This is a genomic window from Micromonospora halotolerans, assembly GCF_032108445.1.
In the GTDB taxonomy this organism is placed as follows: domain Bacteria; phylum Actinomycetota; class Actinomycetes; order Mycobacteriales; family Micromonosporaceae; genus Micromonospora; species Micromonospora halotolerans.
Map to the genome: position 1 here is coordinate 2611869 of NZ_CP134876.1, position 54599 is coordinate 2666467.

52 protein-coding genes, 3 tRNA genes, 3 rRNA genes and 1 pseudogene (2 of these 59 cut by a window edge) are annotated in these 54599 nt (G+C 71.6%); 37 read left to right on the forward strand and 22 right to left on the reverse strand.

Going from position 1 to position 54599, the window contains the following annotated elements:
* The 8 genes from RMN56_RS12385 to RMN56_RS12420 all read left to right on the forward strand — a co-directional run.
* A protein-coding gene (locus RMN56_RS12385; RefSeq protein WP_313723943.1) for a thiolase family protein crosses the window boundary here: on the forward strand, positions 1-528 show its end. It extends 645 nt beyond the left edge of the window; the window shows 528 of its 1173 coding nt (coding positions 646-1173); the start codon falls outside the window, past its left edge; the stop codon is at positions 526-528.
* Between the two features lie 42 nt (positions 529-570).
* Complete coding sequence (locus tag RMN56_RS12390; RefSeq protein WP_313723944.1) at positions 571-1548, forward strand: phosphotransferase; 978 nt, start codon at positions 571-573, stop codon at positions 1546-1548.
* Positions 1549-1755: 207 nt separating this feature from the next.
* Positions 1756-3486, forward strand: a complete 1731-nt coding sequence (locus tag RMN56_RS12395) for a hypothetical protein (protein ID WP_313723945.1) — start codon at positions 1756-1758, stop codon at positions 3484-3486.
* A gap of 133 nt (positions 3487-3619) precedes the next feature.
* Positions 3620-4132: a hypothetical protein gene (locus tag RMN56_RS12400; RefSeq protein WP_313723946.1), complete on the forward strand. Its 513-nt coding sequence runs from the start codon at positions 3620-3622 to the stop codon at positions 4130-4132.
* A gap of 69 nt (positions 4133-4201) precedes the next feature.
* On the forward strand, positions 4202-4894 hold the full coding sequence (locus RMN56_RS12405) for a response regulator (protein ID WP_313723947.1): 693 nt from the start codon (positions 4202-4204) through the stop codon (positions 4892-4894).
* Positions 4887-6332 carry a sensor histidine kinase gene (locus RMN56_RS12410; RefSeq protein WP_313723948.1) on the forward strand — a complete coding sequence of 482 codons (1446 nt, stop codon included), beginning with the start codon at positions 4887-4889 and terminating at the stop codon, positions 6330-6332. The genes RMN56_RS12405 and RMN56_RS12410 overlap by 8 nt, the downstream gene beginning before the upstream one ends.
* Positions 6333-6388: 56 nt before the next feature.
* Positions 6389-6988 (forward strand): hypothetical protein, encoded by a 600-nt coding sequence (locus RMN56_RS12415; protein ID WP_313723949.1) that lies wholly within the window; start codon positions 6389-6391, stop codon positions 6986-6988.
* A 185-nt stretch (positions 6989-7173) separates the two neighbouring features.
* Complete coding sequence (locus tag RMN56_RS12420) at positions 7174-7881, forward strand: glycosyltransferase family 2 protein (RefSeq protein ID WP_313723950.1); 708 nt, start codon at positions 7174-7176, stop codon at positions 7879-7881.
* A gap of 69 nt (positions 7882-7950) precedes the next feature.
* On the opposite strand, the gene RMN56_RS12425 is transcribed toward RMN56_RS12420, so the two are convergent.
* Together RMN56_RS12425 and RMN56_RS12430 are read right to left on the reverse strand one after the other, a co-directional pair.
* Complete coding sequence (locus tag RMN56_RS12425; protein ID WP_313724726.1) at positions 7951-8844, reverse strand: transketolase family protein; 894 nt, start codon at positions 8842-8844, stop codon at positions 7951-7953.
* Positions 8845-8852: 8 nt separating this feature from the next.
* Complete coding sequence (locus RMN56_RS12430; RefSeq protein WP_313723951.1) at positions 8853-9545, reverse strand: thiamine pyrophosphate-binding protein; 693 nt, start codon at positions 9543-9545, stop codon at positions 8853-8855.
* A 46-nt stretch (positions 9546-9591) separates the two neighbouring features.
* Here RMN56_RS12430 and soxR point away from each other — a divergent pair, with 46 nt between their 5' ends.
* Positions 9592-10050: a redox-sensitive transcriptional activator SoxR gene (soxR, locus tag RMN56_RS12435; RefSeq protein WP_313723952.1), complete on the forward strand. Its 459-nt coding sequence runs from the start codon at positions 9592-9594 to the stop codon at positions 10048-10050.
* A 3-nt stretch (positions 10051-10053) separates the two neighbouring features.
* Here the strand turns inward: soxR and RMN56_RS12440 are convergent, their stop codons facing one another.
* Both RMN56_RS12440 and RMN56_RS12445 read right to left on the reverse strand, forming a co-directional pair.
* A complete protein-coding gene (locus RMN56_RS12440; RefSeq protein WP_313723953.1) occupies positions 10054-11028 on the reverse strand; it encodes an NAD(P)H-quinone oxidoreductase in 975 nt (324 codons plus the stop codon).
* Positions 11029-11037: 9 nt separating this feature from the next.
* Positions 11038-11577, reverse strand: a complete 540-nt coding sequence (locus RMN56_RS12445) for an AAA family ATPase (protein ID WP_313723954.1) — start codon at positions 11575-11577, stop codon at positions 11038-11040.
* Positions 11578-11674: 97 nt separating this feature from the next.
* Between RMN56_RS12445 and RMN56_RS12450 the strand changes: the two genes are divergently transcribed.
* Positions 11675-11761: transfer RNA gene (locus RMN56_RS12450), tRNA-Ser, on the forward strand.
* A gap of 172 nt (positions 11762-11933) precedes the next feature.
* On the opposite strand, the gene RMN56_RS32650 is transcribed toward RMN56_RS12450, so the two are convergent.
* Together RMN56_RS32650 and RMN56_RS12455 are read right to left on the reverse strand one after the other, a co-directional pair.
* Positions 11934-12128, reverse strand: a complete 195-nt coding sequence (locus RMN56_RS32650) for a DUF5615 family PIN-like protein (RefSeq protein ID WP_376787296.1) — start codon at positions 12126-12128, stop codon at positions 11934-11936.
* Complete coding sequence (locus RMN56_RS12455) at positions 12125-12574, reverse strand: hypothetical protein (RefSeq protein ID WP_313723955.1); 450 nt, start codon at positions 12572-12574, stop codon at positions 12125-12127. Before RMN56_RS12455 ends, RMN56_RS32650 begins: the two co-directional genes overlap by 4 nt.
* A gap of 124 nt (positions 12575-12698) precedes the next feature.
* Here RMN56_RS12455 and RMN56_RS12460 point away from each other — a divergent pair, with 124 nt between their 5' ends.
* Complete coding sequence (locus RMN56_RS12460) at positions 12699-13232, forward strand: YbhB/YbcL family Raf kinase inhibitor-like protein (protein WP_313723956.1); 534 nt, start codon at positions 12699-12701, stop codon at positions 13230-13232.
* 39 nt (positions 13233-13271) lie between these two features.
* Here the strand turns inward: RMN56_RS12460 and RMN56_RS12465 are convergent, their stop codons facing one another.
* Positions 13272-13982 carry a class I SAM-dependent methyltransferase gene (locus RMN56_RS12465; RefSeq protein ID WP_313723957.1) on the reverse strand — a complete coding sequence of 237 codons (711 nt, stop codon included), beginning with the start codon at positions 13980-13982 and terminating at the stop codon, positions 13272-13274.
* A gap of 210 nt (positions 13983-14192) precedes the next feature.
* Between RMN56_RS12465 and RMN56_RS12470 the strand changes: the two genes are divergently transcribed.
* On the forward strand, positions 14193-16004 hold the full coding sequence (locus RMN56_RS12470) for a hypothetical protein (protein WP_313723958.1): 1812 nt from the start codon (positions 14193-14195) through the stop codon (positions 16002-16004).
* A gap of 21 nt (positions 16005-16025) precedes the next feature.
* Here RMN56_RS12470 and RMN56_RS12475 read toward each other — a convergent pair whose 3' ends face one another.
* On the reverse strand, positions 16026-16808 hold the full coding sequence (locus RMN56_RS12475) for a hypothetical protein (RefSeq protein WP_313724727.1): 783 nt from the start codon (positions 16806-16808) through the stop codon (positions 16026-16028).
* A 322-nt stretch (positions 16809-17130) separates the two neighbouring features.
* Here RMN56_RS12475 and RMN56_RS12480 point away from each other — a divergent pair, with 322 nt between their 5' ends.
* Positions 17131-18660 carry a peptide deformylase gene (locus RMN56_RS12480; protein WP_313723959.1) on the forward strand — a complete coding sequence of 510 codons (1530 nt, stop codon included), beginning with the start codon at positions 17131-17133 and terminating at the stop codon, positions 18658-18660.
* A gap of 120 nt (positions 18661-18780) precedes the next feature.
* Here RMN56_RS12480 and RMN56_RS12485 read toward each other — a convergent pair whose 3' ends face one another.
* Complete coding sequence (locus tag RMN56_RS12485; RefSeq protein ID WP_313723960.1) at positions 18781-19902, reverse strand: globin domain-containing protein; 1122 nt, start codon at positions 19900-19902, stop codon at positions 18781-18783.
* Positions 19903-20046: 144 nt separating this feature from the next.
* Between RMN56_RS12485 and RMN56_RS12490 the strand changes: the two genes are divergently transcribed.
* A complete protein-coding gene (locus RMN56_RS12490) occupies positions 20047-20820 on the forward strand; it encodes a CPBP family intramembrane glutamic endopeptidase (protein WP_313723961.1) in 774 nt (257 codons plus the stop codon).
* Here RMN56_RS12490 and RMN56_RS12495 read toward each other — a convergent pair.
* Entirely contained in the window at positions 20781-22391 is a 1611-nt protein-coding gene (locus tag RMN56_RS12495) for a hypothetical protein (protein WP_313723962.1), read from the reverse strand. The two genes, RMN56_RS12490 and RMN56_RS12495, sit on opposite strands and share 40 nt — an antisense overlap.
* 133 nt (positions 22392-22524) lie before the next feature.
* On the opposite strand from RMN56_RS12495, the gene RMN56_RS12500 reads away from it, so the two are divergent.
* The 3 genes from RMN56_RS12500 to RMN56_RS12510 all read left to right on the forward strand — a co-directional run bounded on the left by RMN56_RS12500 (position 22525) and on the right by RMN56_RS12510 (position 23623).
* Positions 22525-22615: transfer RNA gene (locus RMN56_RS12500), tRNA-Ser, on the forward strand.
* Between the two features lie 35 nt (positions 22616-22650).
* Positions 22651-22723: transfer RNA gene (locus tag RMN56_RS12505), tRNA-Arg, on the forward strand.
* Between the two features lie 534 nt (positions 22724-23257).
* Positions 23258-23623: a hypothetical protein gene (locus tag RMN56_RS12510; RefSeq protein WP_313723963.1), complete on the forward strand. Its 366-nt coding sequence runs from the start codon at positions 23258-23260 to the stop codon at positions 23621-23623.
* A gap of 151 nt (positions 23624-23774) precedes the next feature.
* Here RMN56_RS12510 and RMN56_RS12515 read toward each other — a convergent pair whose 3' ends face one another.
* Entirely contained in the window at positions 23775-24185 is a 411-nt protein-coding gene (locus RMN56_RS12515) for a squamosa promoter-binding protein 15 (RefSeq protein WP_313723964.1), read from the reverse strand.
* A 226-nt stretch (positions 24186-24411) separates the two neighbouring features.
* Between RMN56_RS12515 and RMN56_RS12520 the strand changes: the two genes are divergently transcribed.
* Positions 24412-24912 carry a GNAT family N-acetyltransferase gene (locus RMN56_RS12520; RefSeq protein WP_313723965.1) on the forward strand — a complete coding sequence of 167 codons (501 nt, stop codon included), beginning with the start codon at positions 24412-24414 and terminating at the stop codon, positions 24910-24912.
* A gap of 403 nt (positions 24913-25315) precedes the next feature.
* On the opposite strand, the gene RMN56_RS12525 is transcribed toward RMN56_RS12520, so the two are convergent.
* From RMN56_RS12525 to RMN56_RS12535, 3 genes are all read right to left on the reverse strand, one after another.
* On the reverse strand, positions 25316-25879 hold the full coding sequence (locus tag RMN56_RS12525; RefSeq protein WP_313723966.1) for a dihydrofolate reductase family protein: 564 nt from the start codon (positions 25877-25879) through the stop codon (positions 25316-25318).
* A gap of 260 nt (positions 25880-26139) precedes the next feature.
* On the reverse strand, positions 26140-26520 hold the full coding sequence (locus tag RMN56_RS12530) for a hypothetical protein (RefSeq protein WP_313723967.1): 381 nt from the start codon (positions 26518-26520) through the stop codon (positions 26140-26142).
* Between the two features lie 21 nt (positions 26521-26541).
* On the reverse strand, positions 26542-27090 hold the full coding sequence (locus RMN56_RS12535; protein ID WP_313723968.1) for an SRPBCC family protein: 549 nt from the start codon (positions 27088-27090) through the stop codon (positions 26542-26544).
* 153 nt (positions 27091-27243) lie between these two features.
* Between RMN56_RS12535 and RMN56_RS12540 the strand changes: the two genes are divergently transcribed.
* The 5 genes from RMN56_RS12540 (at position 27244) to RMN56_RS12560 (ending at position 30351) form a co-directional block, all read left to right on the forward strand.
* Entirely contained in the window at positions 27244-27615 is a 372-nt protein-coding gene (locus RMN56_RS12540) for a VOC family protein (RefSeq protein ID WP_313723969.1), read from the forward strand.
* Between the two features lie 59 nt (positions 27616-27674).
* Positions 27675-28697, forward strand: coding sequence for an ATP-binding cassette domain-containing protein (locus tag RMN56_RS12545; RefSeq protein ID WP_313723970.1), 1023 nt, complete (start codon positions 27675-27677; stop codon positions 28695-28697).
* Positions 28694-29503: an ABC transporter permease gene (locus tag RMN56_RS12550; RefSeq protein WP_313723971.1), complete on the forward strand. Its 810-nt coding sequence runs from the start codon at positions 28694-28696 to the stop codon at positions 29501-29503. Before RMN56_RS12545 ends, RMN56_RS12550 begins: the two co-directional genes overlap by 4 nt.
* Positions 29504-29569: 66 nt before the next feature.
* Positions 29570-29914, forward strand: coding sequence for an ArsR/SmtB family transcription factor (locus RMN56_RS12555; RefSeq protein ID WP_313723972.1), 345 nt, complete (start codon positions 29570-29572; stop codon positions 29912-29914).
* Positions 29911-30351 carry an SRPBCC family protein gene (locus RMN56_RS12560; protein ID WP_313723973.1) on the forward strand — a complete coding sequence of 147 codons (441 nt, stop codon included), beginning with the start codon at positions 29911-29913 and terminating at the stop codon, positions 30349-30351. Before RMN56_RS12555 ends, RMN56_RS12560 begins: the two co-directional genes overlap by 4 nt.
* A 56-nt stretch (positions 30352-30407) precedes the next feature.
* Here the strand turns inward: RMN56_RS12560 and argS are convergent, their stop codons facing one another.
* The 4 genes from argS to RMN56_RS12580 form a co-directional block, all read right to left on the reverse strand.
* On the reverse strand, positions 30408-32126 hold the full coding sequence (gene argS / locus RMN56_RS12565) for an arginine--tRNA ligase (RefSeq protein ID WP_313723974.1): 1719 nt from the start codon (positions 32124-32126) through the stop codon (positions 30408-30410).
* A gap of 282 nt (positions 32127-32408) precedes the next feature.
* Positions 32409-33467, reverse strand: a complete 1059-nt coding sequence (gene trpS / locus RMN56_RS12570; RefSeq protein WP_313723975.1) for a tryptophan--tRNA ligase — start codon at positions 33465-33467, stop codon at positions 32409-32411.
* A gap of 89 nt (positions 33468-33556) precedes the next feature.
* Positions 33557-33724, reverse strand: coding sequence for a hypothetical protein (locus RMN56_RS12575; protein ID WP_167364291.1), 168 nt, complete (start codon positions 33722-33724; stop codon positions 33557-33559).
* Positions 33725-33776: 52 nt separating this feature from the next.
* Positions 33777-34223 carry a PRC-barrel domain containing protein gene (locus RMN56_RS12580; protein WP_313723976.1) on the reverse strand — a complete coding sequence of 149 codons (447 nt, stop codon included), beginning with the start codon at positions 34221-34223 and terminating at the stop codon, positions 33777-33779.
* 288 nt (positions 34224-34511) lie between these two features.
* Here RMN56_RS12580 and RMN56_RS12585 point away from each other — a divergent pair, with 288 nt between their 5' ends.
* The 7 genes from RMN56_RS12585 to RMN56_RS12615 all read left to right on the forward strand — a co-directional run bounded on the left by RMN56_RS12585 (position 34512) and on the right by RMN56_RS12615 (position 42766).
* Positions 34512-34979, forward strand: coding sequence for a hypothetical protein (locus RMN56_RS12585; protein ID WP_313723977.1), 468 nt, complete (start codon positions 34512-34514; stop codon positions 34977-34979).
* A gap of 70 nt (positions 34980-35049) precedes the next feature.
* Positions 35050-35610 (forward strand): alpha-ketoglutarate-dependent dioxygenase AlkB, encoded by a 561-nt coding sequence (locus tag RMN56_RS12590; RefSeq protein WP_313723978.1) that lies wholly within the window; start codon positions 35050-35052, stop codon positions 35608-35610.
* A gap of 40 nt (positions 35611-35650) precedes the next feature.
* Complete coding sequence (locus RMN56_RS12595) at positions 35651-35905, forward strand: SCO4848 family membrane protein (RefSeq protein ID WP_313723979.1); 255 nt, start codon at positions 35651-35653, stop codon at positions 35903-35905.
* A 797-nt stretch (positions 35906-36702) separates the two neighbouring features.
* Positions 36703-38217 (forward strand): 16S ribosomal RNA (locus RMN56_RS12600).
* A 372-nt stretch (positions 38218-38589) separates the two neighbouring features.
* Positions 38590-41698 (forward strand): 23S ribosomal RNA (locus RMN56_RS12605).
* 75 nt (positions 41699-41773) lie between these two features.
* A 5S ribosomal RNA gene (rrf, locus tag RMN56_RS12610) occupies positions 41774-41890 on the forward strand.
* The 16S, 23S and 5S rRNA genes sit together here, the layout of an rRNA operon.
* 249 nt (positions 41891-42139) lie before the next feature.
* Positions 42140-42766 carry an NADPH-dependent F420 reductase gene (locus tag RMN56_RS12615; protein WP_313723980.1) on the forward strand — a complete coding sequence of 209 codons (627 nt, stop codon included), beginning with the start codon at positions 42140-42142 and terminating at the stop codon, positions 42764-42766.
* A gap of 77 nt (positions 42767-42843) precedes the next feature.
* Here the strand turns inward: RMN56_RS12615 and RMN56_RS12620 are convergent, their stop codons facing one another.
* Positions 42844-44658, reverse strand: coding sequence for a VanW family protein (locus RMN56_RS12620; protein ID WP_313723981.1), 1815 nt, complete (start codon positions 44656-44658; stop codon positions 42844-42846).
* Positions 44659-44852: 194 nt separating this feature from the next.
* Between RMN56_RS12620 and nudC the strand changes: the two genes are divergently transcribed.
* The 3 genes from nudC (at position 44853) to RMN56_RS12635 (ending at position 48446) form a co-directional block, all read left to right on the forward strand.
* The gene (gene nudC, locus RMN56_RS12625; protein WP_313723982.1) at positions 44853-45776 is read left to right on the forward strand and encodes an NAD(+) diphosphatase; all 924 of its coding nucleotides are present in this window, start codon (positions 44853-44855) and stop codon (positions 45774-45776) included.
* Positions 45777-46188: 412 nt separating this feature from the next.
* Entirely contained in the window at positions 46189-46779 is a 591-nt protein-coding gene (locus RMN56_RS12630) for a DUF6230 family protein (protein WP_151465172.1), read from the forward strand.
* An 80-nt stretch (positions 46780-46859) separates the two neighbouring features.
* Entirely contained in the window at positions 46860-48446 is a 1587-nt protein-coding gene (locus RMN56_RS12635) for a DUF6114 domain-containing protein (protein ID WP_313723983.1), read from the forward strand.
* A 69-nt stretch (positions 48447-48515) separates the two neighbouring features.
* Here the strand turns inward: RMN56_RS12635 and RMN56_RS12640 are convergent, their stop codons facing one another.
* Positions 48516-50186 carry a DUF885 domain-containing protein gene (locus tag RMN56_RS12640; protein ID WP_313723984.1) on the reverse strand — a complete coding sequence of 557 codons (1671 nt, stop codon included), beginning with the start codon at positions 50184-50186 and terminating at the stop codon, positions 48516-48518.
* 151 nt (positions 50187-50337) lie between these two features.
* On the opposite strand from RMN56_RS12640, the pseudogene RMN56_RS12645 reads away from it, so the two are divergent.
* Positions 50338-51496 (forward strand): annotated as a pseudogene (locus RMN56_RS12645) (DMT family transporter); the annotation flags it as partial.
* On the opposite strand, the gene RMN56_RS12650 reads toward RMN56_RS12645, so the two are convergent.
* Together RMN56_RS12650 and RMN56_RS12655 are read right to left on the reverse strand one after the other, a co-directional pair.
* Entirely contained in the window at positions 51379-52449 is a 1071-nt protein-coding gene (locus tag RMN56_RS12650) for a PHP domain-containing protein (protein WP_313723986.1), read from the reverse strand. The pseudogene RMN56_RS12645 and the gene RMN56_RS12650 overlap by 118 nt on opposite strands.
* 68 nt (positions 52450-52517) lie before the next feature.
* Positions 52518-53279 (reverse strand): M23 family metallopeptidase, encoded by a 762-nt coding sequence (locus RMN56_RS12655; protein WP_313723987.1) that lies wholly within the window; start codon positions 53277-53279, stop codon positions 52518-52520.
* Positions 53280-53488: 209 nt separating this feature from the next.
* Here RMN56_RS12655 and RMN56_RS12660 point away from each other — a divergent pair, with 209 nt between their 5' ends.
* From RMN56_RS12660 to RMN56_RS12670, 3 genes are all read left to right on the forward strand, one after another.
* Positions 53489-53785 carry a hypothetical protein gene (locus RMN56_RS12660; protein ID WP_313724728.1) on the forward strand — a complete coding sequence of 99 codons (297 nt, stop codon included), beginning with the start codon at positions 53489-53491 and terminating at the stop codon, positions 53783-53785.
* 72 nt (positions 53786-53857) lie between these two features.
* A complete protein-coding gene (locus tag RMN56_RS12665; RefSeq protein ID WP_167364313.1) occupies positions 53858-54031 on the forward strand; it encodes a hypothetical protein in 174 nt (57 codons plus the stop codon).
* 119 nt (positions 54032-54150) lie between these two features.
* Positions 54151-54599, forward strand: partial view of a tRNA adenosine deaminase-associated protein gene (locus RMN56_RS12670; RefSeq protein ID WP_313723988.1) — the 5' portion only. Its footprint extends 79 nt past the window's final position; only the first 449 of its 528 coding nucleotides appear in the window; its start codon is at positions 54151-54153; its stop codon lies off the right edge, out of view.

Below are 54599 nucleotides of genomic sequence, written 5' to 3' on the forward strand. Positions count from 1 at the left end.
GGCATCCGGCGGGACACGTCGCTCGCCAAGCTGGGCGAGCTGCCCACCCCGTTCAAGGCCGACGGCGTGGTCACCGCCGGGTCTGCGTCGCAGATCTCCGACGGGGCGGCGGCGCTCGCGGTCACCACGAGCGAGTGGGCCAGCCGGCACGGCCTGCGCCCGCTGGCCCGGGTGCACACCGCCGTGGTCGCCGCCGACGACCCGGTCGCCATGCTCACCGCCCCCATCCCGGCCACCGCGAAGGCGCTGCGCCGCGCGGGGCTGGGCATCGAGGAGATCGGGGTGTACGAGGTGAACGAGGCGTTCGCCCCGGTGCCGCTGGCCTGGCTGGCGGAGACCGAGGCGGACCCGGAGCGGCTGAACCCGCGCGGCGGGGCGATCGCGCTCGGCCACCCGCTCGGCGGGTCCGGCGCCCGGATCATGACCACCATGCTCCAGCACATGCGGGACAACGGGATCCGCTACGGCCTGCAGACCATGTGCGAGGGCGGCGGCATGGCCAACGCCACCATCGTCGAGCTGCTCTGAAATCGCTGGCCGCCGCCGCGGGCAGCGCCTAGCGTGCCGACCGTGACGACAACGGACTGGTCCGATCCGTCCTGGCGGGACGCCGCGCTGGCCTGGGTCGGTGACGCGCTGGCCCGGCACGGCCGGCGGGTGACCGGGCCCGTCGAGCCCCGGGTCCGCCCCTGGTCGCTGGTCTGGCGGGTGCCCACCGGGGCCGGTCCGGTCTGGTTCAAGGCCAACAACCCGGGCACCCGTTACGAGGCGGCGCTCCTGGCCGAGCTGGCCCGGCTCGCCCCGGGCACCGTCCTCGACCCGATCGCCGTGGACGCCGCGCGCGGCTGGTCGCTGCTGCCCGACGGCGGCCCGAGCCTGCGCGACGTGCTCGCCGGGGACCTGAGCCGCTGGTTACGGGTGCTGCCCGCGTACGCGGCCCTGCAGGTCGCGGTCGCGCCGCAGGCCGGACGGCTGCTCGCCGCGGGGGTGCCCGACCACCGGCCGGAGCTGATGCCGGAACTCCTCGACGGCCTGCTCGACGACTCCGACGCCCTGCTGGTCGGCCAGCCGGACGGGCTGACCCCGGAGCTGCGCGCGCGGCTGCGGGCGTACCGGCCGGAGTTCGCCGCGACCTGCCGGCGCCTCGCGGAGTTCGGCGTCCCGGCCAGCGTGCAGCACGACGACCTGCACGACGGGAACGTCTTCGTCACCGACGACGGCTACCGCTTCTTCGACTGGGGGGACGCCTCGGTGGCCCACCCCTTCGGCACCCTGCTCGTGACGCTCAACTCCGTGGCGCACGGCGTCGGTCTGGCTCCGGGCGACCCGGTGCTGGGTCGGCTGCGGGACGCCTACCTGGAGGCGTGGACCGACCGGTACGACCGGGCCGCCCTGCGGGAGGCCGCCGGCCTGGCCATGACGGTCGCCACGGTGAGCCGGTCGCTGTCGTGGCGGCGTGCCCTGGCCACCCCCGACCCGGCCCGGGCCGAGTACGCCGCCGCCGTGCCCGGCTGGCTCGGCGAACTCTTCGGCCGGAACCCGGTCTGACCGGCCGTTCACCACAGGGCTTCGCCCTGGTTGCGCGACGGTGAACAGTGGACGGTGGGTGGGCCGGTGCGTAACGCCGACCCGCCCGGCAACGCCTGAATCGACGGATGCCGGCGGAGGTCGACCCGGCCCCGACGGGGTGCGGTGGCGGCCTCCGGCACCCCGGTGGCGCCGGTCGCGCCGCCGTCCGATCGACGAAAGGCAGGCATGCCCGTCATCCGTTTCATCCGTCCCGAGGGCCCGGCACTGCGCGCCGGAGCGGCCGCCCTCGCCCTCTCCGCCGCCGTCACCGCTCTCGGTGCGGGCCCCGTCTCCGCCGCCCCGGCCCGGGCCGACCTGGGCCTCACGGTGACCCCCGACCCCGCGCGCGTCCTGGTCGCCGGTCAGGTTGCCGGCATCGGGGTCGACCTGGTCAACCACGGCCGCGCCGGTGCCGAGGGGATCACCCTCACCTTCCGCCTCCCGCAGGTCGTCGCGCCCGCCGGTGAGGGCGGGATCCCGTCCGACAGCCCGTGGCACTGCGCCCTCGCCACCCCGGTCACGACCTGCACCCACCCCGCGCTCGCCGCCGGGGCGGCCGCCGCCCCGCTGAAGCTCCAGGTGCGGCTGCCCGCCGGGCGGGACGGCGCCACCGTCGCCGTGCCGGTCGGCGTGACCACGACCAGCCGGGAGAGTTCCACAGCCGACAACGCCGGTACGGCCGTCTTCACCTACGACGCGAGCATCGTGGTGCCGGAGCCGGAGGTAGCCGACCTCGGGCTCACCGTCACCCCCGACCCCGAGCGCGTCCTGGTCGACGGCCAGGCGGCCGGCGTCGGGCTGGCCCTGGTCAACCGGGGCGACGCCGTCGCCGACGGAATCAGCCTCCATGTCCGGCTGCCCGACGGCGTGACCGTCGCCGGCGAGGGGGGCGGAGTGCCCGCGGACGGCCCGTGGCGGTGTGACGTCTCCTCGCCGGTGGTCGCCTGCACGCACCCGGCGCTCGCCGCGGGGGAGGCCGCCGCCGCGCTGACCCTGGGGGTGCAGCTCCCGGTGGGCGCGGACGGTTCGACCGTCACCGTGCCGGTGGACGTCAGCACCACCAGCGCGGAGACGAACAGCGGCGACAACATCGGCGACGCGGTCTTCACCTACGACGCGAGCATCGTGCCCGAGCCGCACGGCGCCGACCTCCGCTTCACCACCCTCGACGTGCGGCCGTACTGGGTCGTCGAAGGGGACACGGTTCGCACGACCTGGGAGTTCGAGAACGTCGGCGACCTGGTCGCCGAGGACGTCACCATGCGGATCACCCTCGACCCGCGGCTGCGCCCGGTCCCGGCGGACGGGGTGACCGCGCCCTGGCAGTGCACCACGGTCGCCGACGGCTGGGACTGCCGCCACGAGCCGATGGTCACCGGCGAGCAGGCCGTGCTACCGCTGGACTTCACGGTGGTCGGCGGGGTCGCCGGCGACCTGATCCCGTTCCAGGGCGTGCTCACCACCTCGACCCCGGAACTTCCCTCCGGGGCCAACGAGATCGGCACCAGCGTCGAGTTCGCGGACACCAGCACCGTGCACGGTCGGCTCTGGCAGGACCTGGACGGCGACGGCCGGCGTGACGCCGAGGACCCGGCGGTCGACCCGGTCGCCGCGAACGCCTCGGTGTGGGTGGTGCCCACCTTCGGCGGCGAGCCGGACGGCGCCCCGATCGCCGTGCCGGTGGCGGCCGACGGCAGCTGGACCGTGGAGGTCAAGCCGGACCAGTACCGGATCGAGGTGCGGGTCGCGGCCACGTACGACTTCACGGGGCGGGACGCCACCGACGACGCCGTGGACTCCGACGTCTCCCGGTACGCGGTCGAGGGCGACGAGGTGATCGGCCACAGCGTCAGCACGTACGTGCCGAACGGCAGCGAGTGGCAGGTGGACGCCGGACTGGTCCAGGTCACCCCCTGACCTTCGGGCGGGTCCCGGCCGGCGGGCCGGGACCCGTCGTCCGTCGCACATCGGGTGCGAGTTGCACGGGTGGAACTTCCAGAAATCGGGAGTGACCCATATCACCCCTGCTCACATGCTCGTTGCATCTTGCATGGACGTGTTCTCGCGAACGTTCCTTCCGGCCGCCGCCGAGACCGGCCTGGCCACCCAGACCGTCAGCCGACACATGCCGGTCTTCCGCCGGTGTGTCGGCTCCGGTGACGCCACCATCCTGGTCACCCGGTGCAGCCGCCCGGACCACCCGGTCGGCGGCGACTACCTCATGCTGCTCACCCACCGCCGCCTCGTGGTCACCCGGCAGACCCGGGTGCTGCACCGGCTGCGCCTGCACCTCAACACCGAGCTGCGCGAACTGAGCAACGTCACCTGGAGCCCCGACCCCCGGTCGCACAGCCTGGAGCTGGCGGCCACCGCGATCGACGGGGCCCGGGAGCGGTTCCTCATCCGGACCCACCACCCGAAGCAGGTGTGGCAGCTCGACGCCCTGCTCAACCACGCCTTCCGGACCCGGCTCCGGACGCCCGCGGAGCGGCTGGTCGCCACCATCGGCGAGCCGCCGGCCGCCGCCCGCCCGGCCGTGTTCCGCCCCGCGCCGGTCCGCTGACCGGCTCCTTACCGAATCCGAACACTCCCCTGACCTTCCGGGCGGCCCGCGGTCGGTAATCATGGGCCGGTGACCGCCGACGCCGCACCGCGCGGGCTCGTCCTCGTGGTGGAGGACGAGCCGGCCATCGCCGACCTGGTCCGGCTCTACCTGAGCCGGGACGGGTTCGGCGTACACCTGGAACGGGACGGGGCGGCCGGACTGGCCGCCGCGCGGCGGCTGCGCCCGGTGGCCTGCGTGCTCGACATCGCGCTGCCCGGCCTGGCCGGCACCGAGGTGTGCCGGCGGCTGCGCGAGGCCGGCGACTGGACGCCGGTCATCTTCCTCACCGCCCGCGACGACGAGGTGGACCGGATCGTCGGCCTGGAGTTGGGCGCCGACGACTACGTGACCAAGCCGTTCAGCCCGCGCGAGCTGGTCGCCCGGGTCCGGGCCGTGCTGCGCCGCACCGCCGGCGCGCCCGCCACGGCCGAGCAGCCCCGGGTGGTCGGCGCGGTCACCCTCGACCCGGCCCGCCGCACGGTCACCGCCGCCGGCTCCCCGGTGCAGCTCACCTCCACCGAGTTCGACCTCCTCGCGCACCTGATGGCCCGGCCGGGCCGGGTCTTCACCCGGGAGGAGCTGCTGGCCGGCGTCTGGGGGTACGCGGCACACGCCGGCACCCGGACCGTCGACGTGCACGTGGCGCAGGTGCGGGCCAAGCTCGGCCAAGCCAGCGTGATCCGCACCCACCGCGGCGTCGGGTACGCGGCCGATGCCTGAACAGCCCACCGTCGCGCTGCCGGTCATCGGGCCCGGCCCGCCGGCACCGCCCCGGCGGCGGTTCGCGCACACCCTGACCGCCCGCGCCGTGCTGGTCACCTGCGCGGTGGCGCTGGTGTCGGTGCTGGTCACCGCGCTGGTCGCGGTGCCCCTGGCGGTACGCGGGGCGGAGCGGCGCGACCAGGAGGCGCTGGCCGCCCAGGCCCGGCTCGCCGCCGAGGTGCTCCGGGTCCGGGCGGCGCGCCAGCGGGACAACGCCGGGGACCGGCTCATCCGCCAGCTCCGCCAGCAGCAGATCGAGGTCTACCTGATCCGGGCCGGCCAGGCCGACCACGCCGGCCTGCCCCCGCCGGTGGTGAACCGGCTGGCGTCCGGCCGGGACGTCTCCGGCCGGCGCGTCGTCGCCGGCCAGCGGGCCCTGGTCGAGGGGCGGGCGCTGCCCGGCGGGGACGGCGTCGTGCTGGCCCGGCCGACCCGGAACGGGCCGTGGCGGCAGGTGCTGCTCAGCCTCTGGTTGCCGATGCTCGCCGGCCTCGGCGCCGGGGTGGCCGCCGGCCTGCTGCTGGCCCGCCGGCTGGCCCGGCCGATCCGGAGTGCGGCCACCGCCGCGGCGCGGCTGCGCGCCGGGGACCGGGCGGTCCGGGTGCCGGTCGAACCGCCCGACGAGGTGGCCGACCTGGCGTACGCGCTGAACGGGCTGGCCGCCGCGCTGGCCACCAGCGAGGGGCGGCAGCGGGAGTTCCTGCTCTCGGTCTCGCACGAGCTGCGCACCCCGCTCACCGCCATCCGCGGCTACGCCGAGGCGCTGGCCGACGGGGTGATCGACGCCGACGGGGTGCCGGCCACCGGCCGGACCGTGCTCGCCGAGGCCGAGCACCTGGACCGGCTGGTCAGTGACCTGCTGGCGCTGGCCCGGCTGGAGGCCGCCGACTTCCCGCTGGAACCCGGGCCGGTCGACCTGACCCGGCTCGCCGCCGACGCGGCGCGCACCTGGTCCGACCGGTGCGCGGCGGTCGGCGTGCCGTTCCGGGTGGAGGCGCCGGACGGGCCGGTGCCCGCGTACACCGATCCGGGGCGGATCCGGCAGGTCGTGGACGGGCTGCTGGAGAACGCGCTGCGCGTCGTACCCCCGGGGGCGCCCGTGGTGCTCGCGGTCCGGGCGGCCGGGGCGGACCCGGCGGCGGGCGGCGTCGTCGAGGTCCGGGACGGCGGACCCGGCTTCACCGACGACGACCTCGCGGTGGCGTTCGAGCGCGGGGCACTGCACCAGCGGTACCGGGGGGTGCGCAAGGTGGGCAGCGGCCTGGGGTTGGCCCTCGCCGCCGGGCTGGTCCGGCGGCTCGGCGGCGACATCACGGCCGGGCACGCCCCGGAGGGCGGCGCGGCCTTCACCGTCCGGCTGCCCGGCGATCCTTACCTGACCCGAACATCGGCCTGACGATCCGCTCGCGCGCGCGGGGGAGGCTGACGGCACCACGGACGAGAGGAACACTGATGGCACGTCAGGGAATCGTCACCGGCGTCACCGCGCTGCTCGCCGCCGCCGCGCTCGGGCTCGCCGGATGCGGCCCGGCGCAGGTCGCGCAGGACTCGGCCAAGGAGACCGCCGTCGAGGTGGCCGCCGCCCTGGGCGCGGACGGCCAGGCGCTGGCCGCGCTCGGTGTCGACGCCGCCGAGCTGGACGTCGACCCGGTCGCCGCCCCGGCGCCCTCGGCCTCCGGCGCGCCCGGTGTGAAGGCCGGCCCGCAGGACAAGCGGGCGCAGGAGTGGCGCAAGCGGCACCGCGCCCGGGTGCTGCTGCGGAAGAACACCCTGCACGGCGAGGTCGTGGTGCAGACCAAGGACGGCGGTACGAAGAGCGTCGCCGTGCAGCGCGGCCAGGTGACCGCGATCGACGCGAAGTCGATGACCGTGAAGTCCACCGACGGCTTCTCGATGACCTGGACCTTCGACGAGAAGCTCCGCGTGGTCGAGCGGCGCACCACCGTGCAGTCCGGCGACATCAAGGTCGGCTCGACGGTCGGCGTGGCCGGCGCCAAGGACGGCGACAACGGGGTGGCCCGGCTGATCGTGGTTCCGGTCAAGCAGAAGTAACGCGCAACCACCGGGGGTCGGCGCGACCGCGCCGGCCCCCGGCCGGGGTGCGGATGGGCACTTCTCCGGCCTATCGGGCGGGCGGCGCCGGGATGTCCGCCCAGGCCGGGGGCAGGCTGTGGTGACCTCGGCGACCAACCGGGTTAGGCTAGGCCCCGATCTGCCGTCGCCACCGTGGAGAACCCGTGAAGCTCTCGATCCTCATGCCGGTCTACAACGAGGAAGAACGCATCGCGGATGCCCTCAAGCAGGCACTGGCGGTGGACTACCCCTGCGAGATCGAACTCGTCGTCGTGGACGACGGCAGCCGCGACGGCACCGGCGAGGTGCTCGGCCGGGTGGACGACGCCCGGCTGCGGGTGATCACCCACCAGCGCAACGCCGGCAAGGGCGCCGCGATCAAGACCGCCGTCGACAACGCCGAGGGTGAGTACATGGTCATCCTCGACGCCGACCTCGAGTACGACCCGCAGGACATCCCGCGGCTCCTCGAGCCGGTGCTCGACGGCCGGGCCACCGTGGTCTACGGCAACCGGACCTTCGGCAGCCACAGCTCCTACAGCTTCTGGTACGTGATGGGCAACAAGGGCGTGACGCTCGCCGCCAACGTGCTCTACAACTCGTACATCGGCGACCTGGAGACCTGCTTCAAGCTGATGCCGCTGGAGCTCTACCGCTCGCTCCAGGTCCGCTCGCGCGGCTTCGGCATGGAGGCCGAGGTCACCGGCAAGCTGCTCCGCCAGCGCATCCGCCCCTACGAGGTCCCGATCAGCTACCGCGCCCGGGGCCGCGAGGAGGGCAAGAAGATCACCTGGAAGGACGGCGTCGAGGCGATCTGGATCCTGGCCCGCGAGCGCGCCCGCCGCCGCCCGGTCGGCCCCAGCGCCCGCTGACGCCCCCGCACGACACGGACCCCGCACCCCGGCCCAGGCCGGTGTCGCGGGGTCCCGTCGTCTCGGCGGTCAGGCGGCTGCGCGGGCCGGGGTGAGGAACGCGTCGACCGAGCGGCGCAGGCCGGCCGCGTCCAGGCCGTGCCAGCGATCGTGGTCCTCGGGCGTGCCGTAGCGGCGCAGGTCCGACCGTCCCACCCCGAGGGTGAGCAGCCGGTGCGGCCGGTCGGCCAGCGCCGCGCCGACCACCCGGGCCGAGGTGCCCGCCAGGTACGGCTCGACCAGGATCACCTCGGTGCCCGCGAGCGCCCGCAGCCCGGCCGTGTCGAACGGGCGCGGCCGGTGGGTCCAGGCCACCGTGACCGGCCGGTCGGCCACCGCCGCGAGGGCCGCGTCCAGCAGCGGCCCGACGGCCACCAGCAGCGGCGCGCCCGGCCCGGCGTCCCGCATCACCCGCAGGTCACCCGCCTCGGGGTACGCCCGCGCGTTGGTCTGTGTGGACAGCCGCAGGTACGCCGAACCACGCCCGCACACGGCGTCACGCAGCAGACCCGGCACCTCGTCCGGGTGGCCGGGCACGTGCACGGTCCAGTCGTTCAGCGTGTCGATCAGCGCCACGTCGGCCGGGGCGAGGTGGGTCCGCCCCGCCGCCGCCCGGTCGTACGACGCGCCGACGCTGACCAGCACCGCCCCGACCCCCTGGTGGTCGAGGTCCAGCTTGATCTGCTCGTACGCCCGCTCGACCAGGAACGGCGCGTAGCTGTGCACGATCGGCCGCTGACCGGTCAGCGCCAGCCCGCCGGCCACGCCCATCATCAACTGCTCCCGGATGCCGACGTTGACCACCCGGTCCGGGTAGCGCGCGGCGGCCGGGGCGAACGCGGCGGCCGAGATGTCGGCGAGCACGATCGTGGTGCGGGCATCGGCCAGCACCTCCTCGGCGGCGGTCACGAAGATCTCGCGCATGGTCATGGTCACTCCCCGTCGGTGACGACCGCGACGACGACGTGCGGCCGGTGGTGATCGTGCTTGGTCAGGGCGGTGTGCAGGGCCGCGTGGTCCCGGCCGTCGACGGTCGCGGCGGTCCACCCGTTGACGGTGAACCGGCTGGCCGCGCCGCCCGGCCAGCCGTGACTCGCCGACCGGTTGTCCACCACGATCGCGGTGAGGTTGCCGAGCCCGGTGGCGCCCGCGTAGGCGATCGCCTCGTGGTTCGAGCCCTCGTCCAGCTCGGCGTCGCCGAGCAGCACGTACACCCGGGGGTCGGTGCGGCCCTGGGCCCGCAGCCCCAGCGCGGTGCCCACGCCCAGGCCGAGGCCGTGGCCCAGCGACCCGGAGCCGATCTCCACCCCGGGCACCAGCAGCCGGTCCGGGTGGTCGCCGAGCCGGCTCTCCGGGCCGCCCTGGTCGTCCAGCCAGTCCGCCGGGACGAAGCCCTTGGCGGCGAGCAGCGCGTAGTAGCCCGCGACCGCGTGCCCCTTGGAGAGCAGGAAGCGGTCGCGGTCCGGGTCGTCCACCGTCGCCGGGGTGATCCGGAGCACCCGGTCGTAAAGCACCTGGAGCACGTCCAGCGTCGAGTACACGTTGGCGCCGAACTCGCGGCCGGCGCGTACCCGGTCGAGCAGCGCCCCCAGCAGCGCGGGGTCGGTGGCGGTTGTCGTCGTCATGCGGATAGCCTCGGACTTGAAGCGCACTTCAACTCAAGGCCCTGTGATGCACGAAGCAACCCTGACCATCGGCCAGCTCGCCGACCGCAGCGGCGTGGCTCCCTCCGCGCTGCGCTACTACGAGCGGCTCGGGCTGATCCGCGCCGAACGGACCGGCGGCAACCAGCGCCGCTACGCCCGCACCGAGCTGCGCCGGGTGGCCTTCATCCGGATCTCCCAGCAGGTCGGCGTCTCGCTGGAGGAGATCCGGGAGGCGCTGGACTCGCTGCCGTCCGGGCGGACCCCCACCCCCGAGGACTGGGCCGCCCTCTCCCGCGCCTGGCGCGAGCGGCTGAACGAGAAGATCCGGCTACTCGGCAAGCTCCGCGACGACCTCGACGGCTGCATCGGCTGCGGCTGCCTGTCGTTGCAGCGCTGCACCCTCTACAACCCGGGGGACGCGCTCGCCGCCGAGGGGGCCGGCGCCCGGCTCATGCTCCCCCGCCCCGGACCCGACGCCGCCTGACCGTCAGCGGACCAGCAGCACCTTGCCCACGTGGTCGCTGGTCTCCACCAGCCGGTGCGTGGCGGCGGCCTCGGCCATCGTCGCCCGCGCGTGGACGACCGGCCGGATCTTCCCCGACTCGACCAGCGGCCACACCTGCTCGCGGACGCCCCGGACGATCTCCGCCTTCTCGGCGAGTGGGCGGGAGCGCAACGCGGTCGCGTGCACCGACGCGCGCTTCGCCAGCAGCATCCCCAGGTCCAGCTCGCCCTTACGGCCGCCCTGCATGCCGATCACCACGAGCCGGCCGCCGGTGGCCAGCGACGCCACGTTCCCCGGCAGGTAGGCGGCACCCATGATGTCCAGGATCACGTCCGCCCCCCGGCCGTCGGTGAACCGGCGAAGCTCCTCGACGAAGTCCTGCTCCGCGTAGTCGATCGTGTGGGCGGCGCCCAGCTCGCGCAGCTGCTCGTGCTTCGCCGCCCGCGCGGTCACCACCACGGTCGCGCCCAGCGCCACCCCGAGCTGGATGGCGAACGTGCCGATCCCGCTGCCGCCGCCGTGCACCAGCAGCGTCTCGCCCTCGGCCAGCCGGGCCAGCTGCACCACGTTCGACCAGACCGTGCAGGCCACCTCCGGTAGCGCCGCCGCGTCGACCAGGTCCACCCCCGCCGGCACCGGCAACAACTGGCCGGCCGGCACGGCGACCCGCTCGGCGTACCCGCCGCCGGCCAGCAGCGCGCAGACCTCGTCGCCCACCGACCAGCCGGTCACCTCCGGCCCGACCGCGGCCACCACCCCGGCACACTCCAACCCCGGGTACGCCGGCGCGCCCGGCGGCGGCGGATAGTGCCCCTGGCGTTGCAGCAGGTCGGCCCGGTTCACCGCACTGGAACACACCTCGACCACCACCTCTCCCGGGCCGGGCTCCGGGTCGGGCACCACCGCCCAGACGAGCGCCTCGGGGCCACCGGGTTTCGGGATCGTGATCGCGTGCATGCCCCAGTCTTACCCGATCCGACCCGCCGTCCACGCCCGGGCCAGGATCTCGTCCACCGTCTCCTCCGGTGTCTGCGCCGAGGTGTCCAGCCAGAGCCCGATCCGCGGCGTGGTGGCCCGGAAGTCGGCGTCCAGGTCGGCCACCGGCCAGTCGCCGTACCCCTGCTTGGGCCGGTCCCGTTCCCGGGCGGCGACCACGTCGGCGCGCGGGGCGAGCACCACCACGGCCAGCGGGCGGTGCCGGATCCGCTCGACCAGCGCCGGTAGCTCCGGACCGAGCACCACGTCCTGGAGCACCACGGTGAAGCCCGCCGCGGCGTAGCGGTCGGCCGCCGACGCGGCGAGGTCGTAGCGGAGCCGGAGCTGCCGCCACGCCTCGTCGGTGAGGCCGGCCGTCATCTCCGCCCGCCCGCTGACGATCATGCGGCGGAACACGTCCCCGCGCAGGTGCACCGCGCGGGGCAGCCGCCGGGCCAGCAACTGGGCCACAGTGGACTTGCCGGCCGCCATGATTCCACTGATCAGCACCACCGCCGGGGTCTCCCACACGGGAGCATCCTGACAGCAGGGGTGGGACGGCGGCTCGCCGGTTCCATCGCCCGTGGCAGACTAGGCACGGCCGCGCACCCCGTCGGGGACGTGGCAGGGAGGGTTCGCCTAGTGGCCGATGGCGCTGGTCTTGAAAACCGGTAAGGCAGCGATGTCTTCGTGGGTTCGAATCCCACACCCTCCGCCCCTGACCGGCCGGTCACCCCTCGGCGAGCCAGCTCACCCCGTCCGGGCCGGGCAACTGCTTCGCGGCCAGCATCGCGTCGAGCGCGGACGCCAGCCGGACCAGGCCGGCGCGGGTCCGGGGAAGCGCCGCGCCGAGACGAAGACGATTCCCGCGTGCGGCGTCGACGCCGTCATCCGCGCGAAGTCGGCGACGTTCTCGGTGACGACGCAGCGCTGGTGCCGGCTGCCCACGCGAGTACATCCTCGTCCGACCGGGAGGCGAGGCCGACCTCCAGGTCTAGGGCGGCGAGCACGTCATGGCCCCGTTCCCGCAACCGGCGGCCGAGCGCCGGCGGGTACATCTCGTCGAGGAGCAGCCCGGTCATGCCGGCGGGCGCCCCAGCAGGCCCTGCTCCGCCTGCCAGAGTCGTTCCTCCCGCTCGGCGGCTTCGTGGTTGGCCCGGATGAGCAGGTCGATCTCGGCCGAGTAGGTGGCGTAGTAGCGGAGCGCCGTCGCGATCTGGTCACGGCCGAGGCCGGTGACCTCCATCAGCTCCGCGGCCAGCTCCTCGCCCTCCAGGTCGGGCGACTCGGCGCGCACCGCGTGGAGGGCGCCGATCACCTCCCAGATGTCGGGTCCACCGTTCAGCGAGGCGCGGCGCCCGGCCGGCCCCGCCCGGAAGACCACACCAGGATGCTCGTACGTGCGGAGCGACTCGTCGACGAACATGTTCGCCACCGACGAGGACGACGAGCCGGGGTGCTCACGCACGTAGCGGTCCAGGCGGGCGAGGACACTCTCATCGAAGCGGACACTCCGGGGACTACTCATGACTACAGTGTAGCCATCCGTGACGCGCCGTGAGGACCCGGACACGGGGCACTTCCGGTTCGATCCTGGCTGCGGAAGGGGTATGAAGGTGCAGGACATTCGCGCACCCGGAAGGACCGTTTCGATGAGCCTGGAACGACCGATCGCCCCGGACCCGTACGAGCTGCTGCCGACGGTGCCGTCGTTCAACCTCACCAGTGACGACGTGCACAACGGCGAGCCGATGGACGCCCGGTACGCGCACGGCAGCGCCGGCGGCGAGAACGTCTCCCCGCACCTGGCCTGGTCGGGCTTCCCGGACGAGACCAAGAGCTTCGTGGTCACCTGCTTCGACCCGGACGCACCGACCGGCAGCGGCTTCTGGCACTGGGTGCTGGTGGATGTGCCCGCCTCGGTGACCGAGCTGCCGACCGCGGTCAAGGAGGGCGACCTCGGGGCCGCCTTCAGCATCCGCAACGACTACGGCGACACCGGCTACGGCGGCGCCGCCCCGCCGGCCGGGGACCGGCCGCACCGCTACGTGTTCGCGGTGCACGCCGTGGACGTGGAGCGGCTCGACGTGGGCAAGGGCGCGAGCCCCGCGTACGTGGGCTTCAACCTGGCCTTCCACACCCTGGCCCGGGCGGTCATCCGCCCGACGTACCAGGTCAAGGAGTGAGGCGACGGGGCCTCCGCGCCGGCGGAGGCCCCGCTCCGGTCAGCTCGGAACGCGGGCGACCGCGAAGACGGACTGGCCGAACGGCGGCCGGACGCGCTGCTCGGCGGCCTTGGTGGCCGGGAGGACCAGGGTGTCGTAGACCTTCACCATCGGGCCCTCCTTCGGCATCAGCCGGAAGACCTTGGTGGCCATGAAGTAGCCGATCAGGCCGAGCGCGTTCGCATAGTGGATCTTCTCCACGGTGAGGCCCGCCTCGGTCATCGCCGCGGCCAGGGTCTTCTTCGTGTAGCGCCGGACGTGGCCGGTGGCGACGTCCGCCGGGCTCATCGCGAACTGGAACGCGGGCACGATGATGATCACCGCACCGCCGGGACGGACCAGGTCGCGCATGCTCCGCAGCGCGCCCACGTGGTCGTCGATGTGCTCCAGCACGTTGTACGAGACGGCCGCGCTGTAGTCGCCCCGCTCGGAGTGCGGCAGCAGCATCTGCCGGACCTCGATGCCCGGGTGCTCGGCCAGCCGTTCCTTGAGCCGGACCAGGCGGTCGGGGTCCGCCTCGGTGGCCGTGATCCGGGGCAGGTGCTCGGCCCACTCGAGGGCGTAGTCGCCCAGCCCGCTGCCGATCTCGATGGGGTTGTCACCGAGGTAGGGCACGGCGAGCTCGACGAACCAGCGACGGTGGTTGACCGCCGTCGCGAGGCCCTCCAGCACCTCCGACTGGACGCGCTGATCCCCAGTGATATCTGCCATGCGTCGATTCCTCACGATATGACTGACCCGCGCCTGGACCGACAGAGTCAACCATCCGGATGGATGGCGGGGGAATCGGGGCACCGGGGGTGGCCGAATTGCGGTCGGGGGTGGGCACGTGATCGGCGGTCGGCGAACCCGGCACATAGTACGCCAGTACCCAGAAACATGTCACGGCCCTGCCATACCCTGACTACGCTCTGAATTGTCATGACTACTCCTGAATCGGACGCCGCCGCGGGTGGTGCCGCCGAGGACGGGCCCGACGAGGGCGGACGACCGGGGCAGGGCAGGTGGGTCGACGTCGTCGCCGTGCTCAGTTTCGTGCTGCTCGCCTTCTGGATCACCGCTCGAGTCTGGCTGGACCCGGCCAACGGGGTCCGGGACAACCGCACCGATCAGGCGCAGTTCGAGTGGATGATGGCCCACGGTGCGCGGGTCGTGACCGATTTCGCCTATCCCTTCACCTCGGACCGGATGAATGTGCCGGACGGCGTCAATTTGATGGCCAATACGTCCGTATTATCCATTTCACTGCCAATGACGCCGATCACCGTCCTGTTCGGGCCGCGCTGGTCGTTCCTGCTCTTTCTCACCCTCGGAATGGCCGCCACCGGCGCGGCCTGGTATTTCGTCCTCTCCCGGGTGTTGATCGGCGCCCGCGGCCCGGCCTGGCTGGGCGCCGGCATCTGCGCGTTCGCGCCGGCCATGGTCTCCCACGCCAACGCCCACCCGAACATCGTCAGCCAGTTCGTGGTGCCGCTGATCGTCTGGCGGACGCTGCGCCTGACCGAGCCGGGCCGCTGGCTGCGCAACGGCCTGCTGCTCGGTCTGCTGATCGTCTGGCAGGCCTTCCTCAACCTGGAGATCCTGCTGATGACCGCGATCGGCCTGGGCGTCGTGGTCCTGGCGCTCGCCCTCGGCCGGCCCGAACTGCGTGCGGCCGCCCGGCCCTTCGCGGCCGGGCTCGCGGTGGCCGCCGTGCTCTCCGGGGCGCTGCTGGCGTACCCGCTCTCCGTGCAGTTCTTCGGACCCGGCGCCTACCAGGGGCTCTCCACGCTGATCCGCGGCTACCGCACCGACCTGGCCTCCTACGTCGCCTGGTCCCGGGAGTCCCTGGCCGGCGACGCGCGGGGCAGCGTCTGGCTGGCCAAGAACGCCACCGAGGAGAACGCCTTCTTCGGCTGGCCACTCGCCGTGCTGGCGGTCGCGCTGGTCTGGTGGCTGCGCCGCAACGTCGTGGTGCTCGGGCTGGCCGGCGTCGGCGCGATCTTCGTGCTGTTCTCGCTCGGCCGGGAGATCCGCTTCGACGGGCGGGACACCGGCATCCCGGGCCCCTGGGCGGCGCTGGAGCACCTGCCGATCCTGCACTCCGTGGTGCCCACGCGGTGGTCCCTGGCGCTCACGCCGATCGTCGGCATCCTGCTCGCGCTCGGCGCCGAGCACATCCGGCGGCTGGCCCGGCGGCACCCGGCCGCCCGGGGGCAGATCCGGTTCGCCACCGCCACGGTGCTCACCATGGCGCTGCTGCCGCTCCTGCCGACCCCACTGCCGTCGGTACGCCTCGACCCCACCCCGACCTTCGTCACCTCCGGCGCCTGGCGGCCCTACGTGGCGGGCGGGCGCAGCATCGTCACGCTCCCGCTGCCCGACACCACGTACGCCGTCCCGCTGCGCTGGTCCGCCGAGACCCGGCTGGACATGCCGCTGGCCCGCGGCTACTTCCTCTACCCGGACACGCGGCCCGGCGCCGGCCGGGTCGCGCTCTTCACCGCCCCGCCCCGTCCCACCAGCACGTTCTTCACCACCATCCGGCAGACCGACGCGGTGCCGCCGATCACGCCGCAGGACCGGGTGGCCGCCGTGGACGACCTGCGGTACTGGCGGGCGGGCGCGGTGGTGCTCGACCCGCGGCTGCGGCAGGCCGGGTCGCTGTACCGGGGGATGACCGAGCTGACCGGGATCACGCCGACCTTCACCGGCGGGGTCTGGCTCTGGGACGTGCGTCCCCTGGTCGACTGAGCGGCCCCGAGGGCCGCCGGGTCAGGGCTGGCGGACGCAGCAGCCCTGGCAGATCTTCGGCCGGGGCAGGGTGAAGGCCAGGCAGCAGGTGCGCCGCTGCACGGTGGGCTCGCCGGCCGGGCCGGGCACCAGCTCGACCAGGTCGCTCAGGTCGAGCGCGTCGAGCAGCGTGCCGATGGTCGCGGTGGAGGAGCCGGGCAGCGCGTCCGAGGCCCGCAGGATGCCGTGCGCGATGCCGGAGGCGACCGAGCCGAGCAGGGTACGGGTGCCGATCCGGACCTCGCCCTGGATGGCCGTGATCAGCGGGGCGAAGTGAGCGTCGAGCAGCGTGGCGCGCAGCGCGTCGAGAAGCGCGGCCTCGTCGGCGACCACCCGGACCCCCGGGTCGCCGGCCAGCGCCAGCGGGTCACCGGGGAGCACCGCGACCGTGGTGGAGCTGCGCAGGCCGAGGGTGAGCAGCTGGTGGTGGTCCTCGAAGTGGACCAGCACATCGGCCGGGTCGAGCAGCGGGACCCGCCGAGCCGAGGCCCAGCCGAGCACGGCCGGCAGCGCGGTCCAGTAGCTGTAGGACTTCCAGGCCAGCGCGGCGCAGGCGTGCGGGGTGCCGCCCCAGCGCCGACCGGCCGCCCGGAGGAACTCGGGGAGCAGGGTGCCGTCGACCAGCCGGGTGGCCGGGATCCAGCGGGGCGCGCCGTCGGAGACCAGCAGGCCCGGCGCGAGACCGGGCAGGTCGTCGGTGCCGAACATGGCCCGCAGGGTCGCCGTGACCGGGGCGAACGGGGTGGCGACGTTCCGCCCCGGCATCACCGCAGTCACCTGGTCGTCCCCTGTCTGGTCGCCGCACCGGCCGCCGGCTGCCGCCGGCTCGGACTAAGGCTAGCCTAACCACAGCTCCCGGTGGAGGGGAAGTGGTCCGGTGGGCTCAGGGGAGAGGTCCCGGTCACTCCGTCGCCCATCGCGTACTACCCGGCGACGTGGGCGGAAAACGCCGCCGAGCGGGGCGGCGGGCCGCGCAAGCATCGACGGATGCCGCTGAATTGTCAAGGCGAGTGTCGAATACGAGGCAGTTTCCGTACACGTTCGGCCACTAAACGTGAAAATGGTCCTCCCGCGTACGAGGAAGCTGATGACGACCTCACCGATCGAGCGTGCCGCCGACTCGTTCGCGGCCGAACTCGCCCGGCACCGCACTGGCCGAGGGCTGTCCAAGAAGCAGTTGGCGACGCTGATGGGCTTCGACCCGTCGTACGTCAGCCACGTCGAGGGGCGCCGGCACCGGCCCACCGAGGACTTCGCCCGCCGCGCCGAGGCCGTGCTGGAAGCCAGCGGCGCGATCTGGCAGCGCTTCCGGGAGTACGACGAGCTGCGGCACAGCCGCTCCGGCGGTCCGTACCGGGACCCGCCCGTGCCCGGCCAGTGGCTACCGCCCGGCACCGGGCTGGTGGTCGAGCGCGAGACCGCCACCCTCACCCACAGCGAGGACGGCTACCACTGCGCCATCCGGCGCGAGCTGTACAACGCGGGCACCGAGCCGGTCACCCGCTACCTGGTCCGGGTCGCCGTCGACCGCTACCCCGACGACCCCGGCCGCTCCAACCGGCACCACCGCGAGCACCCGCTGACCTTCGCCGAGCTGCAACTCAGCGCCTACCGGGACGACGGGGGCGCGCGGGAGCCGATGCACTGGCGGGCCAAGCACGACCGCGACGCGTTCAAGGAGATCTGGCTGCTCTTCGAGAACGACGAGGGGCGCTTCCCGCTCTACCCCGGCGACCGGGTCACCATCGAGTACGCGTACCGGGTCGGGCGGGACAAGTGGGGCCCGTGGTTCCAGCGGGCCGTACGCCTGCCCACCCGGCACCTCGGCGTCCGCCTCGACCTCCCCGCCGACCTCGACCCCAAGGTGTGGGGTGCGGAGACCTCCCTCTCCGCCGAGGAGGGGCCGCTGCGTACCCCGATCCAGCGCGCCGACGAGGGCGGCCGTGCGATCTTCGAATGGGCGACCGACGACCCGCCGCTGAACGCCCGCTACCGGATGCAGTGGCGGTTCCGCAGCCAGCCGCCGGACGTCGAGCCCGAAGGGCCGGCCCCCGACACCCGGATCCGGGCCAGCGACCGGATGCGCGCCATCGGCATCGTGCAGCGCGGCGACGACCTGCTCCGGCAGCAGGCCCGACCGTTCGACCTGCCGCGCGAGGAACAACTCGCCCGGGACGTGGTCGACCGGCTCTCCGGCCTGCTGGTCCGCCTCGACGAGCTGCACCCCTTCAGCAAGGGCGTGGGCATCGCCGCACCGCAGCTCGGGCTCGGCTGGGCCGCCGCCCTGGTCCGCCCCGCCGACCGGGCCGCCGAACCCGTCGTGCTGCTCAACCCCCGGGTGGTGGACAGCTCCCCCGACACCGACGAGCAGTACGAGGGGTGCCTCTCCTTCTTCGACCACCGGGGCCTGGTGCCCCGGCCGCTGCGGATCGACGTCGAGCACGCCCAGTGGGACGGCAGCCGCGTCATCACCTCCTTCGAGTACGCGATGGCGCGGCTGGTCGCCCACGAGATCGACCACCTGGAGGGCCGCCTCTACGCCGACCGGATGGCCCCCGGCGTGCCGCTGGTGCCCGTCGAGGAGTACCGGGAGAGCGGCAACCCCTGGCGCTACTGACCCGCACGGACTCCGGTACGCGGGCCGGTTGCCGGCCCGACCCGCGTACCGGTGAACGGGGGGCCGGGTCGCGTGCCCCAGGGGGCAGGGGCACGCGACCCGGCCCGGGGGGAGCAGGGTCTACAGGTTGCCGAAGGTGTCGTAGCGGATGTTGTCCGGCGGCACGTCGTCCGCGGCCAGCGCGCGCAGGGTCGCCCGGACCATCGCTGCCGAGCCGGAGACGTAGCAGTCGTGCGTGGTCCACGGGCCGTACCGGGTGACCACCTCCGAGATGTCCCCCAGTTCGCCGTCGAAGTCCGGGTCGTCGCTGCACGCCGTGGTCACCGACAGCCACGGATGGACGGCCACCAGCTTCTCCAGGCCGGGCAGCCCGTACAGATCCGCGGGCCGGCGGGCCCCGTAGAAGACGTGCACCCAGCGGGTGCGGTTGACCCGGGTCAGCTCCTCCACCAGCGCCTTGATCGGGGCCAGCCCGACCCCGCCCGCCACGCAGAGGATGTCCCGGGTGGAGGCCCGGTCCAGGGTCATCGAGCCCATCGGCGCGGCCACCCGCAGCAGGTCACCCGGCCTGGTCCGGCGGACCAGCGCCCCGGACACCCAGCCCGCCGCCCCGGCCGGCGTCCGCACGTGGAACTCCAGCACGTTGTCCTCGTTCGGGGCGTTCGCCACCGAGTACGTCCGCCACACCCGCGGGTGGTGGCGGGGCGCCTCGACGCTCACGTACTGGCCGGCCTGCCAGGTCATCGGATGCTGGAGGGCGCGGACGGTCAGCACCGCGGTGTCCGGGCCGTGCCGCTCGTGCGTGAGCACCTCGGCGTGCCAGAACGGCGGGTTGTCGTCGGCCGCCGCGCCGGCCAGCATCCGCTCGCTGATGCTCGCGTACGCCTCCCGCCACGCCTGGTCGTACTCCAGGTTCCAGCCGTCGCCGGCGGTGCTGCGCAGCGCGTCCAGCAGGGCGACACCCATGCTCTCGTAGTGGCTCGCCTCGACGTGGAACTTCCGGTGGTCCCGGCCCAGCGCGCGCAGGTACTCGTCGAAGCTCTCCGGGTCGTCCACCGTCTGGGTGGCGGTGACGATCGCCTCCAGGATCCGGTCGCCCTGGCCGTTCATCTGCACCGGGAAGAGCATGCGCAGCGCCGGGTCGAGGAGGAACAGCCGGGCGTAGAAGTGACCGCTGAGCCGCTCCCGGTCCTCCTCGACCAGGGTCCAGCTCTCCTTCAGCAACCGCGCGAAGTTCTCCACAGGGGCACGCTCCTTCTCCTGGCGGGCGGATCGGCCCCCATAGAATCTCCACGGAGCGTGCCGGCCGGTCGCACAGAATGTGCGATCGGCTCACCTGGCCGCCGGGACGTGCCGACCGGTCCCCGGGTGCGGCACAGTGGTCCGGTGACGGTTGACGAGCTGACCCGCCCGGTCTCCCGCCGGACGCTGGGCAGCGAGACGTTGCTCGTGCTCGGCCTCTCCCTCGGCCAGTCGGCCGTGTACGCCCTGGTGTCGCTGGTCGCCAAGCTGACCGCCACGGGCGGGCTGTCGAAGCAGACCGCCTCGCTGAACACCTCCGCGTCGGCCCGCCCCTACCTCGACCTGACGTACCAGCTCCTCGGGATCCTCTTCGCGCTGCTGCCGGTGCTGCTCGCCGTACACCTGCTGGCGCGCGACCCCGGCGACCCGGCGCGGACGCTCGGCGCCGACCTCACCCGGCCCGGGTCGGACCTGGCCCGGGGCGCGGGCCTGGCCGCGCTGATCGGCCTCCCCGGGCTGGCCCTGTTCTGGGCGGCCGCCCAGCTCGGCATCAACGCCACCCTCGTGCCGGCCGCCCTGCCGCCCCTCTGGTGGGCGGTGCCGGTGCTGATCCTGGCCGCCGTGCAGAACGCCGTGCTGGAGGAGGTGATCGTGGTCGGCTACCTGGTCACCCGGCTGCGACAGCTCCGGTGGCGGCTCGCCGCCGTGCTCGCGGCGAGTGCCCTGCTGCGCGGTTCCTACCACCTCTACCAGGGCTTCGGCGCGTTCCTCGGCAACGCCGTGATGGGCGTGATCTTCGGCCTGTTCTACCTGCGTACCCGGCGGGTGGGGCCGCTGATCGTCGCGCACACCCTGCTCGACGTGGTCGCCTTCGTCGGCTACGCCCTCCTGCCGAAATCCTGGTTCGGCTGGCTCTGACGGCGGGTCGGGCGGTAGAGGCTGATCGCCCGGGCGGCCAGGCGCTCGGCGGCGGTCGCGTCGCCCGTCGCCGCGGCGAGCGCCGCCGCGCCGGGAAGCAGCCGCGCGGCCAGCCGCAGACCCAACCAGCCAGCGGCCTGCGCGGCCAGCGGGGTGGCCAGCCGCCACGCCGCCTCGGCCGCCCGGGACCACGACCCCTCCGCCGGAGCCCCGGCCGAGCGCACCCCGTCCAGCGCGGCGCGAGCCGTGCCGGCGTCCGGGTGCACCTGCGTCAGCACCAGCAGCTCGACCACCCGGTCGGGATGCGCCGGCTCCCGGCCGTAGACGGCGGCCAGGTGCAGCACCAGGTTCGCCTGCGTCCACAGCACCGCCGTGAGCTCCGCCACCGGCGCGAACAGCCCGGCGCCCGCCGCGAGCGCGCCACCCGTGCCGGCCAGCCGCACGAACCGCCGGGTCACCAGCCGGGCCAGCCCGTCGGCGTCGGCGTCCGGGTAGGCGTCGCGGGTCCGGTCCACCCAGTCCGCGGCGCGCGGCCCGAGGGCCTCCACCGCGGCGAGGGCCAGCAGCTCCGGCGCGAAGCCCGGGTGTTCGAGTACGCGCACGCCGACCGCCCGCCAGCCCGACCCGGTGTCGCGCCGTTCCACCTGAACCGTCGCCGGGGCCTCACCGGCGGCGGACCGGGTTCCGGCCAGCTCGACCTTGGCGGGTGGTTCCGGTTGGTCGCGGTGTGGGGCGGTCGGTTCGGCCGGAACCTGTGCGGCGTCCTGCTCCGGCGGGAGCTGCGCGGTGGTTTCCGCCGGAAGCTGCCCCCCAGGAGTTTCGGTAGCGGCCTGGGAACTGGCGGGCGCGGCGGCCTCCACGCTGGCGGTGGATCCCCGGCGAGCAGTTGGGCGCTTCGCCGTCTCCTTCGCCGGGGTCGCCCTGGTGCCCTTCCGTGCCCGCCCGTTGCGTGCCGGCGTCACGGTTCCCGCCGGCGTCGCGGCCGGCTCGGCCGCCCCCGGCTCGGACCCGGCCGTCCCGGCGACGTCGGTTCCCGGGGACGCCGTGGTTCCGGGCTCCGCCGGAGCCTTGCGCGCGGCTTCGGACCCGGCGGCGTCGGTCTCCGCAGGCGCGGTCGCTCCGAGCGCCGCCGGAGCCTTGGGCGCCGCCGCGGACTTCCGCGCGGCCGGGGCGGCCTTCTTCGGCGGGGTGGCCTTCTTCGCGGCCGGGGCACGGCGGGTCCGCTTCGGCGGCTCCTCGCTCACCGGCTCATCGGCGGGAGCGTAGGCCGGTGGCGGCGCGACGGCCGGCGTACCCGCATCCGTGGTGGCGACGACCTCGGCGGACGGGCGCGGGCGTGGGGCCGCCGGCACCTCGGCGGCCGGGGCGGCCTGCGTCGGGTCCGGCGGCTGGAACAGCACCGTCGGCGCCGCCGTGGCCCGCCGGGGCCGCGGCGGTGTGTCGTCCACCACCTCGGCCGGAGCGGGCTCGGGCGTGGGCGGCGGGGTGAAGGTCGGGCGGGGGGAGCGGCTCCGCCGGCCCTTGGCGGCGGGCTCGCGACGGGGCTGATCGCTCGGCGACTGCTCCTGCATATCGATGGAGCGTAGACCCGAGCGTGACGCGGCACACGACGAAAACGCGGGGGATGGGCGCTTCCCGGTAGTCGCTTTGCCCCCGGTGGGTGCGGGCCTGTATCCTCGGGCGCGGTGGTCTCCGGGCCACCTGGGAGACTTCGCCTAGTCTGGTCTATGGCGCCGCACTGCTAATGCGGTTGGGGTCTTAAAGCCCCTCCCGGGTTCGAATCCCGGAGTCTCCGCGCGAAAGCCGGTGTGTAGACTGGCCGAGCAGCAAGCGCCCGTAGCTCAATGGATAGAGCATCTGACTACGGATCAGAAGGTTAGGGGTTCGAGTCCCTTCGGGCGCACACAGTTGAACAGCAAGAACGCACAGGGCCGGTCGCAAGCGACCGGCCCTGACAGCAACCGGTGACAGCAACGTCATTCCTCGGGCTCCTCATCAAGGCGGCCCGCAAAGCGGGCCGCGCCGGCCCGGCCCCGGCCTGCTGGCGACCTCCGGCCGGCATCGGCCGGGCCGGCCGGCCACACTGCGGGGCGTGATGAACGAGAGGCTGGGGCGGGACGATCGCCATCGGGGTCGCTCTCCATCGAGGTGTGGGCGATCGCTGCCGCGCAGCAGAGCTGCTTGCCTCCGAGTCTTGTGGGCGCTGTCGACCGCCCGATGACGACGAGGACCAGGGCGTGACCCATCCCCCGGGTGCCCGATCCTCTACGCCACCCGACCGGCGTCAAGGGCGCTACGCGTCGGCACGCCGATGGCCTACGGCCACCCTTGACCCCGACCGGGCGCCGCAGTCTTTGGCACCTATCCCGGGGGATGGGAGCAGACTGGCAATCACCTTCCGCGCCTATGCGTGCAGGGCAGGGCCTATGGTGTCGCGGTGGACGATCACATCATCCAGACCTCCGGGCACTCGGACCGGCATGAGATGTTCAGATCCCTGCCCTTCCCCTTCAACGGGGACCGGTTCCCGGACAATCTGGGAGCAGTCGTGCAGCGCACCGTGCTGGAGGGCAGAGAGCCAGCCCGCGAGGTGATCCACACCGACGACAACTCATGGATTGTCGGCGACGGCGTCAACGACCCGAAGCAGCCTGGCACAGTAGTCGCGACATGCATTAGGCATGTCATCGAACTGAACTCATCGGTGGCTGAACTCGCCAGTCTCCCGCTCGGCCAGTCTGCTTTCCGGAAGAACCCCGGCGAGCCGTGGGTGATCGAGCCTCACTCCTGGTGGGAGGAGTGAGTTACAAACCTCGCCAGTTGCCGTGCCATACACGTGCCAGTAGTCGGTACCCAAGACGGTCGCCAGGGGGCACGAACGGTCGCGCGCTTCCTGCCTTGACCTCGCCCGCCAGGTCCAGGTCGGCCGTGATCTTCGTCCTTCCAAACTGCGGCTACGACCCGGCGGGGGACCAAAACTCGTCGTCCTCCTCGTCTGGCGACGAAGGGGCATACTGCCGCAGAGCGCCGTCGCGAATCATCCAGACGCGGAAGAAGGGCTCCTCCTGGTCCATCGCGAAGAGTTGCACTGCGTTGGGGTTGTGCCAGGCCAGGGAACCGAAATGCTCCACAACAGCAGCGAGGTCGGCGTGGTTGAGCGCCCCGCCGTACACCTCGCATTCGGGGTTCTTGTGTCCGCCCCACTGGTTGTCGGCAGCGGTGATCAGGCGCAGGTTGCCGCAGCCGCCCGGCCGCATGCCTAGCTCGCGACGGGGGCACTCGTTGTCGAGCCACCCGCTGAACGCCTCGGCGTTGAGGCGGTCCTCCGGACCCACCGACAGCATCACGTTGGCAACCCAGCTCACCGCATCCCCCAATCCACGACCCGGGACCGTACAGCCATTCGTACAGCCAAGACCATCCGCTTACGCTGACAATGCCGGACGGTCACGGACGGGCCGACCAGCGCCGAGCCCAGTCGACCAGCCAGCCGGGATCTTCTTCTAATCCCAAGGCCGCCGGTTTGAATCCTTGCCGGCGCACCACTGTCAGGGTCAACGGCGATGTTTTCCAGTCACTAGGGTCTCCGCCATGATCGAGACGGAGCGACTGCGACTGGAAACCCTCGACGTCGCGGCGGCGCGGGCCGTCGCGGCCGGCGACCGGGACGGTCGCGCCTGGCACGCGGAGTTTCCTCGGGAGGACGACCGGGACGCGGCGGCCATGGTCCTCCCGCACTCGAACCTGACGTTCGGCTGCCGGCTCATCATCGAGAGGATCTCCGGCCTGGCCGTGGGGACGATCGGATTTTTTGGGCCACCGGACAACACCGGTACCGTGATGGTCGGCTATGGCCTCGTACCGCCGGCGCGGGGTCATGGCCTCGCCACCGAGGCGCTACGCGCCCTGGTGGCATATGGGTTCGCGCAACCGTCGGTACGGACCATCACGGCTGATCCGCTGCACGACAACGTCGCCTCCCATCGGGTGCTGGAGAAGGCCGGTTTTTTGCACACGTACTCCACCAAGGACGCGCGCTGGTACGCGATCGAGCGCACCGACCGACAGCATGACAACCAACAACCCTGCTGACCGTCACGGCGTTTGACAGCAACCGTTGACAGCAACAGCCCCGCACCCGGGAGGACGGGCCCGGACGATGGCAGGCCTAGGGCCAGCGGCAGAAGCCGGGGGCCGAACCGTTCCGGACGGGTTCGCCGAGGCTACGGATCAGAAGGTTAGGGGTTCGAGTCCCTTCGGGCGCACAACAGGTCAAGGGCCGGTCTCCTGTCACAGGAGACCGGCCCTTAATCGTGTTGACCCCCACGGCTGACCCCTACGCCCTGCGCGTCGAACAGGAAGCCGAGCCGCTCCACCAAGTCCTGCTGCATCCGCCGCGTCGCCTCCGCGTAGATCGACTTGGTCACGGTCGGGGAGCTGCGCCCGGGGGCATGCTGCCGCTTTCTCAGACAAGCTCCTCGTGAAGGAATCGCGCTCAGCGCTTCGTCTCGTACCTGGTCATGATCACGCCGCCGGGAAACGTCTGCGTCTCCACCAGGTTCAGGTTCACCCAGCCGTTCAGCGCACTGAAGAACGGTGTGCCGCCGCCCACGAGGACCGGATGGGTGACGATCTCGTACTCGTCGATCAGCCCGGCCCGCATGGCCGCCCCGGCGAGAGTTGCGCCACCGACCCTCATCGGCCCGCCGTCCTCGGCCTTGAGCCGGGTGATCTCGGAGATCGCCTCGCCGGTGACCAGGCGAGCGTTCCAGTCGACCTTGTCGATTGTTGAGGAGAACACCACCTTCGGCGTGTCCCGCCAGTTCCGCGCGAAATCGATCTGCGCCGGGGTGGCGCCCGGCTGCTGGTCGCCGGTCGGCCAGTAGGCGCTCATGATCTCCCACAGTTGGCGCCCATACAGAAACAGGCTGATCACCCGCTCCTGATCGAGCCACCACTGGAACAGCTCATCGCTCGGCCTGCTCCAGCCGAGGTCGTCGCCGGGCGCCGAAACGTAGCCGTCCAGACTCAGGTTCATGCCGTAGATCAGTTTCCGCATAGCGCCATGCCTTCCGTCAGTCGGTCTCGGAAGACTAGACGGTTCACGCGGAGGAAACTGATCTGTGCGCAAGCAGTCTTTGGCGCCTATCCGGGGATGGGGACAGGCTGGCGGCCACCATTTCACCGGGCAGTGGATGGACTACAAGCGCCAGGCGATGCCGACCGGGCCAGGCGAGGCCTCTTCAGTCGTAGCTGATCCGGGTGCAGATCTCCGTCGTGACCTTGAATTCAGCGTGCCGACAGCACGGCGGGGCGGAGTCAGGACCAGGGCGGTTCGCCCAGCAAGTTCTGACACGCCGTCATCAGCTTCTGCTGAGCGTCGGTAATCCCGGCCTCGACCTGCGTCATGTCCGCCTTGCCGTGGCTGCTCACATCCAGGTCGCCGGCCGCCTTCACAGCTGCAGCCAACTCCTTGCCAGCATCGCTGACACCAGCGTCCGTCGAGCGGGCGGCCCGACCAGCAACAGTGCCGTTCGACATCCAGCTGTGGTCATTCTCGTCCAGCCGTTGCGCCAGCGAAACGCAACCACCGCGGCCGTACTGGTCGGGGCTGGGCTGACTTGCCTCCGGCTTGTCGTCGCTGCAAGCGGCGACTAGGAGGGTCGCGCCCACGAGCGTCGCGACGAGGGATCGATTCACCGGCGGATCGTATACGGGTGATCATGAGGGCCCGCGGCTACTTGACTGGGGCCAGCCCGGGCCGCAGCGGCGGTCGCCGACGGCCGGACGGCCGAACTTGCCGGCGACCGCGTGCTCGGTGTCGGTGACTTCCCCCGTCTCCAGGAGCTGTTTCAGCCTGCGCAGGTTCGCCGCCACCTCGGCGCCGGGCGGCTTTCCGACCAGGGTCAGCGCCAGGCGGCCCAGTCGTCCGAAGGGTGTCTTCAGCACCTCGTGGACCTCGGTCCGGCCCGGTTCCGACCCCGGGCGGAACTCGACCGTCCAATGGGTTCGCATCCCGGGCGGGGTGGTGGTCTCGTACCGGAGCAGTTCGTTCGTCCGCTCCTCGGTGAGCCGCACCGTGGAGCTCAGCCTGACGCCGAGCGGTCCCCGGATCGTCCATCGGAACGTCGCCGGCCCGACCTGTTCGCTGGCCATGACGTCGCCCAGGAAACGGGGCAGGTTCTGGAAGTCGCGGTAGAAGTGGAAGACGTCCGCGACCCGGCGCTCGATCGTCACTCTCGCCTCGGCCGGGGATGGTGAGCGGCGCATCGCTGCCTCCGACGGTTCTTCCCGTTTGAGCCCTGCCGCTTGCCCGAGCGCCTGCCCACTAAACCCCGACGAGACCGTGGGCGATCTCCGGGAGAGACGCCAACCTGCGGGTCTGCTTGACAGGTAGGAAGTTCCCTACCTATTGTCGCCGGCATGAGCATCAGGGGAATCAAGCTGATCACCGTGCCCGTGTCCGACCAGGACGCCGCCAAGCAGTTCTACGTCGAGCAGCTCGGCTTCGAGGTGTCACAGGACTCCCGGATGGGGCCGATGCGCTGGCTCGAGGTGGTACCCCAGGGGTCGCCGGTCGGTCTCGCGCTGCTGCCGAGCGTGCTGGGTGTGCCTGTGGGCGGGCTCAAGGGCGTCCAGCTCCACAGCGACGACCTCGACGGCGACTGCGAGAGCCTGCGCGCCGCCGGCGTCAAGGTCGACGGGCCGAACGACCGCCCGTGGGGTCGTGACGCCAGCTTCTCCGACCCGGACGGCAACGGCTTCGTCCTCATGGCGGTGCACGGCGGCCGGTAGGCCGACGCGCTCCGCCGCTCCACCGGACGGGCTTCCGGCCCTCGATTCGAGAGAGTGCGATGTCGTTGATGATCGAGGCCGTGGGCCTCCGCAAGTCCTTCGGGAAGGTCGTCGCCCTCGACGGGCTCGACGTGCGCCTGGAGGCCGGCCAGGTCGCCGCGATCCTCGGCCCCAACGGCGCCGGCAAGACCACCTTCCTGCGCATGCTCTCCACGCTCGTCCGGCCGGACGGCGGCACGCTGCGGGTCTGCGGCGTCGACGCGACGGCCGAGCCGGCCCGGGTCCGCCAGCTGATCGGCCTGGCCGGGCAGCACGCCACGGTCGAGCCCGCGCTGACCGGGCGGGAGAACCTGCAGATGATCGCCCGGCTGTTCGGGCAGGACCGGCGCACCGCCCGGGCCAGCGCCGCGGAGACGCTGGAGCGGCTGCGCCTCGGCGAGGCCGGCGACCGGCTGGTCCGCACCTACTCCGGCGGCATGCGCCGCCGCCTCGACCTGGGCGCCAGCCTGGTCGGCCGCCCGCGGCTGCTGCTGCTCGACGAGCCCACCACCGGGCTCGACCCGCAGAGCCGGATCGAGCTGTGGGACACCGTCCGGGCGCTCACCACCGACGGCACCGACGTCCTGCTCACCACGCAGTACCTGGAGGAGGCCGACCGGCTCGCCGACACCATCCTGATCATCGACCACGGGCAGGTGATCGCCTCCGGCACGGCGAAGGAACTCAAGAGCCGCGCCGGTCGCGACATCGTCGAGATCCACGTCCGCGACCGGGAGGATCTCGACCGGGCCGTACGGGCGCTGGCCCGGATCGGCGCCGAGCAGCCGGTCGTCGACCACGGCTCGCTGACGGCCTCGGTGGCGGTCGACTCCGGCCCGGACCGGCTCCGCGAGGCGTTGCAGGAGGTCGGCGAGCGGGGCGTGCACGTCGAGGACGTGGCTCTGCGCCGGCCCACCCTCGACGAGGTGTTCCTGTCGCTGACCGGATCGACTCCGGCCGCCGAGCGCTGCGGCGGCGAGCCGCGGCCGCCCGGGTCCGCCGCGGGCATCGAGCCCGAGACCGTGTCGAGGAGTGCCCGATGACCGCCGTGGCCGCGCCGCACCCGGCCCGCACCGCCCGCCTGCTGCCCAGTGTCGGTGTGCTGACCGGGCGTGCCCTGCGCATCTACCGGCGTACGCCCCAGCTGCTGGTCCTGCGGATCGTGCAGTCGGTGGCGTTCCTGCTGATCTTCCGGTACGTGTTCGGCGGCGCGATCGGCGCCGGCACGATGCGCTACGTCGACTTCATGGCGCCCGGCCTGCTCACGGTGGGCATCATGTTCGCCACCATCGGCACCGCGCTCGGGGTGGCCGAGGACCACGTCGGGGGCCTGTTCGACCGGCTGCGGTCGCTGCCCATGCCGCGCAGCGCCGTGCTCGCCGGCCGCGTGCTGGCCGACCTCGCCATGACCGTCGCGGTGCTCGTCCCGAGCATCGCGATCGCCTTCGCGGTGGGGATGCGGGTGCACACCGACTGGGCCTCCGCCCTCGGCGCGCTGGGCCTCCTCGTGCTCTTCGGGCTCGCCTTCGTCTGGATCTTCGTGGCGGTCGGGTTGCTGGCCGGCAGCGTCCAAGCGGCGCAGGGCATCTCGTTCATCGTGATGCCGGTCAGCTTCGCGTCCAGCGCCTTCGTGCCCACCGCCAGCATGCCGGGCTGGCTCCAGGCGTTCACCGAGCACCAGCCGGTGACGGTGGTGGTCAACGCGGTCCGCACCCTCACCCAGGGCGCGCCCGCCGAGGCGCTGCTCGGCCACGGCACCGGCTACTACGTCACCCGGGCGCTGATCTGGATCATCACGCTGATCGTGGTCTTCGCGGGTCTGGCCGTCTCCCGCTACCGGAGTCGCTGACCTGCGGCTATCGTTCCGGTGCCGGGTCGTACCGGCTCCAGGCCGGATGAACTCCAGGGGGTGTCGGTGTCCTCCGCCACGGGAGTGGACGTCTTCGCGGCGCTGGCCAGTCCGGTCCGGCGCGACCTCATCCGGCTGCTGCGCGACGGCGGCCCCCAGTCGGTGCAGGATCTGGCCGCCTCGTTCGACATGCGCCGGCCCAGCGTCTCCGAGCACCTCAAGGTGCTCCGCGACGCCGGGCTGGTGACCGAGCGCCGCAGCGGCCGCAAGCGGCTCTACCGGCTGGAGCCGGAGCCGCTCATGGGCCTGCGTGACTGGCTCACCCCCTACGAGCGGTTCTGGCGCGAGCGGATGAGCGACTTCGCCGCGCTGGTCGCCGAGGAGTCCGCAACCGAGGGGGAGCCGGCGTGACCCGACCGGACAAGATCGAAGTCGACCAGTTCCTGCCGTACCCGCCGGCGCAGGTGTGGCGGATCCTGGTCGACCCCGACCTGATGGCCCGGTGGCTGATGCCCAACGACTTCAAGCCGGTGGTCGGTCACCGGTTCACCTTCCAGGCCAAGCCCATGCCGGCGCTGCGCTTCGCCGGGACCATCCACTGCGAGGTCCTGGCCGTCGAGCCGGAACGGCTGCTCCGGATCACCTGGGCGGACCGCAGCGGCAGCGGCCTCGACTCGATCGTCACCTGGCGGCTGGAGCCCGAGGGCCGGGGCACCCGGATGCTGATGGAGCACTCCGGGTTCGACCTGGACAGCCCGTTCCAGGCGGTCGCCCACCGCACCATGGGCAGCGGCTGGCGCTCCGCCGTGGTGCGCTCCATGCTCACGGTGCTGGAGCAGGAGGCCTGACGGGCCGGGGCGCCACCCTGAGCACGGTGGCGGACCCCCGGCCCCGGCCGCCGTCCTCAGAGCCGCTCGGGTGTGCGGATGCCGAGCAGGTGGAGGCCCTGCCCGAGCACCCGCGCGGTCAGGTCGCAGAGCACGAGCCGGCTCTCCCGGACCGGCTCGTCGGCCCGCAGCACCGGGCACCGCTCGTAGAAGGCGCTGAACGCGGCGGCGAGCCGGGACAGGTATCCGGTCAGGTGGTGGAACTCCAGGTTCTCCGCCACCGCGCCGACCACCGCGCCGAAGCCGACCAGCTCGACGGCGAGCGCCCGCTCGGCCGGCTCGGCCAGCGAGATCCCGGCCTCGGGCCGGGCCGCCACCCCCGCCCGCCGGAAGATCGACCGGATCCGGGAGTACGCGTACTGGAGGTAGGGCGCGGTGTTGCCGTCCAGCGACAGCATCCGTTCCCAGTCGAGCACGTAGTCCTTGTGCCGGTCGCTGGACAGGTCGGCGTACTTGATCGCGCCGATGCCGACGGCCCGGCCCACCTCGGCCGCCTCCGCCTCGTCCAGCTCCGGGTTCCGCTCCCGGGCCAGCGCGGTGGCCCGGGCCACCGCCTCCTCCAGCAGCCCGACCAGCTTCACCGACCCGCCGGCCCGGCTGCGCAGCATCCGCCCGTCCGGCCCGAGGATCGAGCCGAACCCGACGTGCTCGGCGCGGGCGGGCGGGGCCAGCCAGCCGGCCTGCGCGGCGGCGGCGTAGACCATCTCGAAGTGCCGCCGCTGCGGCAGCCCGACCACGTAGAGCAGCCGGGTCGCGCCCAGCGTGCCGGTCCGGTGCCGGATCGCCGCGAGGTCCGTGGCTGGGTAGCCGTACCCGCCGTCGGACTTGCGCACGATCAGCGGCAGCGGCTCGCCGTCCCGGCCCACGGAGCCGGGCGGGAACACGCAGGCCGCGCCGTCGCTCTCGCGCAGCAGACCGAGCCGGTCCAGCTCCTCGACCACCGGGCCGAGCAGGTCGTTGTAGCTGCTCTCTCCGTGGAAGTCCCGCTGGGTGAGGGTCACGTCGAGCAGGTCGTACACGGTGAGGAAGTAGCGCTCGGACTGCTCCACCAGCAGCCGCCACAGCCGCAGCGTCGCCGGGTCCCCGCCCTGCAACGCCACCACCCGCAGCCGGGACCGCTCGCGGAACGCCTCGTCGGCGTCGAACTTGGCCCGGGCCGCCTTGTAGAACGAGTCCAGGTCGCCCATCGACAGCTCCTGCGCCGCCTCGGCCTCGCCCAGGTCGGCCAGGTGCTCGATCAGCATGCCGAAGGGTGTGCCCCAGTCGCCCAGATGGTTGGCCCGCAGCACCCGGTGCCCCAGCCACTGCAGCAGCCGGGCCGCCGCGTCGCCGATCACCGTCGAGCGCAGGTGCCCGACGTGCATCTCCTTCGCGACGTTCGGCGCCGAGTAGTCGACCACCACGGTCTCCGGCGCGCTGGCCACCGGCACCCCGAGCCGCGGGGCGGCGGCCAGCGCGGAAACCAGCCCGGCCAGGGCCCCGTCGGCGACGGTCAGGTTGAGGAAACCGGGACCGGAGACCTCCGCGGCGCTGCACAGGTCGGCCAGTTCCGCGCGCTCCAGCACCTCGGTGGCGACGGCGCGCGGCGGCCGGCCGATCCGCCGGGCCAGCGCCAGCGCCGCGTCGGACTGGAAGTCCGCGCGCTGCGAGCGCCGGACGACCGGGTCGACCGGCTCGCCGGCCACCGTCGCGAACGCCGGCGCCAGCCGGTCGGTCAGCAGTTTCTCCAGATCCATGGGTACGCCGATCTCGCTCGGATCCGCCGCACGCGGATCACCGGATGGGGATGCGGGCGGACCGAGGACGAACGGCGATGACCGGCGGCTCGATCCGCCGGTCGCAGTGAGGAATGCTCAGCGCAGGCGGTCGCGGGACCGCCGGCGTCGCAGCGCGCCGAACAGGACGTCCGGGGACGCCGTCGGGTACGCGTGCGAGCTGGTCATGGCAGCAGCCTAACCGGCCGGCCCGGGGGTGGCGCAAGGCCGTACCCGGGCCGGCCGGGCGGCGTACCCGACATCTCAGGCCGGCGTGCCGACGGCCTTGCGGTAGCGCTCGGCCCGCCGCCGCACCTGGGTGTACGCGCTGGTCAGGCCCATCGCCCGGCGGACCTCGACCAGGGTGCGGCGCACCTCGGCGCGGGTCCGCTCGGTGCCCTCGACGATCAGCTCGTCGACCAGGCCGGGCTGCCCCTCGAACCGGGCCCGCCGCTCCCGGACCGGGTCGAGGAACCGGTTGAGCGCGTCCGCCAGCTCCTCCTTGACCTCCACGTCGCCGACCCGGCCGGCCCGGTAGCGCGCCTTCAGCTCCTCGACCGTGGCCCGGTCGGGGTGGAACACGTCGAGGTACGCGAAGACCGGGTTCCCCTCGACCGTGCCCGGCACGTCGGCGCGGATCCGGTTCGGGTCGGTGTACATGCCCATCACCTTGCGCCGCACGGTGGCCGGGTCGTCGGAGAGCGCGATGGCGTTCCCCCTGCTCTTGCTCATCTTCCCGGCGCCGTCGGTGCCGACCAGCGTGGGCGTCTCCGACATGATCATTTCCGGGACGGGGAAGACCTCGCGGTAGAGGTGGTTGAAGCGCCGGGCGATCTCCCGGGTCACCTCCACGTGCGCGGCGTTGTCCTTGCCCACCGGCACGACCTGCCCCTTCACGCAGAGGATGTCGGCGGCCTGGAGGACGGGATAGCCGAGCAGCCCGTACGGCATCTCCTCCTTGCCGGCGTCCCGGCTCATCTCCTTGAGCGACGGAACCCGTTCCAGCCGAGGCACGGTGACCAGGTTCTGGAACAGGGTGTTCAGGTCGCCGACCTCGGGGATCGCCGACTGGAGATAGAACGTGGCCCGGTCCGGCTCGACGCCGGCGGCGAGGATGTCGGTGACCATCTCGCGGGCGTTGCGGGACACCTGCTCGATGTCCTCGCGGCTGTTCCGCGTGGTGAGCATGTGCAGGTCGGCGATGATGAAGAAGCTCTCGTAGCGCTGGTGCAGCTTCACCCGGTTGGCGATGCTGCCGACGTAGTGGCCGAGGTGCAGCCGCCCGGTCGGGCGGTCACCGGTGAGCATCCGTGCTGCGGACATGGTCGTACGCCTCTCGTGGCTGTTCGGTGGAGGACGCGCGGGCGCGCGGAAGAGACCCGGGGTGTGCCCGGATCAGTGGGGTTTGCTCGTCAGTGCGAGCGCCGCCATCGCCCGCCGGCGCGGAACCGCAGCCCACCGGCACGGAGGACGTCGAGGATCTGCTCCCGACCGTCGTCGACACGGGCCGGGAGAACCGGAGCGGCAGCCGCCGGGAGACCGTCGAGGGTCTCCGGGGCGCAGGTGCTCGGCCGGACCATGCCTGACACGGTAGCCGGTCCACCGCCCCGCGCGCAGACCGGAACGCCCTGCTCAGTCGCGCCGGTAGCTCTCGGCGTAGTAGTTCCCGACCTGCTCGCGGTACTCGGCGCGGTCGAAGTCGTCCGGGTCGAAGGCCGGTGACTCCTTGACCTGCTCCCGGGTCCGGTCCACGTGCACGACGCGCTCCAGGTGGTCGACCCGGGCCACCGTGCCGACCGGCAGCAGCACCTTCCGGCCGAAGATCCACGGGCCGGTGTCCACCACCAGGTAGCCCGCTCCGGCGTCCTCACTCGCCCGGTCGACCGCGCCGATCCGGCCGTCGGTCGCCTCCACGTGATAGCCCGTCAGGTCGATCGGGGTGCCCGGGCCGGGCGCGTCGGGGCCGTCGTCGGCGGCGCCCTCGGACCGCTGCCGCGGCACGTCGTCCGGGCGGGTCTGCTCGTAGCCGCCCGCCAGGGCCGACGGGTCCCGCCAGAGCCACGGGTTGAACGGCTGCATGCTGCACCTCCGGGTGTCGTCGTGTCGCCACCCGAACAGTGCCCGATGGGCGAATCCGGGAAACACGAATGCAATTCCAAATACGTGGGAGGGCGATTCTGCGAGATACCTCATAATCGACTGCCGCCGATCAACTCCTCAGCTCCCGCCGAGGTCAGAGACGGTGTCGCGGCCGGCCGGCACACCGGAATGCGGGCCGGAGTGTCCACCGCGCACATTCGGCGGGGCCGGCGGCCGCACCATTCTGATCCCGCATCCGAGAGTCGGCACCAGCGAAAGGAAACGCAGATGCAGCGGGTCGTTGGACGAATCGGGGTGGCGGCGGCCGGGGCGGCCGTCCTGGTGGCGGTGGCGGGCACGGGCGCGGGGGCCGCCGTGGTCAACCCGTACACCCCGGAGGCGCTCTGCGGGCTCGGCTTCACCGCCGTCGACCAGGACCCGATCCACGACGCCGCCACCGGCGCGCGGCTCGGGACCGTCCACCTTCTCCGCAACCCCCTCACCGGGTACGGCTGCACGGTCACCCTCAAGTCCGCGTACGTCGGCACGCTCACCGGCACCCGCGTCTACCTCGCCCCGGAGTGGACGCCCGTCGGCCTGGACGAGGGCAGCCGGCGCTACGCCGCCGGCCCGGTCCACCGCCACCTCGGCGCCGGCTGCGCGATCTGGGGCGGCTCGATGACCGATCCCGCCGGCGTCGTCCACCACCACGACCGGGCGAACCCGGCGATCGGCGGAGCGGTCACGTGCTTCTGACCATCCAGGGGCGGGCCGGATTCGCGCGGCGCGCGGGCCGGCCCGCCGTTACGGTCGCCAGGTGGGCAGGATGCGGGGAATCCACGAGCGGCCGGCCGGGCTCACCTACCAGCCCGACCTGGTCGACGACGACGAGGAACGTTCCCTGGTCGCCGCCCTCGACGCGCTCGACTTCCACGAGGTCCGCATGCACGGGCAGATCGCCCGGCGCACGGTGCGGCACTTCGGCTACGACTACGACTACGGCTCCTTCCAGCTCACGGCCACCGAGGCGCTGCCCGTGGCACTGCGCTGGGTGCGCGAGCGGTGCGCGGCGCTCGCCGGGGTCGACCCCGAGGTGCTCGCCCAGACGCTCGTCACGCGCTACCCGCCGGACTCCGTCATCGGCTGGCACCGCGACGCACCCGCCTTCGGGCCGACCGTCGTCGGCCTGTCGCTGGGCTCCGCGTGCCTGTTGCGGTTCCAGCGCGGGACCGGAGCGAACCGCCGGGTGTACGAGCTGGAGCTGGCGCCCCGCTCCGGGTACGCGCTCACCGGGGCGGCCCGGACCGCGTGGCAGCACAGCATCCCGCCGGTTCCGGCGCTGCGCTACTCGCTGACCTTCCGCATGCTCCGGTCCGCGCCCGCTTGACCTGACCTGGGACGACCTCCCGCTGGCATACTGGCCAGCCATGGTGCTGTCGCGCGGCTGGTCGCTGTTCCTGGTCGGGGTCGGGGTGTGGACCTGGGTGATCTGGCCGAGGTTCGCGGTCGCCATCTGGAACGACCCGCGGGCGTGGTCGGCCGGCACGGTGGGCGAGGGCAGCCCGACCAGCTTCCTCTGGGTGCACGCGCTGCTCATCGCGGCCTCGCTGGCCATCGGCACGACCGTCGGGGTGCTCGGCATCCGGAGCTGGCTGGCGGACCGCCGCCGGCGGAGCGCCTGAGCGCCGGGAGTTCGGACAAGATTCGGCGCCGCCGGGGATGCGGGAGGCGATCCGGACCGCTCTCTCCCGTGCGCGGGCGGGTCCCGAGGGTGCCGAAGTGGGTGCGACTCCGCCGCCACCCGATCGCTGAGCAGGCCAGATAGCTCGGCGGTGATGGTGTGACGCGGGACGCTACCCCTGGATTTGACGATCAAACCCGAACCCGCGTAACTTTCTCTCTGCCAGCGCGGAACGGGGCAAACGGGACGAACATCCCGGGCGTCGCGGACCGGGCTCGGCACCCGGAACCACCGAGGTTGCACCTCGTCGGAGCCGGGGCGGGCGGGGCTCGCCGAAACGCCGCAGGGCGGATTTGGCGGAGCGGAACCGACCGAGTAAGGTTGACGACCGGCAGGGCACCGGGCGAGCTAGCGGGAGACCGCAGCGGCCGGCCTGCCAAATCCGATGACCAAGCACAGCGGTCCGCCGCTGCGCGAGTTCAGCGGCGCCGACCCGTACGAAGCGTGACAGACCGGGACACACGGTTTGACACGGCAGAGACGGTGAGGTAACGTAGTAAAAGTGCCCGGCGCGAGAGCGGCGGGTGCGGTTGAACGAAATGCCCCGGACGGGGGCCTCACGGTGTGGGGTTTTCGGATGGTGTGTGGTTGTTCTTTGAGAACTCAACAGGGTGCTTGATAAGCCAGTGCCAAATTGATTTATACCCCGGACTGGCAGGTCTTCTTTTGGAGGGCTTTGCTGGTTGGGATTCCTTTGGCAACACTTTTGTTGTCAGGATGATTGTTCAACAAAGATTTTTGTTGGAGAGTTTGATCCTGGCTCAGGACGAACGCTGGCGGCGTGCTTAACACATGCAAGTCGAGCGGAAAGGCCCTTCGGGGTACTCGAGCGGCGAACGGGTGAGTAACACGTGAGCAACCTGCCCTAGGCTTTGGGATAACCCCGGGAAACCGGGGCTAATACCGAATATGACCCTTCCTCGCATGAGGGAAGGTGGAAAGTTTTTCGGCCTGGGATGGGCTCGCGGCCTATCAGCTTGTTGGTGGGGTGATGGCCTACCAAGGCGACGACGGGTAGCCGGCCTGAGAGGGCGACCGGCCACACTGGGACTGAGACACGGCCCAGACTCCTACGGGAGGCAGCAGTGGGGAATATTGCACAATGGGCGGAAGCCTGATGCAGCGACGCCGCGTGAGGGATGACGGCCTTCGGGTTGTAAACCTCTTTCAGCAGGGACGAAGCGTAAGTGACGGTACCTGCAGAAGAAGCGCCGGCCAACTACGTGCCAGCAGCCGCGGTAAGACGTAGGGCGCGAGCGTTGTCCGGATTTATTGGGCGTAAAGAGCTCGTAGGCGGCTTGTCGCGTCGACTGTGAAAACCCGCAGCTCAACTGCGGGCCTGCAGTCGATACGGGCAGGCTAGAGTTCGGTAGGGGAGACTGGAATTCCTGGTGTAGCGGTGAAATGCGCAGATATCAGGAGGAACACCGGTGGCGAAGGCGGGTCTCTGGGCCGATACTGACGCTGAGGAGCGAAAGCGTGGGGAGCGAACAGGATTAGATACCCTGGTAGTCCACGCTGTAAACGTTGGGCGCTAGGTGTGGGGGGCCTCTCCGGTTCCCTGTGCCGCAGCTAACGCATTAAGCGCCCCGCCTGGGGAGTACGGCCGCAAGGCTAAAACTCAAAGGAATTGACGGGGGCCCGCACAAGCGGCGGAGCATGCGGATTAATTCGATGCAACGCGAAGAACCTTACCTGGGTTTGACATGGCCGCAAAACTCGCAGAGATGTGAGGTCCTTCGGGGGCGGTCACAGGTGGTGCATGGCTGTCGTCAGCTCGTGTCGTGAGATGTTGGGTTAAGTCCCGCAACGAGCGCAACCCTCGTTCGATGTTGCCAGCGCGTTATGGCGGGGACTCATCGAAGACTGCCGGGGTCAACTCGGAGGAAGGTGGGGATGACGTCAAGTCATCATGCCCCTTATGTCCAGGGCTTCACGCATGCTACAATGGCCGGTACAATGGGCTGCGATACCGCGAGGTGGAGCGAATCCCAAAAAGCCGGTCTCAGTTCGGATCGGGGTCTGCAACTCGACCCCGTGAAGTCGGAGTCGCTAGTAATCGCAGATCAGCAACGCTGCGGTGAATACGTTCCCGGGCCTTGTACACACCGCCCGTCACGTCACGAAAGTCGGCAACACCCGAAGCCGGTGGCCCAACCCTTGTGGAGGGAGCCGTCGAAGGTGGGGCTGGCGATTGGGACGAAGTCGTAACAAGGTAGCCGTACCGGAAGGTGCGGCTGGATCACCTCCTTTCTAAGGAGCACCTTCACCCGAAAGGGTGCAAGGAGCCCGCGGCCCGCGAATGTCGGGTCGGGGTGCTCAATGGCGGAGACACTGGCGAGCTCGGTGCCGGCAACGGCCAGGTTCCTTCTAGTACGGCCACTTCGGTGGTGTGGAACGGGGTCCTGGTGCGGCTGGCGGCGAGTGCAAAGCACCCTGTTGGGTCCTGAAGGAACAACCTCGGTTGTCTTTCAGAGCCGTGAGCGGAACCGAGAGTTCCGCCGGCGCCAGGCATGACCTGGCCTCGCATACCGGATCCCTGGTTAGGGGTTGCTGGTGTGGGGCGGATCGGGTTGTGGGTTGGTCGTTTGTTGAGAATTGCACAGTGGACGCGAGCATCTTTGTGGTCAAGTTGTCAAGGGCGAACGGTGGATGCCTTGGCACCAGGAGCCGATGAAGGACGTGGGAGGCCGCGATAGGCCTGGGGGAGCTGTCAACCAAGCTGTGATCCCAGGGTGTCCGAATGGGGAAACCCGGCACCAGTCATGTGGTGTCACCCGCACCTGAACACATAGGGGTGTGGGGGGAACGCGGGGAAGTGAAACATCTCAGTACCCGTAGGAAGAGAAAACAACGAGTGATTCCGTGAGTAGTGGCGAGCGAAAGCGGATTGAGGCTAAACCGGCTGCGTGTGATACCTGTCAGGGGTTGCGTGGTCGGGGTTGTGGGACCCTGCTGAACAAGCTGACACTTGTTCGAGAAGTTACAAAGTCAGTGGCTAGTCGAACAGTCTGGAAAGGCTGACCGTAGACGGTGATAGTCCGGTAGGTGAAAGTTGCTGACCTTCTGTGGGTGTTCCCGAGTAGCGGCGGACCCCTGAAATCTGCCGTGAATCTGCCAGGACCACCTGGTAAGCCTAAATACTTCCTGGTGACCGATAGCGGACGAGTACCGTGAGGGAATGGTGAAAAGTACCCCGGGAGGGGAGTGAAATAGTACCTGAAACCGTTCGCCTACAATCCGTCGGAGCCTTGCGGGGTGACGGCGTGCCTTTTGAAGAATGAGCCTGCGAGTTAGTGGCATGTGGCGAGGTTAACCCGTGTGGGGGAGCCGTAGCGAAAGCGAGTCTGAATAGGGCGCTCTTTAGTCGCATGCTCTAGACCCGAAGCGGAGTGATCTAGCCATGGGCAGGCTGAAGCGCGGGTAAGACCGCGTGGAGGGCCGAACCCACCAACGTTGAAAAGTTGGGGGATGACCTGTGGTTAGGGGTGAAAGGCCAATCAAACTCCGTGATAGCTGGTTCTCCCCGAAATGCATTTAGGTGCAGCGTCGCGTGTTTCTTGCCGGAGGTAGAGCACTGGATGGTCTAGGGGGCCCACAAGCTTACCGAAATCAGCCAAACTCCGAATGCCGGTAAGTGAGAGCGCGGCAGTGAGACTGCGGGGGATAAGCTTCGTAGTCGAGAGGGAAACAGCCCAGATCACCAGCTAAGGCCCCTAAGCGTGTGCTAAGTGGAAAAGGATGTGGGGTCGCATAGACAACCAGGAGGTTGGCTTAGAAGCAGCCACCCTTTAAAGAGTGCGTAATAGCTCACTGGTCAAGTGGTTCCGCGCCGACAATGTAGCGGGGCTCAAGCACACCGCCGAAGCTGTGGCATTCACATTTTAACCTCGCTTGGACTTGATTCCTTGTGCAGGTGTGTGGATGGGTAGGGGAGCGTCGTGCCGCGAGTGAAGCAACGGGGTGACCCAGTTGTGGACGCGGCACGAGTGAGAATGCAGGCATGAGTAGCGAAAGAAGGGTGAGAAACCCTTCCGCCGGATGACCAAGGGTTCCAGGGCCAGGCTAATCCGCCCTGGGTGAGTCGGGACCTAAGGCGAGGCCGAGAGGCGTAGTCGATGGACAACGGGTTGATATTCCCGTACCCGCGAAAGAGCGACCCTGACGAACCTCGTTGTGCTAACCACCCGAACCGCCGGCGACCTTCGGGTCAATGGTGGGGAGCGTGGGAACCTGGCGGGTAGTAGTCAAGCGATGGGGTGACGCAGGAAGGTAGCTGAGCCCGGCCGGTGGTTGTGCCGGGGTAAGCGTGTAGGCCGTGCCGTAGGCAAATCCGCGGCGCATTAAGGCTGAGACGTGATGCCGAGCCGATTCAGGTGAAGTCAGTGATCCTATGCTGCCGAGAAAAGCCTCTAGCGAGTTCTTAGCGGCCCGTACCCCAAACCGACACAGGTGGTCAGGTAGAGAATACCGAGGCGATCGGGCGAACTGTGGTTAAGGAACTCGGCAAATTGCCCCCGTAACTTAGGGAGAAGGGGGGCCGGAGACGTGAAGCCCCGCGCGGGTGGAGCGTTGTATGGCCGCAGAGAGCAGGGGGAAGCGACTGTTTACTAAAAACACAGGTCCATGCGAAGAAGTAATTCGATGTATATGGACTGACGCCTGCCCGGTGCTGGAACGTTAAGGGGACCTGTTAGCTCTTCGGGGCGAAGCGGAGAACTTAAGCGCCAGTAAACGGCGGTGGTAACTATAACCATCCTAAGGTAGCGAAATTCCTTGTCGGGTAAGTTCCGACCTGCACGAATGGCGTAACGACTTCCCCACTGTCTCAACCACAGGCCCGGCGAAATTGCACTACGAGTAAAGATGCTCGTTACGCGCGGCAGGACGGAAAGACCCCGGGACCTTTACTATAGCTTGACATTGGTACTTGAGTTAGCTTGTGTAGGATAGGTGGGAGCCGGTGAAGTCCATACGCCAGTATGGGTGGAGGCAATCTTGAAATACCACTCTGGTTGATTTGGGTATCTAACTTCGGACCGTTATCCGGTTCAGGGACAGTGTCTGGTGGGTAGTTTAACTGGGGCGGTTGCCTCCTAAAGGGTAACGGAGGCGCCCAAAGGTTCCCTCAGCCTGGTTGGCAATCAGGTGTTGAGTGCAAGTGCACAAGGGAGCTTGACTGTGAGACTGACAGGTCGAGCAGGGACGAAAGTCGGGACTAGTGATCCGGCACTGGCATGTGGAAGCGGTGTCGCTCAACGGATAAAAGGTACCCCGGGGATAACAGGCTGATCTTCCCCAAGAGTCCATATCGACGGGATGGTTTGGCACCTCGATGTCGGCTCGTCGCATCCTGGGGCTGTAGCAGGTCCCAAGGGTTGGGCTGTTCGCCCATTAAAGCGGTACGCGAGCTGGGTTTAGAACGTCGTGAGACAGTTCGGTCCCTATCCGCCGTGCGCGTAGGATACTTGAGAAGGGCTGTCCCTAGTACGAGAGGACCGGGACGGACGAACCTCTGGTGTGCCAGTTGTCCCGCCAGGGGCACGGCTGGTTAGCTACGTTCGGAAGGGATAACCGCTGAAAGCATCTAAGCGGGAAGCTCGCTTCAAGATGAGGTATCCCACCCACTTTGTGGGGTAAGGCCCCCAGCTAGACGACTGGGTTGATAGGCCGGAAATGTAAGCCCGGTAACGGGTTCAGTTGACCGGTACTAATAGGCCGAGGACTTGACTACCAAGCTGCTACGCGTCCACTGTGCAACTCTGAACGAGCGAACAACCGTGTGGTTGTTTTGACATGTTCATAGAGTTACGGCGGTCATGGCGGAGGGGAAACGCCCGGTCACATTCCGAACCCGGAAGCTAAGCCCTCCAGCGCCGATGGTACTGCACTCGGGAGGGTGTGGGAGAGTAGGACACCGCCGGACAATCTTCCAGTCAGGGCCACCCTTCGGGGTGGCCCTGACTGCGTTTGTGGCGCGCTTCCGTGAATCGCCCCGGGCACGCCGCCGCGTCTCGTACCGTCGGTGCGGGAACCGCCCGCGCCTGCCCCGGCAGGCGGGCGGAAAACGTGACGTGGTGTACCCGCCGTTCGTGATCGGGGCGGACCGGTGGGGGTACCTGCTGATGGTTCGGCCGGAACTGACCGCCAGGCGCTGGCGGAGGCAGGAGTGGTCATGAAGATCGGAATCATCGGGTCGGGGCACATCGGAGGCACCCTCACCCGGCGGCTGCGCACGCTGGGCCACGACGTCACGGTGGCGAACTCGCGCGGGCCGCAGAGCCTGGCCGACCTCGCCGCGGAAACCGGTGCCATGGCCGGGACCCTGGAGGAGGCCGTCCAGGGCGCCGAGCTGGTCGTCATCGCCATTCCGCTCAGGGCCGTGCCGGAGCTGCCGGCGGCGCTGTTCGACGGCAAGCTGGTCGTCGACGCGGACAACTACTATCCCGAGCGGGACGGCGACATCCCCGAGCTGCTCGACCGCAGCCTCAGCTCGAGCCGCTGGACCGCCGACCACCTCAAGGGCGCCCGGGTGGTGAAGGTCTTCAACAACATCCAGGCCGCGTACCTGATGGACCGCGGGCAGCCGGCGGGCACGCCCGACCGCATCGGGTTGCCGGTGGCCGCGGATGACGCCGACGCCAAGCGGCTGGTCATGGAACTCGTGGACGAGCTGGGCTTCGACCCGGTGGATGCCGGCACGCTCGACGAGAGCTGGCGGCAGCAGCCGGGCACCCCGGTCTACGGCACCGACCGCGACGCGGACGGCGTACGGCAGGGGTTGGCCGCGGCGCGGCCCTGAGCGGGCGTACGACAGGGGAAAGCCCCGCCGGCCAGGTGGCTTTGGCGGGGCTTTCCCGTGCGTGCGCTCGGTGGGCGTCAGGCGGGTGGCTTGGCGCAGATGAAACGCGGCTCGGGGTCGTAGCGCCAGCTGAACTTCTCCCGCTTCACCACCTTGCCGTCCTTCTTGATCACCCGATAGGCGTCCTGGGCGAAGCCCACGCTGCCCGCGGCGGAGATGCAGTCCGGGCCGGGGTCCAGGTAGACCGTCCTGGGCTGGGTGATGTTGCGGCGGGGGCCGTACTCCGTCTTGACGCTGTCGTAGATCTTGGTGCTCCACATCGACACGGTGATCGTGCTGCCCGTGTAGGACGTGTCGATCAGGACGCCGTACGGGGTGTTGTTGCGGAACTTGAAGTCCAGCTGGGGCCAGTAGATGGTCGACTCGATGACCGCTGGGTAGCGGCTGAAGTAGAACGAGTGCGGCTTGTGCTCGACGTCCTGCAGCCCGGCGTAGTAGCTGGCGTTGAAGAGTGTCGTGGTGAACTGGGAGACACCGCCGCCCACGCCCGGCACGAGCTTGCCGCCGACGATCGTGGGCGCGTCCTTGTAGCCCTGGTCGTAGCCGCGCTCGCCGGTGTGGCCGTTGAGCGAGAAGGTCTCCCCCGGCCGCACGATGGCGCCGTCCACGTCCTTGGCGGCCTGAACGATGTTCTGGCTGCGCGGCGAGGAGAGACCACCGGGGAACCGGGTGGTGAAGGTGGAGACCCGCTCCTTGATGCCCAGCTCGGCGAGCTTGGCCTCGGTCAGCTCGGGCTCGGCCGGCTTCAGCGCCGCGGTCACCGTGCGGCCGTCCGCCTTGGGCAGCACGGCGAGCAGGTCCCGGCCGAGCGCTGTCGCGTCGACCTGCCGGCCGGCCCGGCCGGGCACCACCTTCGGCTTGCCGCCGCTGATGGTCAGTCCGGCGTCCCTGGGCGCGACCTCCAGCTTCGCCAGCGCGTCGCCGAGCGCGGCCCGCAGCCGCTTGACGTCGACGCGGGGAGTCAGCTTGCCCGTGTCGTCGGCGGCGAAGCGCAGGCCCCGGGCGATGGCGGCGGGCGGGATGGTGACCTTGCCACCGTCGGTGGTCAGCGTGACGGGTGCCGCGACGGCGGGACGGGCCAGCTCGGCGAGGAGCCGTTCGACCTCCTCGCGGGTGGTGGCCGGCCACTTCTCGACCAGCGGCACGGTCACCGGCTCCCCGGCCAGCCAGCCGGCCTTCACGACGCCGGCCGCGCCGGCCGCGTCGACGGTCAGCGCCGGCTTCGGGTAGACCGGCTTGGGGGTGGTGCCGGTGAAGATGATGGCGGGCATGGTCATCTCGCGGCCCTGGTCGCCCATGGCCGTGCGCAGCGCGGTCTCCAGGCGGGCGGTGTCGACGGTCACCACCGGCTCGACCGTGCGGGAGCCGACGAGGCGGCTCACCGGGTGCGCCTCGGCGGCGGCCGCCGCCGCCACGGTGGCGTCCACGTCGATGGCAAGCCCCACGTCGGCCGGCTTCAGCTCGGCCCGCTTCTCCCCGACGGTGACGGCGATCGGGGCGTTGAGCGTCGCGGCCCGGCGGGCCAGCTCGGCGTCGAGCGCCCGGGCCGCCTCGGCCCGGCTCCGACCGCCCAGCTCGGTGCCGAGGACCGTGGTGCCCCGGGGCACGTCGCCGGCGTACGCGTAGGTGCCCAGACCGGTGCCGGCGGCCACCACGGCGGCGACGATCCCGCCGGCGAGCAGCATCCGCCGCCGGGACCGCCCCGGCTTCCCGGGCCCGCCCGCGGCGGGTGCAGCGACCGGCTCCGGCTCGACGTCCGGCCAGCTCACCGCGGTCACCTTCACGGTGGGCCGGTCGTCGGCGGAAGGCACCTTTTCGCCGTACAGCGTCACAGCAACCTCGATCGGAAGTACCACGTGGGGACCGCTTCCCCCACGGGAGACACCTACGGTAACCAACGCCCGAGCCGGCCGGGAGTCTCCGCCCCGGGGGTCGTCGGGGCCGCCGCGCCCGCCGTACCCCGGTGTCGCCGTCATCACCCCCGGGCGGGGCTCCGCGCCGGTCCGGATCGTGGGACGGTGGCCGGGTGCGGACGGATGAGCGGACCCAGGCGTACGGCGGTGGCTGGCTGGACCGGGCGGGGGCGCTGCGCGCCGACCCGGGGTGGGTCGCCGCCCGGCTGAGCGACCCGGAGACCGAGTTGCTGCCGCTGTGGCGGGACCGGTGCCTGGTCGCGGCCGACCGGGTGCCGGTTCGCCGTTCCGCAGCCGGGGCGGCCGGGCTGCGCGCCGCCGCCGGCGAGACGGTGTTCCTCGGGCTGGACGCCGGCCGGGCGGTGTTCGCCGTGGACCTTTCCGGCCTGGGCGAGGCCGAGGCGTGCGGGCTGGCCGGTGCGGCCGAGGCGGTGGACGTGCGGGCGCTGGTGGGCGGGCTGGGGCCGGCCGAGGCGGCCGTCCAGGCGTACGCCAAGGGGCTGCTGCACTGGCACCGGGGCCAGCGGTTCTGCGGCGGCTGCGGGTCGGCCACGGTGGCGGGCGACGGCGGGCACACCCGGTCCTGCACCGGCCCCGGTTGCGGCCGGCTGCACTTCCCCCGGATCGAACCGGCGGTCATCGTGCTGGTCGAGGCGCCCGGCGAGCCGGAGCGCTGCCTGCTGGCCCGGCACCGGGGTGCGGCGGAGGACTCCTGGTCGACCCTGGCGGGCTTCGTGGAGGTCGGCGAGAGCCTGGAGGACGCGGTCCGTCGGGAGCTGGCCGAGGAGGCGGGCGTGGCGGTGGTCGACGTGGCGTACCAGGGTTCGCAGGCCTGGCCGTTCCCGGCCGGGCTGATGGTGGGCTTCCGCGCGACGGCCGCCTCGACCGAGGTGCGGGTGGACGGCGAGGAGCTGGTGGACGCCCGCTGGTTCACGCGGGCGGAGCTGCGGGAGCGGGTGGCGGCGGGGCGCCCGCTGGGCCGGATCGACTCGATCGACCATCATCTGCTCGGATCCTGGTTGGACGGCCGGAGCTGACGGCCCGCCGTCCGGCCAGCCGGGCCGGCCGGACGGGTGAACGGGGCATCACCCTCAGCGGTCTGTCAGCTGCCCGTTACCGAACTGTGACGTACGTCCGTGACGGCTACCACAGGTGAAACGTCTCCGTCTTCCTGTCGTAATAGGGCCGTTTTGCCCCGAGCCCTTTGCTGTCGGGATGTTAACCGTTGGTAACCGTGGGCGATCTTGATACCACGGCTGTGTTACCCGTCAGTAGCAAGGGACTTGTGAGGTGTGTCGCTTCGCGGGAGCATGCAATCCGCGTACTGCGCGTCCGTCGGCACAACGGGCCCGCGCCGCCCCGCAGCTTTCCCCCGTCCCGCGTCGCGTCCCGCGCCGGTGACGCACCCCCGTCGAGGAGGACCTTGTGAGTGAATCGGAGAACCGCCAGATGAGTGGCGGCACCCGCTGGCGTCGTTTCGCCGCCGTGATGGTGCCCGCCACCGTCGTGGCCGGCGGCATCGTGCTGGGCATGGCCAACGGCGCCATCGCGGCCTCGTTCGCCGTCTCGGGCTCGACCTTCAAGGTCGGCGCCTCGAAGCTGGAGGGCAACGGCTTCAAGCAGTACGGCGGCCTGGTCAAGGAGAGTGACGGCACCCAGCACCCGGTGGCCGTCTCCGAGATCGCCGACGCCAAGCTCTACGACCTCTGCCAGTCGGTCAACGCCAGCCTTCCGGGCATCCCGATCGTGCTGACCATCAACGCTGGTGGCGGCGGCAAGCCGGCGACCGCCACCGACCTGCTGATCGACATGGACTCGCTCGAGGGTGACGCCACGTTCGAGAAGATCAAGATCGGCCGCGACGCGGGTGACATGAACCCGGCGCAGCCCGTCCTGCCCAAGTCCTTCGGTCAGAGCGCGGACAAGGTGACCATTACCGACCTGGAGCAGGTGGCCCGTTCCACCAGTGCCGGCGTCTTCACCCTCAACGGCCTGAAGCTGAAGGTCAACGTGGGCAAGGACGCCAAGGAATGCTTCTGATCTGATGTCGAGGCCCGCGGAGGGCGCCCTCCGCGGGCCTCGTTCTTGTCTCACGCCGTCAGCACCGCCAGGAGGAGTACGTGACAACCGCCGAGACGCAGCAGGCCGAGCCCGGTCGGGCCGGCCAGGCGTGGCGTAACTTCCGCCGGTGGCGGCGGACGCGGCCGTTCTGGGGCGGGCTCTTCACCGCGCTGGCCGGCCTCGAGATCTTCGGCACCACGCAGATGAGCCTCCACGGCCTCACCTTCCAGATGGGGCCCACCGGCTTCCTGTCCTGGCTGATCCCGGTCATCCTCTTCGCCTGCGGCATGTTGCTCTGGTTCAGCCCGCAGCAGCGCATGTTCTACGCGGTGGTCGCCGCGGTCACCGCGCTCTACTCGATGATCGGGGTGAACCTCGGCGGCTTCTTCATCGGCCTGCTCCTCGGCATGGTCGGCAGCGCCCTCGGCTTCGCCTGGGTGCCACAGAAGCGGCCGGACCCGGCAGACGAGCCGGTGGAGCCGGTTGCCGGGTCCGAGGAGGACGACGAGGCCGGGGAGCCGGAGCCGGCCCTCGTCGACGAGCTGCTGCCCCGGCAGCGCGAGGACGAGACGACCGGGGTCCTGACCGACACCCTCCCCGAGCCGCGTAACCCGTTGCGCGAGGCCGCTCCGGCGGACCCGCCCGGCGCCGCCGACAGCACCCAGGTGCTGCCTGCGGTCGGACCGGACACGCCGCGGGGCGGCGGTCACCGGGACCCCAGGGCGTACGCGATCCTGTTCGTCGTCGCCACCGTCTCGGCGGCCGGCCTGTTGGCGATCCGCGGTCAGGAACCGGCGGTCGCGGCGCCGGCCGCCTGCCCGACGGCCACCGCCCCGGCCCCGCGCCCGAGCGCGTCGGCGTCGGCCTCGGCGTCCGCTTCGGCCAGACCGAGCACCGCGCTGGCCGAGGAGAAGCCGGCCGAGGAGCAGAAGGACTCGGACGGCAACCTGCTGACCGACATCGTCGACGGCATCACGGACCTGTTCACCGGCGGCGACGACCCCGAGCCCTCGCCCAGCCCGAGCACCTCGACCGCCCCGGCGGCGGCCGCCGCGCCGGCGGCCACCGCGACCGGCACCGCCACGCCGAAGCCGACCGGCAGCGCCACGACGACGCCGTCCACCCCGGCGAAGCCGGACGCCGACTGCGACAGCCCGGCGCCCACCAAGCCGAAGCCGGTCGAGGAGGGCAAGCCGCTGCCCAAGCTGGCCGCCGACCCGGACCAGCCCATGGTCGCGGACCCGCCGTCCAAGCTCACCGGGTCCAAGGTGACCATGACCGGGCTGCGGTTCGAGGGGATCGTCGAGCTGCCCACCCGGGACGGCACGCTCAAGTGCCTGAAGTTCACCATGGACAAGGCCGTGACGGACGACTTCACCCTCCTGGCTTCCGGTCCGGCGGGCAAGAGCCAGCGGTACGTCACCGACCGGCTCACCGTCGAGGGCGACGTCGCCTTCTACGCCACCCGCTTCGTCGGGCGGCTGCTCGGCATCAAGATCACGCTCACCCCGGACCTGCCGTTCCCCGACGGGCTCCCGATCACCTCGCCGATCCCGATCACCTTCACCGACCCGGTGATGGAGCTGGCCTACGAGAACTCCAAGTCGCTCACCGCCCGGCCGGTGCTCAAGCTCGACCTGACCTGACCCGGACGGCCCCGAGCGAAACGGCCGGGAGCCGGAGGAACCCCTCCGACTCCCGGCCGTCGTCGTCGCTCAGAGCCGGGCCAGCGCCCGGCGCAGCGGGTCGAGCCCCAGCGAGCCCAGGTCGAGCGCCTGGCGGTGGAACTCCTTGAGGTCGAAGTCGGCGCCCTTGCGGGCCTTCGCGTCCTCCCGTGCCTGGAGCCAGATCCGCTCGCCCACCTTGTACGAGGGCGCCTGCCCCGGCCAGCCCAGGTAGCGGTTCAGCTCGAAGCGGAGGTTCTCGTCCGGCACCCGGCAGTGCGCCCGCATGAACTCCCAGCCCAGCTCCGGTGTCCAGCGCTCGCCGGGGTGGAAGCCGAACGGGTTGTCGGCCGGGATCTCCAGTTCCAGGTGCATGCCGATGTCGACGATCACCCGGGCGGCCCGGAACGCCTGCCCGTCGAGCATGCCGAGCTTGTCGCCCGGGTCCTCCAGGTAGCCCAGCTCGTCCATCAGCCGCTCGGAGTAGAGCGCCCAGCCCTCACCGTGCCCGGAGACCCAGCAGAGCAGCCGCTGCCAGCGGTTGAGCAGGTCGGCCCGGACGGCGGTCTGGGCGACCTGGAGGTGGTGGCCCGGCACGCCCTCGTGGTAGACCGTGGTCACCTCGCGCCAGGTGGAGAAGTCGGTGATGCCCTGCGGCACCGCCCACCACATCCGGCCGGGCCGGGAGAAGTCCTCGCTCGGGCCGGTGTAGTAGATGGCGCCGTCGCTGGTGGGGGCGAGGCAGCACTCGATGCGGCGGACCTGCTCGGGGATGTCGAAGTGGGTGCCGTGCAGCTCGCTGATCGCCTTGTCGGCGAGCGCCTGCATCCAGTCCCGGAACGCCTCCTTGCCCTGGATGGTCCGGGCCGGGTCCGCGTCCAGAGCGCGCACGGCGTCGTCGATCGTGGCGCCCGGACCCACGATGCGCGCGGCAACGGCGCGCATCTCACTCTCCAGGCGGGCCAGCTCGGCGAAACCCCAGGCGTACGTCTCGTCGAGGTCGACCTTGGCGCCGAGGAAGTACTGCGAGGCCAGCTCGTAGCGTTCCCGGCCGGCGGCCTGCTTCTGCCGGCCACGCGGGGCCAGCTCGGTGCGGAGGAACTGCCCGAACTCGGCCGTGGCGGCCGTCGCGGCGGCCGCGCCCCTGCGCAGCTCCGTGCCGAGCGCGCCCTCGGCGCCGAGCCGCTCGGCGAGGCCGTGGAAGAAGTTGTCGCCGTTCGGGTCGACCCAGATGTCGCACTGCTTGGCGACCTCGACGAGCTGCACCTGCGAGCTGACCTGGCCGGCCGCCGCGGCCTCGCGCAGCGTGCGCTTGTAGCCCTCCAGCGCGCCGGCGAAGCCGTTGAGCCGGGCGGCCACGTTCGCCTTGGCGTCGTCGCCCTCGGTCGGCATGAGGTCGAAGACCATCCGCAGGTCGTGCAGCCCGCTGGCGATCACGTTGACCTCGCTGCCGGTCTCGCCGGCCTCGTAGCGGGCGAGCTCCAGGCCGAGGCGCTCCTGCATCGCCTCCTTGGCGGTCCGCTCCGCCTCGGTGTCCGGCTCGGTCACGTCGAGGTCGGCCAGCGTGCGCCGGGTCAGGTCGGCGCGGGCCGCGTAGCCCTCCGGGGAGAGGTCGTCGAGCTGGTCGTCGTAGCCGGCGATGCCGACGTAGGTGGCCCCGGTCGGGCTCAGCGGAGCCCAGTCGGCCACGTAGCGGTTGGCGAGGTCATCGATTCGTCCCACGGTGCGACCCTACGTGACCGGGCCACCTGGTTGTCGACGCTGTTCGCCATGTTGGCGGGGGCGGTCCGGGTGCCGTCGGGCGGATGTGGCGGTCGACACGGCGTCCGAATATCGCGGGACTTCGTCGTACCCCTGCGGCAGAGTGTCAGGGGTGACAGTGGATATCACTCCTGACCGGGCGCCGCTGCGCAGCTGGCTGCCCGGGTTCATCGCACTCGGCGTGATCTGGGGTTCCAGCTTCCTCTTCATCAAGGTGGGGGTGGCCGAGCTGCACCCCCTGCACCTCACCCTCTACCGCGTGGCCACCGGCGCCGCGACGCTGCTGGTGGTGCTGGCCGTGCTGCGCGACCGGCTGCCCCGCGAGCCCCGGGTCTGGGCGCACCTCGTGGTGGTGGCCGCCTTCGGTGTCGCGCTGCCGTTCACCCTGTTCGGCTTCGGCGAGCAGCGGGTCGAGTCGATGCTCGCCGGCATCTGGAACGCCACCACGCCACTGATCGTGCTGCCGCTGGCGGTGCTGGTGTTCCGCACCGAGCGGCTGACCGTGCGGCGCGCGGTCGGCCTGGGGCTGGGCTTCGCCGGTGTGCTCGTGGTGCTCGGCGTCTGGGAGGGCGTGGGCGGGTCGCACTTCACCGGCCAGCTCATGTGCCTCGGGGCGGCCGCCTGCTACGGCGTGGCGATCCCCTACCAGAAGAAGTTCATCGCGGGCAGCGCGTACTCCGGGCTGTCGCTGTCGGCGGCGCAGCTGCTGGTGGCGACCGCGCAGCTCGCGCTGGTCGCGCCCCTCGTGGCGGGCGCGCCGCCGGTGCCCACCGGGCTCTCCGCGAAGGTGGTGGCCTCCGTGCTGGCGCTCGGCGCGCTCGGCACCGGGCTGGCCTTCGTGATCAACCTGCGCAACATCCGGGTCGCGGGAGCGAGCACGGCGTCCACCGTCACGTACCTGATCCCGGTGTTCGCGGTGCTGGTCGGCGCGGTGGTGCTCGGCGAGCGGATGAACTGGCACCAGCCGGTGGGCGCCCTGGTCGTGCTGCTCGGCGTGGCCGTCGCGCAGGGCATGCTGGGCCGGCGCCGGCCCGCCCGGACCTCCGCCCCGGCCACCCGTCCGGCGGTGCCGGCGGGTCGCTGACCGCCGGATCGGCGCGGTGGCGGGTCCGCGGCTCCGGATGCCGCCACCGCGGCGCGGCGGCGGCCTCGTTCAGCGGCGGCCGGCCGTCCACTTCACCAGGCGGTCGGCCTTCCAGGTGTTGACCACCCGGTCCGCCGGCACCCCGCAGAGCGCGGCGCGTTCGCAGCCGAAACGCTGCCAGTCCAGCTGGCCGGGGGCGTGCGCGTCGGTGTTGATGGCGAACCAGCAGCCGGCCTCCAGGGCGCGGCGGATCAGCCGCTTCGGCGGGTCCTGCCGCTCCGGCCGGGAGTTGATCTCGACGGCCACGTCGTGCTCCGCGCAGGCCGCGAAGACCGCCTCCGCGTCGAAATCGCTCTCCTTGCGGGTACGCGCCCGGTGCCCCCGGTCGCCCGGGCCGGTCACCCCCGCCGGCCGGGAGGAGACCATCCGCCCGGTGCAGTGACCGAGGATGTCCAGGTGCGGGTTGGCGATCGCGGCCAGCATCCGACGGGTCATCTTCGCCCGGTCGTCGTTGAGGCCGCTGTGCACCGAGCCGACCACCACGTCGAGGCGGGCCAGCAGCTCGTCGTCCTGGTCCAGCGAGCCGTCGGCCAGGATGTCCACCTCGATGCCGGTGAGGATGCGGAAGCCCTTCGGCAGCGCCTCGTTCACCGCGGCCACGTGGTCGAGCTGCTTGCGCAGCCGGTCCGCCGTGAGCCCCCGGGCCACCTTGAGCCGGGGCGAGTGGTCGGTGAGCACCACGTACTCGTGCCCCAGCTCGACGGCGGCCAGGGCCATCTCCTCGATGGGTGAGCCGCCGTCGGACCAGTCCGAGTGGGTGTGGCAGTCGCCGCGCAGCGTGTCCCGCAGCTTCGCCGCGGCCTCGTCCAGGTCGGTGCCCTCGGTGGCGAGCAGCCGGCGCAGGTAGACGGGCTCCTCGCCGGCCAGGGACTCGGACACGCAGCGGGCCGTGACGTCACCGACCCCGGACAGCTCGGTGAGCTTGCCGGTGCGGGCCCGCTCGGCCACCTCGCCGGCGGGCAGGGCGCCGAGCGCGTTGGCCGCCGACCGGAACGCCCGGACCCGGTAGGTGGCCTCGTTCGCCCGCTCCAGCAGGAACGCGATCCGCCGCAGGTCGGCGATGGGGTCCCGGGCAGTCATGCCCTGCAAACTACGCGCCCGGACCGCCCGCCGCGCGGCGTCGCCCGGGGTGTCGGGAGTGGACGGCGTCAGCCGGCCGCGGCGGAGCCGCTCGGCGCCTTCGGGCAGCCGTGCCGGCGCTGCCAGGCGGTCACCTCGGCGGCCGGCGCGCGGTTGCCCCGCTTGCGCCACGAGTCGAGGTACTTCGCCGGCCAGACGACGCCCCGCCGGATCCACCAGTCGTCGTGGCCGGTGCACTTCGGCGAGAGCCCGAAGTGCAGGTGGCAGACGTTGTTGGCGTTGCCGGTGTGGCCCACCTTCCCGAGCTGCTGACCGGCCCGGACGCGGACGCCGGCGTCGACGCCGGCGGCGATCGCGCTCAGGTGCGACCCGTAGTAGCGGACCCCGTCGTCACCGAGCAGCGACACCGACAGCCCGCCGTTGTTCGGGCCGAGCGGCCCGCGCCGGCTGAAGCGGTCCACCCGGCTCACCTCCAGGATCACGCCGTCGGTGACCGCCACCACCGGCTCGCCGCAGTCGGCGAAGATGTCCGTCCCCGGGTACGCGGAGTGGGTGGGGTGGTAGTCGACGTTGCCGGCGCGGACCGGGAAGACGTGCCGCGACCCGGTGCGGCTCGGCGACGGGGACGGCGTGGGCGGCGCGGCCGACGTGGCCGGGCCGCTCGGCGGGGCGGCCTGCGCCCCGGTGGCCGGCGCGCTCGGGCTCTGCCACGAGTTGCCCGGCGCCGCCGTGGGCCCGCCGCCCGGGGCGCATCCCGCGGCCAGCGCCGCCACGAGCAGCAGGACCGGGTACGCCGGACGCGTGCGGCGTCCGATCGATGACGAGCGCATCCGGCCATCCTGGCAGACCACTACCGTAGGGACGAACGCTGAGACGGGTCCGGCCGGAGCCGTCGCTCTGCGTGACCTCGATCCGTCTACGGTCCGTGAAGGAGACAGCGGTGACGAACGGGTGGCACGGCGTGGCCGGGGAGCCCGGCGCGGGTCCGGCGCGCCCGCTGCCGCGTACACCGTCCGGGCTCTTCCCGTCCGGTGCGCCGATGCGCCCGAGCTACCGCGAGCCGTACCCGGTGACCGGCGCCGGCGTCGCGGCCGGCGCGGTGACCGCGTTCGTCTGGCTGCTGCTGTTCGGCCTGCTCGGGCGGGACGTGCCCGGCTACGCCTGGTGGACGCTGCTCGCCGGCGGGCTGGCCTGGCTGGCCTCCGTCGTGCTGGTCCGCCTCGGCGACCGGGGGGTGGCCACCGGGGTCGCGATCGTCACGGCGGGTGGCTGGAGCATCGCCGCCGCGGTCGTCGCGGTGCGCTGGGCGCAGAGCGGCGACTGGCCGCTCTGGTGACGGTCCGTGCCGGTTTCGCTGCGTAGCGAAGACCATCTTGACGTACGCGCGGTGACGGTCCACCCTCGCGGTATGGCCTGGATCACCCCGCCGCGGCTCGACCCCGAACGGAGCCGCCGCCGCCTGCAACTCCTCGCCGAGCTGGCCGGTGCCCGCACGGTGCGGCAGCGTGAACGGCCGCAGCAGCGGGCCCGCTCCGAACGCCTGCGCGAGCTGATCGCGACCCGCCGGCGCATCGCCGGCTGACCGACTTTCTCCAGGTTCGACCGGCCCTTCGGGGCGTTGACCGGTCGCCTGCCGACCCGACCGGTTAACGTGCATCGCGTGACGAGTCGGCGTGCTGCCGAGGCCAATTTGGGGGGACCGTGTCGTACTTCGCTGCTGCCGCGGCGCGCGTCGAGGGCGCCTGGACCGCCGACGAGGTGAACCTGCGGGGGGTCACCGACATCGAGGAGGTGGCCGACCGGCTGCGCGACGTCGAGCCGGACGCCGACGTCTCCCTGCTGTTCGTCGAGGCCGACGACACGTACCTGGTGATCCTGCGCTTGGACGAGGGGGAGGACCTGCGGGTCTTCGGCTCCGACTCGGCGTACGCGGAGGAGTCCCGGCTGGGCGCGCTGCTGGTCGGGGACCTGAAGACCTCGGTCACCGGCCTGGAGGACGCCGACGAGCCGCGCCCGGCCGCCGGTGGCGACGAGGAGACCGAGCAGCCCGCCGTGGACCCGGAGGCCGACCCGGTGGGCGATGCGGACCTCCTCGCCGACCTGGGCATCCCCGCGCCGAAGCTGCTCGCCCTCTGCGGCCACGAGGGGAT

Excerpts from the sequence above, each read along its gene's own strand:
- RMN56_RS12595 (WP_313723979.1), top strand. The coding sequence starts at position 35,651 with ATGGTGCTGTCGCGCGGCTGGTCGCTGTTCCTGGTCGGGGTCGGGGTG.
- RMN56_RS12425 (WP_313724726.1), bottom strand. The coding sequence starts at position 8,844 with ATGCGCGAGATCTTCGTGACCGCCGCCGAGGAGGTGCTGGCCGATGCC.
- RMN56_RS12545 (WP_313723970.1), top strand. The coding sequence starts at position 27,675 with ATGTCGTTGATGATCGAGGCCGTGGGCCTCCGCAAGTCCTTCGGGAAG.
- RMN56_RS12660 (WP_313724728.1), top strand. The coding sequence starts at position 53,489 with ATGCGCCCGAGCTACCGCGAGCCGTACCCGGTGACCGGCGCCGGCGTC.
- RMN56_RS12495 (WP_313723962.1), bottom strand. The coding sequence starts at position 22,391 with ATGCAGGAGCAGTCGCCGAGCGATCAGCCCCGTCGCGAGCCCGCCGCC.
- RMN56_RS12525 (WP_313723966.1), bottom strand. The coding sequence starts at position 25,879 with ATGCGGAAACTGATCTACGGCATGAACCTGAGTCTGGACGGCTACGTT.
- RMN56_RS12575 (WP_167364291.1), bottom strand. The coding sequence starts at position 33,724 with ATGGTCCGGCCGAGCACCTGCGCCCCGGAGACCCTCGACGGTCTCCCG.
- RMN56_RS12535 (WP_313723968.1), bottom strand. The coding sequence starts at position 27,090 with ATGCGCCGCTCACCATCCCCGGCCGAGGCGAGAGTGACGATCGAGCGC.
- RMN56_RS12460 (WP_313723956.1), top strand. The coding sequence starts at position 12,699 with ATGAGCCTGGAACGACCGATCGCCCCGGACCCGTACGAGCTGCTGCCG.
- RMN56_RS12630 (WP_151465172.1), top strand. The coding sequence starts at position 46,189 with ATGAGTGGCGGCACCCGCTGGCGTCGTTTCGCCGCCGTGATGGTGCCC.
- RMN56_RS12480 (WP_313723959.1), top strand. The coding sequence starts at position 17,131 with ATGACGACCTCACCGATCGAGCGTGCCGCCGACTCGTTCGCGGCCGAA.
- RMN56_RS12615 (WP_313723980.1), top strand. The coding sequence starts at position 42,140 with ATGAAGATCGGAATCATCGGGTCGGGGCACATCGGAGGCACCCTCACC.
- argS (WP_313723974.1), bottom strand. The coding sequence starts at position 32,126 with ATGGATCTGGAGAAACTGCTGACCGACCGGCTGGCGCCGGCGTTCGCG.
- RMN56_RS12410 (WP_313723948.1), top strand. The coding sequence starts at position 4,887 with ATGCCTGAACAGCCCACCGTCGCGCTGCCGGTCATCGGGCCCGGCCCG.
- RMN56_RS12590 (WP_313723978.1), top strand. The coding sequence starts at position 35,050 with ATGCGGGGAATCCACGAGCGGCCGGCCGGGCTCACCTACCAGCCCGAC.
- RMN56_RS12415 (WP_313723949.1), top strand. The coding sequence starts at position 6,389 with ATGGCACGTCAGGGAATCGTCACCGGCGTCACCGCGCTGCTCGCCGCC.
- RMN56_RS12580 (WP_313723976.1), bottom strand. The coding sequence starts at position 34,223 with ATGCAGCCGTTCAACCCGTGGCTCTGGCGGGACCCGTCGGCCCTGGCG.
- RMN56_RS12475 (WP_313724727.1), bottom strand. The coding sequence starts at position 16,808 with ATGCCGGGGCGGAACGTCGCCACCCCGTTCGCCCCGGTCACGGCGACC.
- RMN56_RS12655 (WP_313723987.1), bottom strand. The coding sequence starts at position 53,279 with ATGCGCTCGTCATCGATCGGACGCCGCACGCGTCCGGCGTACCCGGTC.
- RMN56_RS12470 (WP_313723958.1), top strand. The coding sequence starts at position 14,193 with ATGACTACTCCTGAATCGGACGCCGCCGCGGGTGGTGCCGCCGAGGAC.
- RMN56_RS12400 (WP_313723946.1), top strand. The coding sequence starts at position 3,620 with ATGGACGTGTTCTCGCGAACGTTCCTTCCGGCCGCCGCCGAGACCGGC.
- RMN56_RS12465 (WP_313723957.1), bottom strand. The coding sequence starts at position 13,982 with ATGGCAGATATCACTGGGGATCAGCGCGTCCAGTCGGAGGTGCTGGAG.
- RMN56_RS12585 (WP_313723977.1), top strand. The coding sequence starts at position 34,512 with ATGCAGCGGGTCGTTGGACGAATCGGGGTGGCGGCGGCCGGGGCGGCC.
- soxR (WP_313723952.1), top strand. The coding sequence starts at position 9,592 with ATGCACGAAGCAACCCTGACCATCGGCCAGCTCGCCGACCGCAGCGGC.
- RMN56_RS12455 (WP_313723955.1), bottom strand. The coding sequence starts at position 12,574 with ATGAGTAGTCCCCGGAGTGTCCGCTTCGATGAGAGTGTCCTCGCCCGC.
- RMN56_RS32650 (WP_376787296.1), bottom strand. The coding sequence starts at position 12,128 with ATGACCGGGCTGCTCCTCGACGAGATGTACCCGCCGGCGCTCGGCCGC.
- RMN56_RS12430 (WP_313723951.1), bottom strand. The coding sequence starts at position 9,545 with ATGACGACGACAACCGCCACCGACCCCGCGCTGCTGGGGGCGCTGCTC.
- RMN56_RS12520 (WP_313723965.1), top strand. The coding sequence starts at position 24,412 with ATGATCGAGACGGAGCGACTGCGACTGGAAACCCTCGACGTCGCGGCG.
- RMN56_RS12395 (WP_313723945.1), top strand. The coding sequence starts at position 1,756 with ATGCCCGTCATCCGTTTCATCCGTCCCGAGGGCCCGGCACTGCGCGCC.
- RMN56_RS12665 (WP_167364313.1), top strand. The coding sequence starts at position 53,858 with ATGGCCTGGATCACCCCGCCGCGGCTCGACCCCGAACGGAGCCGCCGC.
- RMN56_RS12540 (WP_313723969.1), top strand. The coding sequence starts at position 27,244 with ATGAGCATCAGGGGAATCAAGCTGATCACCGTGCCCGTGTCCGACCAG.
- RMN56_RS12550 (WP_313723971.1), top strand. The coding sequence starts at position 28,694 with ATGACCGCCGTGGCCGCGCCGCACCCGGCCCGCACCGCCCGCCTGCTG.
- trpS (WP_313723975.1), bottom strand. The coding sequence starts at position 33,467 with ATGTCCGCAGCACGGATGCTCACCGGTGACCGCCCGACCGGGCGGCTG.
- RMN56_RS12440 (WP_313723953.1), bottom strand. The coding sequence starts at position 11,028 with ATGCACGCGATCACGATCCCGAAACCCGGTGGCCCCGAGGCGCTCGTC.
- RMN56_RS12650 (WP_313723986.1), bottom strand. The coding sequence starts at position 52,449 with ATGACTGCCCGGGACCCCATCGCCGACCTGCGGCGGATCGCGTTCCTG.